The sequence below is a fragment of the Brevundimonas diminuta genome (genome assembly GCF_050310045.1).
Taxonomy (GTDB): domain Bacteria; phylum Pseudomonadota; class Alphaproteobacteria; order Caulobacterales; family Caulobacteraceae; genus Brevundimonas; species Brevundimonas diminuta_F.
The window spans coordinates 2,764,605-2,820,299 of record NZ_CP190005.1 but is presented as its reverse complement, the minus strand read 5'-3'; the positions used below and the strand labels follow the sequence as shown (position 1 = coordinate 2,820,299).

Sequence of the window (55,695 nt, the reverse complement as noted above, 5' to 3'; positions counted from 1 at the left end):
CACCATGGGTTCGCAGGCCTACAACCTGGGCCTGTCGAACCGCCGTGCGCGCACCGTGGCTGACGCCCTGGTCGCTCAAGGCGTCAACGGCGGCGTGATCTCGCTGGACGGCAAGGGCAAGACCGACCTGGCCAAGCCGACGGCTGACGGCGTGCGTGAGCCGCTGAACCGTCGCGCTACCGTCGACATCAACTTCTAAGGCGCTAGGAGGCCGGGTGACCGGTCTCCGAAGCCTTTCGGTTGAAGATATTGAGGGCGGCTGATCCATCACGGATCAGCCGCCTTTTTTCTTTGGTCTTTTCTGCATTCTGCGGCGGACCGTCGCTGGCGCCGCTTTGCGTGCAGGGCTATTGCGACAGGGACGGTTGTAGAAGGAGCAGTCCATGCGCGTCGCCATGATTGGAACGGGTTACGTCGGCCTGGTGTCAGGCGCCTGTTTCGCCGATTTCGGCCACACCGTGACCTGCGTCGACAAGGACGCCTCCAAGATCGAGCGTCTGCACCAGAACATCATGCCCATCTATGAGCCGGGGCTGGATGATCTGGTGGCCAGTAATGTGCGGGGAGGCCGTCTGGCCTTCGCCGTCGACGGCGCCGAGGCGATCCGCAACGCTGACGCCGTCTTCATCGCTGTCGGGACGCCGTCACGCCGCGGCGATGGCCACGCGGATCTGTCCTATGTCTATGCGGCGGCCGAAGAGATCGCCGACCTGATGCAGGGCTTCACCGTCGTGGTGACCAAGTCCACCGTTCCTGTCGGCACCGGCGACGAGATCGAGCGCATCATTCGCGAGCGGCGGCCGGATGCTGAGTTCGCCGTTGTCTCCAACCCTGAATTCCTGCGAGAAGGCGCCGCCATTGGCGACTTCAAACGCCCCGACCGCGTCGTGGTCGGCACGACGGATGAGCGCGCCCGCGCTATTATGGCCGAGTTGTATCGCCCGCTGAACCTGAATGAGACGCCGATCATGTTCACCGGGCGTCGCACGTCCGAACTGATCAAATATGCGGCCAACGCCTTCCTGGCCATGAAGATCACCTTCATCAACGAGGTCGCCGACCTCTGCGATGCGGTCGGCGCCGATGTGCAGCAGGTTGCGCGCGGCATCGGTCTGGACAACCGGATCGGATCGAAGTTTCTGCACGCCGGGCCGGGCTATGGCGGATCGTGCTTCCCCAAGGACACCATGGCCCTGGTGCGTACGGCGACGGATGCGGGCTCGCCCATGCGTCTGATCGAGACGACCGTCGCCATCAACGATGCGCGTAAAAAGGCCATGGCCGACCGCATTATCGAGGCGCTGGGCGGCGACGTGAAGGGCAAGACGGTCGCCCTGCTGGGCCTGACGTTCAAACCGAACACCGACGACATGCGCGACGCGCCTTCGCTGGATGTGGCGCCTGCGCTGATCGCGCGCGGGGCCACGGTTCAGGCCTTTGACCCGGAGGGCATGGAGGAGGCGGCCAAACTTCTGGACGGCGTAGTATTCAAGGACGGGCCCTATGACGCTCTGGCCGGGGCCGACGCCGCCGTCATCATGACCGAGTGGAACCAGTTCCGCGCGCTGGATCTGGACCGGATCAAGCTGCTGCTGAAGCAGCCGGTCATGGTGGATCTGCGCAACATCTATCGCCCGGACGACATGCGGGCGCGTGGTTTCCGCTACTTCTCCATCGGTCGTCCGCTCGACGCGGCCTGACTAGAGCAACAGCAGGCGGCCGACCGTGATGACGGCCGCCGCCACGACGACGGCTGACGCCGCCGCGATGCCCGCCAGACGCATTGCCTTGCCCAGACCGTCGCTATCCATCCGAATCTCCCGCCTGAACAACAGGATGGCAGTCCGTCCGGCAAGGCAAGGGGCAGGGCGGCTTTCGAGGCCGATCGAGCCACGTCGTCAGACCGGCGCCTGCAGGCGCACATGAAAAAGGGGCGATCCCGAACGGGACGCCCCTTTCCTTGCTCTGTGCCGGGATCAGCCCGACCTCGATCAGCCCGTGAACGGACGGATCAGTATTTCGACGCGGCGGTTCTGCGCCTTGCCCTCGACCGTGTCGTTGGAGGCGATCGGGTTGCGCGCGCTCATGCCGGCGACATAGATGCGCTCGCGCATCACGCCGCGGTTGATCAGGTGCGAGGCGACCGAGGCGGCGCGACGCTCCGACAGGGGCTGGTTGATCGCATCGCCGCCCGAGGAATCGGTGTGGCCGATCACGTCGACCATCGAGCGGTCGTACTCATTGATGACGCGCGCCACGTCATCCAGCACCGGCAGGAAGCGGGTGTCGATGGACGACTGATTGGTGGCGAAGGTCACGTCCGACGGCATCCGCAGGACCAGATTGTCGCCCTGACGCGCCACGCCGACGCCCGTGCCCGAAAGTTCGGCCTCAAGGGCGCGCTGCTGGCGGTCCATATACTGGCCGACGCCCGCGCCCGCCAAGGCGCCGACGCCCGCGCCGATCAGGGCGTTCTTGCGGCCCTGTTCGCCGCTGGAGGTGTTGGTCAGATAGCCCAGCAGGGCGCCCACGCCAGCGCCCGCCAAGGCGCCGGTGCCGGTGTTGTTGCGGCGCGGGGCAGAGCTGTAGGGGTCCGTGGTGGTGCAGGCGGCGGCGCCCAGAAGGGCGGCGATGCTCAAGCTGGTGATGGCGAGCCTGGCGCGCATGGGGTGGTCCTTTCGATAGCGATCAGATCGCATAAACGCAGGCCCTACAGTTAAGGTTTCAATGTGTATGGACCATGAACGGCGTGTCGTCTTTGCAAACGTTGACCTGCCGCCATCGCCCCCCCATCTGTAACCGTGACCGGGCGCTTCGCCGATCCAGGGGGGCGCCGGACGGTCAAGGTCGCTTCCTTGCGAGGACCCCTCATGACTGCACGCTCCCTGCTGTTCGACAGCCCGTTCCTGTTGGGGTTCGACCATACGCGCGCCCTGATCGACCGCGCGGCCAAGGCAGCGGGCGAATCCTATCCGCCCTATAATGTCGAACAGGTGGGCGAGGCGGCCGTGCGCATCACCCTGGCCGTAGCCGGGTTCACGCCAGAGGATCTGTCCGTCACCGTAGAAGGGCGGCAGCTGACCATCACCGGTAAGCGCGACGACGCGGGCCGCGACGGTCAGGCCTTCCTGCATCGCGGCATTGCCGCGCGGGGGTTCGTCCGCAACTTCGTGCTGGCCGACGGGCTTGAGATTGCGGGCGCTCGTCTGGAACACGGCCTGCTGCACGTCGACCTGATCCGCCCGGAACTGGAACGCAGCGTTCGGCGCATTCCCATCACGACGGGCTGAGATCAGCCGTCGAACCGCCTGACTTCCCGGGCGTTCAGTTAAGTGTAAGGAGGCGGTCTTATGACGCCCAACATGAATACGAAGGACTTCGCCGAACTCGGCGCCCCCGATCTGGTCTATGTCCGCGCGATCCGCGCATCCGACATTCTGGCCGACGCCATGGTCGAAACGGCGCCGGATATCGAGATCGATCCGGATCAGGTTCTCTATGCCGTTCACGGCGCCGACGGCGAACGTCTGGCCGTCATGCTGGATCGCGAAACCGCCTTCGCCGCCGCCGTGGCGCACGATCTGGAGCCGATGTCGGTCCACTAGGCGCGCGCCGCGCCTGCCGTATTCAAAGCGGTTGGAAAAGGCGAGGAAGACCGCTCAGGCGGCGGTCTTCGACACATCCTTGACGAACAGGGCGCGGATGGCGTCCACGGTCCGCGCCTGACGCAGTTGTTCGCGCAGTTCAGGCGAGCGCAGGGCGCGCGACACCGCCGCCAGGGCGCGCAGGTGTTCGGCCCCGGCCTCCAGCGGCGCGAACAGGGCGAACAACAGGTCCACCGGACGGTCGTCCAGCGATTCATAGGCTACCGGCGTGTCCAGCCGCACGAAGACGGCGCAGACCCGGTCCAGACCCTTGATTCGGGCGTGCGGCACGGCGACGCCGGACCCCAGGCCCGTCGAGCCCAGAGCCTCACGTTCCTGAAGGGCGTCGAACGCCTTGTCGGCGTCCAGTTTGAAGGCGGCCCCGAAGGCCTCCGCCACGGCATGCAGCGCCTGACGCTTGGATGACGCGCCGCCACGCAGGACGATCCCGTCCGACGCCAGCAAATCAGCGATGTCCATCTCTACCCCGAAAATCGAACCCGACATTGGCGGAAGGGCGCGGGCTGTTTAGCGCCTTCGCCCTTCCTGAGGAAGCCTCAGTCGACGGCTTGCGCCGCCGCGCCTTTGATCGTGCGTTGCGGATCAATCCAGCCGACATTGCCGTCCGGACGCCGATAGACCACGGCCAGACCGCCGTGGGCGGCGTTGCGGAACATCACCAGCGGATAGCCGGTCATGTCCAGTTCGGCCACGGCGCGCCCCACGGTCAGGGTGCGGATCTCGGCCTCGGTCTCGGCGATGACCATGCCGACGGGCGGGGCTTCGTCCTCAAGGCCCGCATCGCCGAACTCTTCATCCTCGACCGTGTCGGGGTCGCGGAAGATGGTCATGGCGGCGACTTCACGCGCCGCGTTCTCGGTCTTCTCGGGCGACAGGCCCTTGGGCCCGATGTGGTGGTCTTTGAGGCGGCGCTTGTAACGGCGCACGCGCTTTTCCAGCTTGGCCAGGCTGTCGCTGAAGGCGGCCTGGGCGTCGCCGCCGAAACCGGTCGTCACCAGCGACTGGCCCGAAGCCAGACGCACCCAGCAGTCGACCCGGAAGCCGTGGCGATCCTTTGACACCACGACTTCGGCGTCCTGGGCGCCGCGGGCGAAATACTTGCCGATGCCCTCTTCGAGTTCCTGGGAGATGCGCGAGCTTAGCGCTTCGCCGACATCCACTTGCTTGCCGCTGACTTGGATCTTCATGTCCCTAGAACGCGACTGACCGGCTTTGGTGTCAATGGCGATCACCGATTTGTGGTGACGCTTGGTCGCAGTCAGCCGACCTTCATCAGGCGGCGACGCTGGATGGACGAGGGAATGCGCAGGGCCTCGCGGTATTTCGCCACAGTGCGCCGGGCGATGTCGATTCCTGCCTCGTTGAGAATTTCGACGATGCGGTCGTCGCTCAGCACGCCGTCGCCGGATTCGCCGTCGATCATCGTCCTGATTCTCTGGCGCACGGCCTCGGCCGAGTGGGCGGCGCCGCCGTCGCTGGACTGGATGGCGGCGGTGAAGAAGAACTTCAGTTCGAACACCCCGCGCGGGGTGGCGACGTATTTGTTCGAGGTGACGCGGCTGACCGTCGATTCGTGCATCTCGATGGCCTCGGCCACCGTCTTCAGCGTCAGCGGGCGCAGGAACTCGACGCCGAAGGCCAGGAAGGCGTCCTGCTGGCGCACGATCTCGGCCGCCACCTTCATGATGGTGCGGGCGCGCTGGTCCAGCGACTTGACCAGCCAGCTGGCCTGGGCCGCGCATTCGGCGACAAAGGTCTTCTCCGTGTCGGACCGGGCGCCCGCCGCCACCACAGCGTGATAGCGTTTGTCGACCAGCAGCCGGGGCAGGGTGTCGGTGTCCAGCTCCACCCGCCAGCCGCCCGCCGGGTCGGGGCGCACATGGATGTCGGGCACGACCGTCTGGGCCGGTTCGCCGCCGAAGCCTGCGCCGGGGCGCGGCGTCAGGGCCTTCAGCTCGGCGATCATCTCGGCCAGATCCTCGGCGTCGACGCCACAGACCCGCCGCAGGGCGACCAGATCGCGCCGCGCCAACAGGTCCAGATGATCCAGCAGGGCGCCCATGGCCGGATCAAAGCGGTTCCGCTCGATCAGCTGCAGCTTCAGGCACTCGGGGATGGAGCGGGCCATGACGCCGGTCGGCTCAAAACCGTGGCAGACGGCCAGCACCGCCTCGACGCGCGCCTCGTCGACGCCCAACCGTTCGGCGATCTCGCCCAGACCGGCGCGCAGATAGCCGCCCTCGTCCGTGGCGTCGATCAGGGTCAGGGCGATGGCGTGGTCGGCCGGGCTGAACCCGGCAGCCGAAGCCTGGGCCTGCAGATGCTCCCACAGGGTCAGGTCGCGATGGTCGGGACGCTCGCGCTCCTCGCCGTCGGCCAGACCGCCGCCTGCGCCCACGCGCGACCAGTCGGACAGGCCGGGCTGATCGCCGGCCCCGGTGTCCATCGGATCGTTCTGGCGGTCGCTGACCCGTTCGCCCGGCGCCGCGTCGCCATAGAGGTCGTCGGAGCTCGTATCCAGACTGGCGGCGTGGGCGTCGGACCCCTCGGTAAAGCGCAGTTCGCCGTCGCCGCCGCCTTCGGACGCCGCGCTGTCGATGGCGGCTTCAGACACGCTGTCGCCGCCCGGTTCGCCCTCGTCGCGCTGCAGCAGGGGATTGCGCTCCAGCTCGCCCTCGATGAAGGCTTCCAGCTCAAGGTTCGACAGTTGCAGCAGCTTGATCGCCTGCTGCAGCTGGGGCGTGATGACCAGCCCCTGCCCCTGTCTGACCTCCAGCCTCTGACCGATCACGCCGCCTCAACCCCGCATACGGGCGCTGTTGGCCCGCTTCTTGCTGGGAAGGTGCCGCACAGACCTTAACGTCTGGCGAAGATCGTCCGGTGAAGCTGGCGGTTCAGAACGCTGATCGTGGGGCGACCAGCGAGAACGGAGCCGGAGCTTCAGCCTCGACGTAGCCAGGGTGGTACATATCCATGTGGATCACTAAGGCTGGCTGGTCCGCGCAGCGCACCTCATAGGCGTCGACCACGTGGCCGTCGCCGCCGATGCCGATGCTGCCCAGGCGTTGATAGCCGGGTGCGGAGCCGTCTTCACAACGCAGGCGATCCAGCCATGCGCGCTGTCCCGGCGGCATGTCGGCCCGCACGGGCTGTGCGGCTGAACCCAGACCTGAAGCGTTGACCGCTCCGGTCGTGGCGCATCCGGCGACCGAGAGGGCCAGAACCAGCAGCGGCCCCGCCAAGGTTTTCTGTTTCATCGCGACGACCCCTCCTCGGCCGTTCAGAACGCCGTCAGGCGTACATTTCGCCCAGATAGACGCGGCGCACCTCGGCGTCGGCCACGGCTTCGTCGGCCGTGCCCTCGAACAGCAGGGAGCCGGAAGAGATGATCGAGACGCGGTCGATGATGTCCAGCGTCTCGCGCACATTGTGGTCGGTGATCAGCACGCCGATGCCCTGACCCGACAGATAGCGGATCACCTGACGGATATCGGCGATGGCCAGGGGGTCGATGCCTGCGAACGGCTCGTCCAGCAGCATGAAGCTGGGCCGCGCGGCCAGGGCGCGGGCGATCTCGACGCGGCGCCGCTCGCCGCCGGACAGGCCGGTGGCCGGGGCGTTGCGCAGGTGGTCGATGCGCAGTTCTTCCAGCAGGCGGGTCGTTTCATCCCGCACGCCCGCGGCGCTCTTCTCGCGCAGTTCGACCACGGCCTTGACGTTCTGCTCGACCGTCATGCCGCGGAAGATGGAGGCTTCCTGCGCCAGATAGCCCAGACCCATGCGCGCGCGCTGGTACATGGGCTGCTGGGTGATGTCCTCATTGTCCAGCCAGATCGAGCCGCTGTCAGCGGGGATCAGGCCGGTGATCATGTAGAAGCAGGTCGTCTTGCCCGCCCCGTTGGGCCCAAGCAGGCCGCAGACCTCGCCGCGCTGGACGTTCAGGGAGACGTCGCTGACCACCTTGCGCTCGCCGAAGCTGCGGGCGATGTGCTCGACGCGCAGGCCCGTGGGGCGCGTTTCATCCGCGCGCAGGGGGGCGGCGTCCGCCTCCGCCGCGTGCAGGTTCAGGGCCGAGAGTTCCTTGCGCGCCACGCCCGGTCAGTTCCCTTGCGGATAGAAGACGCCCTGAACACGGCCGCCGCCGCCTTCGATGCGGGCCGTCTCGGTGCGGACGTTGTAGACGAGGCGGTTGCCGGTCAGCACGCTCTTGCCCTGGGTCAGGATGACGTCGCCGGTCACGACGACATTGCCGTCGCCCAGGGTATAGACTGCCCGGTCGCCCTTCATGCTCTGGTCCGGGGTGACGAAATAGACGTCGCCGGTCGCCTCGATGCGGCTCAGGTCGCCGTTCGAGGTGAAGCCCTGAATATTGCTGGCGCGCAGGCGGTTGGAGCCTTGCGTCACCTCGGCCCGGCCGCGCAGCGAGAAACCGGCGGGCGTGTATTCGCCGCTGTCGGCGCCGTACTGGACCGGCTGGCGGCTGGCGTCGGCGCGGCCGGCCGCAGGGGTCTGGGCCGCATTCTGGGCGCCTGAAGCGGCGGGCAGGGCCAGCGCCGTCATCAGGGCGGCGGCCGCGATCGTCAGCTTGGACTTGGACAGTTTCATCGGTCGGCTCCGGCGGGATTTATGGTCCCGGTTACCTTGTTGTCGCCCTGGCCGTTGAAAACGACCCGCTGGCCTTGGTCATAAATCGCATAAGACGAAGCATTGATGCTTCCAAGGGGGCCGCGACCCTGCACCCCTTTATCGCCGGTCACCACCCCGCTTTCGGTGTCGACCACGGCCTCGGGCGTCACCAGCGTCCAGCCGGTGCCGCCGTCGGAGATCTTCACGTTCGGGCCGATGACGACCTTGCGGCGCGTCTCCAGATAGGTGCCGCCGTCGGCGGTCAGTTCCGTCGTCTTGCGTGCGCCCAGGTTCAGCCGCAGCAGCGGAGCGATCAGGCGGAAATAACCCGTGGCCGGATCGCGCACGGCCCCTTCGGCGCCGATGACGAAGGACCGGCCCTGCGCGTCCTGTCCGTGGAACATCGGATTGTCGAGACGGATCTCGCGGCTTTCGCTGGCCTTGCGCTCGACCCCCGACATGACGGTGCGGAACACGGTCCAGGTCAGGGCGCCGCCTGCCAGCGCCAGGATGACGATGGGCAGGATGCGGCGATACAGTTTCACCCGGCGCGAGTGCGCGCGCCAGCGTTCGCCGGCCAGGGCGACGCGGGCCTCATCGGCGCGCTTCTGCTCGTCCTGGGCGTGCTGTTCGCTCATCGGCGTTTCAGGTCCGTCCTTCAGGCGTGGGCGAAGATGTCGATCTCGTCCCAACCGGCCAGGTCGAGGCGCGAACGCACGGGCAGGAAGTCGAAACAGGCCCGCGCCAGCTCCATACGGCCCTCACGCTCCAGCATCTCGTTCAGCCGGTTCATGATGACGTGCAGGTAGAGGACGTCCGAGGCGGCGTAGTCCAGCTGCGCCTGCGTCAATTCGGCGGCGCCCCAGTCGGAGCTCTGCTGCGCCTTGGACATGTCGACCCCGGCCAGTTCGCGGGCCACGTCCTTCAGGCCGTGGCGGTCGGTATAGGTGCGCGCCAGCTTGGAGCCGATCTTGGTGCAGTAGACCGGGCGCGTCTCGACGCCCAGGTGCAGGTCGAACATGCCGATGTCGAACCGGCCGAAGTGGAAGATCTTCAGCACCTTCGGATCGGCCAGAAGCCGCTTCAGGTTGGGGCAGTCATAGTCCGGGCGGCTCAGGCGCACGACGTGGGCGTTCCCGTCGCCCGACGACAGCTGCACCACGCACAGCGGGTCGCGGCGGAAGCGCAGGCCCATTGTCTCGGAATCGATCGCCACCTCAAGACCCAGGTCCAGGTCGTCGGGCAGGTCGCCTTCGTGGAAATAAACCGTCATGCGCGCAAACTCGTTCGTCGTTCAGGCCGTAACATAGACGAACCGCGCGCCACCGCCAGAACACAGGCGCCGGAACGTCGGCCCGACCTTGCTGTTGCGGCCGCAGGGGAGGGAAGATCAGGGCCGGAATGACAAACGGCGCCGCACCCTATCGGATACAGCGCCGCTTGAGAAATGGTGCCCAGGAGAAGACTCGAACTTCCACGACCGTTAAGCCACTGGCACCTGAAGCCAGCGCGTCTACCAATTCCGCCACCTGGGCCCGGTGGGTCGCCCCGCCGAGGCGCGGACTAATAGGGGGGACCCTCGGGGCGGTCAACAGCCTTTTTCCGCTTTCGTGAAAAAACTGCGTCGCTGACCGAAAGCCCCGCGATTTCCGCACCCTATCAGGCCAGCCAGACCATCATCCGCGTATCGGCGCTCTCGCCCCGCGCGCGGCTGAAGGCCGGACGGGTCTCGCCGGTATACAGGAACCCCGCCTTTTCCAGCACCCGGCCCGAGGCGGGGTTGTCCGAGAAGTGGCCCGCCATCAGAGCGCGGCGCTTCCATCGCGTCGAGGCCCAGACCAGGGCGCCTTCCAGCGCCTCGGTCGCATAACCCCGGCCCCAGAACTCGCGTCCGATCCAATAGCCGGCTTCGGGCACGGCGTCGGCGTCATGGAACATGCCGATGACGCCCACCGGGCCGTGGTCCTCATGCTCGATCAGGAAGGTGTTGGCCTTCTTCGGGTCCTGGGACGCCACCTGCAACACGAAGTCCTCGGCGTCGTCGACGCCGAAGGGGTGGGGCATCCGCTTGGTCATGCGGGCGATGTCGTGGTCATTGGCCAGGGCCGCGATCCGCGACACGTCCTGGGCGCCGGGGGCGCGCAGCAGCAGACGCCGCGTCTCGACGACGGGGGAGGTTTCGATCACGCACATGGTTCGGCCTCGATGTCTTCGGCGCCGCCTCCTTGGAGGGCTCGGACGGCTTCGAGGCGGGGAACGCAAACGGGGAGCCTGGTGATCCAGACTCCCCGCGGAATAATTTCCCTTGGTCCGGATCGGCTGCTGTCGAGAGCAACGCGATCCGGGGAAATACTGTCCTGGCTTCGCGTTACTCGGCGGCCATCGCCTCAGCGACGTCGTTGGCCGGGAGAATCGACACGTAACAACGGCCGCCACGTTTGGTCGTGAACTGCACCGAACCGGTCACAGTGGCGAACAGCGTGTGGTCGCGGCCCAGGCCGACGTTCGTGCCCGGGTGGAATTTGGTGCCGCGCTGACGCACGAGGATGTTGCCGGCTAGAACGCGCTCGCCGCCGAACTTCTTCACGCCAAGGCGCTTCGACTCTGAGTCGCGACCGTTACGCGACGAACCGCCAGATTTCTTGTGAGCCATCTTGCTGCTCCTCTTCTTAGCGCGCTACCGCCCGTTCGGGCTGCTTGAGCGCGCTGCTCAATCGTAACTGGCGCTGATCCAGCGCCGGTGAAAACGTCTTAGGCTTCGGCGCCTTCGGCGACGTCAGCCTTGGCGGCCTTTTTGGCGGGCGCCTTCTTGGCCTTCGGAGCTTCAGCTTCGACGGCTTCGACGCGCGGGGCCAGGCCACGGGCGCGAGCGTTGATCTCGGCCTTGGTGATCAGCTCGACCTTGCCGTCCCACTTGGCCTTCTCGCCGGCGCCTTCGATGCCGGTGATGCGCAGGACCGATTCCATCTGGCGATGGCCGTTCGTGCGGCGATAGCCCTGACGACGGATCTTCTTGAAGATCTTGATCTTCTCGCCCTTGCGGGTCTCGATCAGCGTGGCTGCGACAGCGGCGCCGTCGATCAGCGGAGCGCCGACCGTAACACCCTTGTCGCCGCCCAGCATGAGGACTTCACCGAAATTGACGGCAGCGCCAGCGTCGCCGTCGATCTTCTCGACAACAATCACATCGCCCGGTTGAACCCGGTACTGCTTTCCGCCGGTCTTGATCACCGCGTACATTAGGAAGCCTCAGCGTGAACGCAAAAATGGATGCGCCCGCCAGGAGACCCTGCGGGCGAAGAGCGGCGACATATACGGACGGCCACGGAAGAGTCAACGTGAAACGGACATTCGCCGGGCCAAAACCCGCATGAAACCGGTTCTTGAAGGACTCTGTGGCCTGATTACAGCGGCCCGACAAGCGGGTGGAAGGCGATGCAGGGGGATGCGGCGGTGCGCGGCACGGCGCCGCGTTTGAAGATTCTTCGCCGATTCTTCTCGACCGTTATAAGGTAACATTCTAAAGAGCGGGCCATGTCGTCTCCCGATCTCGCCGAGCCGATGCTGCTGTCATTGCTGGGCGGCGGCTTCGTCGCAGCCTTCCTGCACGCGGCCCTGCCGACGCACTGGCTGCCCTTCGTCCTGGTCGGTCGCGCCCAGCGCTGGACCACGCCGCGCATCATGACGGCGGTGGTGACGGCCGGTCTGGCGCACATCCTGTCGACGGCGGTGGTCGGCTCCCTGATCGTGGCGGCGGGTCTGGCGCTGAACCGCTGGGTCGAGGGCCTGCTGCCGCATATTTCGGCCTTCCTGCTGTTCCTGTTCGGCGCCTTCTATCTGGCGCGCGCGTCGCTGAAGCGACCGGCGCTCGCGGGCGGTCCCGCCTCTGAGCTGGCCGAGCCCGCCGTGTCCGACCGCGCCGCCTTCTGGGGACTGGTGCTGATGATGGCTGTCACGCCGGGCGAGGTGCTGCTGCCCATCTATCTGTCGTCAGCGACTGAGGGCGTCTGGGCGCTGGGCCTGCTGACGCTGGCCTTCACGGCGGGGACGGTGCTGGGCATGACCCTGCTGGCCGCCCTGGCCACGGCGGGCTACTCCATACTCAGGCTTGAGCGCTGGGCGCGGTATGAAGGCGCCATTCTGGGCGCGGCCCTGATCCTGATCGGCCTGCTGGTGATGGCGACGCACTGAGGCAGCCTGACTTCATAACCGGGCGCCTTCCATTTCCGCCCCTGACGCGCCATCTAGCGAGCCATGACCCAGAAGACACCCGTGACCGTCCTCACCGGCTACCTCGGCGCCGGCAAGACCACCCTGCTGAACCGCATCCTCACCGAGGACCACGGCAAGCGCTACGCCGTCATCGTCAATGAGTTCGGTGAGATCGGCATCGACAACGACCTGGTGGTCGGCGCCGACGAGGACGTGTTCGAGATGAACAACGGCTGCGTCTGCTGCACGGTTCGCGGCGACCTGATCCGCGTGGTCAACGGCCTGATGAAGCGCCAGCGTCCCGGCAAGCCCGCCTTCGACGCCATCATCGTCGAGACCACGGGTCTGGCCGACCCCGGCCCGGTGGCCCAGACCTTCTTCGTCGACGACGAGGTCAAGGCCAAGACCCAGCTGGACAGCGTCACCGCCCTGGTCGACGCCAAACACGTCATGGCGCGTCTGGACGACTCTAAAGAGGCGCGCGAGCAGGTCGCCTTCGCCGACCGCATCATCCTGAACAAGATCGACCTGGTGGACGAGGTCGCTCTGGCCGCCGTCGAGGCCCGCCTGCGCGCGCTCAACCCGCTGGCCCCCATCGTTCGCGCCGAGCGCTCGAACGTGCCGCTGGATCAGGTGCTGGGCCTGCACGCCTTCGATCTGGACCGCATTCTTGAGGTCAAGCCGGACTTCGTGAACCCGCCCCACGGCGCCGAGGGCCATGTCCACGACGAGCATTGCGGCCATGATCACCACCATCATGACCACGCGCACGATCATGATCATGCTCATGACCACGGCCCGCGCGGCCACGCGCACGAGGACGACATCAAGGGCATCTCCCTGACGCTGGACCGCCCGCTGGACGGCGCCCGTTTCACGGCGTGGCTGGACAAGCTGCTGGGCGAGCAGGGCCAGAACATCCTGCGCGCCAAGGGCATCATCGACGTGGCCGGCGAGGACCGCCGTCTGGTGTTCCAGGCCGTGCACATGATCCTCGAAGGCGACCTTCAGAAGCCGTGGGGCGACAAGGAGCGCCGCTGGAGCCGCGCCGTCTTCATCGGCCGCGATCTGGACGAAGCCGCCCTGAAGGCCGGGTTCGAGGCCTGCGCGGCATGACGGGACGTGTGGAGGCCAAGCTGATCTATGGCACCCCCGATTTCGAGATCATGCAGCGTGGCGATTTCGTCCGCTGCGCCGTCTCTGGCGCCCCGATCCCGCTGGAGGCCCTCAACTACTGGAGCGTTGATCTTCAGGAGGCCTATGCGTCCGGCGAACTCATGACCCAGCGCTGGGTCGAAACGCATAAATCATAGACCGCAGTCAGGCTCACGGCTGCGCTTGCCAATTTTTGCCACCAGCGTAGGCTCGTCTCATGAGCACGATGAACATCTCTCTTCCAGACCCGATGAAGGCTTTCGTCGACGAACAGGTTGCGGAACGAGGCTATGGCTCTTCGAGCGAGTATGTCCGTGATCTGATCCGCAAGGACGGTGATCGACAGAAACTGAGGAGTCTGCTGTTGGCGGGCGCTGAATCCGGCCCGACCGGGCCCATCGATGCAACCTATTTCGACTCCCTGAGGGCGCGTATCGCCAGCCGTCACACGGCGTGAAGACCAGGGCTGTCATTCCGCGCGAACAGGCCGCGCGCGATATCGAACAGGCGTTGGACTACTATCTTGCGACAGCGGGCGACGTTGTCGCCGGCGCGTTCGTCGATGCGCTTGAACAGGCTTTGAATCATGTCGCGCAGCATCCGGCCTCCGGTTCGCTTCGATATGCTCATGAACTTGATTTTCCGGAACTGCGCTTCTGGCGGGTTCGCGATTATCCCTATCTGCTGTTTTATATAGAGCGCGAAGACGGCATTGATCTGTGGCGGGGGCTGCATGGCGAGCGCGACCTGCCGGTCTGGATGCGCGGGTGATCATACTCAAAGAGGCAGGCTAGATCGCTCTACCAGCCATTCCGTCATGACCCGCGCCAGCGCCTTTGGCTGTTCCAGCGGGATCATGTGGCCGCTGTGCGTCACCGTCTCCAGCGTGGAGTCGGCGATCCCGCGGTGCAGTTCCTCCGCCTCTTCGCGGCTGCGCAGCCGATCCGCATCCGCCGCCACGATCAGCGTCGGCTGAGCGATCTCTCCCAACCGGTCCAGATCACCCGCCCGCGCCATCGCCGACTGGCGGTGAAACACTTCGCCGCCCAGTCGCAGGCCCATGTCCCGCACACGCGCGATCATCGCCTCGTCGTCCGCCAGATCGGGGTGCAGGGACGAGACGATGGCCGGACGGCTCAACCCCTTGAAGGCCTTAGGCGGCGCCTTCAGCGAGGAGCGCCGCTGGCGGATCAACTCCTCCGTATCGCCACGCGCCGAGGTGGCGATCAGGATCAGGGCCTCGACCCGCTCCGGCGCAATCCGCGCCAGTTCGCGCGCCACATAGCCGCCCATGGAGAAGCCCACGGCGACGAACCGTTCGGGCGCGTCGCTCAGGATGGCCGCCGCCATGCTCTCGATGTCCGCGCCCCGGCTGAGGTCGGTGGCGACCAGCGGCCCGAACGGGCCCAGATCGCCGGTCATGTCGTCCCACAGGGTCGCATCGGCCATGAAGCCGGGAAGGAGCAGCAGGGTCATGGCTCCCTCATAGACCCGCCACGCGACAGACGCGACGGGGGAGGTTATGAGGCCCCTCTGACTTTCTTTGCGTGTGCGAGCCGACATGACGACCTTCTCCTTCGACACCCAGGTCACCGCCGCCCTGTTCGACAAGACCGGCGCGATCTTCGCCCTGGGCGACGGCTCGGTGCGGTTCGAGAGCGGCGCCCGCAGCGAGGTCCATGACGGCGCCGTCCTGTGCGCCTGCGTCCACCCCTCGGGCGAGGGGATCGTCACCGGCGGCGACGACGGCAAACTGGTCTGGAGCCGCGAGGGCGAGGCCGTCCTGCTGGCCCAGACGAAAGGCCAATGGATCGACGCCATCGCCGCCTCGGCCGAGTCGGGGCTGATCGCCTTCTCCTCGGGCCGGACGCTGAGCGTGCTGGACGTCAAGGATCCGCACTTCCGCCGCGACTTCCAGCATGAGCGCACCGTCTCGGGCGTGGCCTTCGACCCCAAGGGCCGCCGCATCGCCGCCTCGACCTATGGCGGCGCCTGGCTGTGGTACGCCCGCATCGAGCAGCAGCAGCCGACGAAGCTGGCCTGGGCCGGGTCGCACCTGGCGGTCGGCTTCTCGACCGACGGCGCCTATGTCGTCACCTCGATGCAGGACAACCAGCTGCACGGCTGGCGCCTCAAGGATCAGAAGAACATGCGGATGGGCGGCTACCCGTCCAAGATCAAGAGCTTCGCCTTCCTGGCCAAGGGGCAGCTTCTGGCCACCTCGGGCGCGCAGGGCGTGGTGCTGTGGCCCTTCGTCGGCTCCAACGGGCCGATGGGGCGCGAGGCGACCGAGATCGGCTATGACGAGACGACCCTGATCGCCCAGGTCGCCGCCGCTCCCGCCCACGGCCGTCTGGCGGCCGGGCTGGAAGACGGGCGCGTCTGGTGGGCCGATCCGGCCGGGCGGGGCCTGCAGTTCGTCAAGCAGGACAAGGGCGCCCCGATCACCGCCCTGGCCATGAGTTCCGGCGCCGCCCGCATCGCCTGGGCCGACGAGGACGGCCACGCGGGGGTTGTGTCGCTCTGAGGCGGCGGCCTCCACGACTTTTCCCGTCATCCCCGGCCTTGTGCCGGGGATCCATAAACGCGGACCTTTACTGTCGGAGCAAGCCTCGCCGTGATTTCTCAACCTTCCTGAGCCATCCTTCACCCATGACCCGCGCAAAGGGCCGCAGGCGGCGGCCGATCCTGACCCTGCTCGTGATCCTGGCCCTGTTCCCGCTGGCCGGAGTGGCGGTGCATCGCTTCGCGCCGCCTCTCGCCACCATCCTGATGGTCAAGCAGGCGGCGGCCGGGCGCGGCATGGACTATCGCTGGCGCTCGCTGGACAAGATATCGCCGCGTCTGGTCGAGGCGGTGATCGCCGCCGAGGACGCCCGCTTCTGCCAGCACCACGGTTTCGACGTCGAGGCCATCCAGAAGGCGCTGGAGGCCAACGAGCGCGCCGAGCAGCGCGGCTCGGGCAAGGTCCGCGGAGGCTCGACCATCAGCCAGCAGACCGCCAAGAACGTCTTCCTGTGGCCCGGCCGCGACTGGGTCCGCAAGGGGCTGGAGGCGGGCTACACCGGCCTGATCGAGGTCGGCTGGGGCAAGCGGCGGATCATGGAGATGTATCTGAACGTCGCCGAATGGGCGCCGGGCGTCTATGGCGCCGAGGCCGCCTCGCGCCACTGGTTCGACAAGAGCGCCGACAGACTGACCGCGCAGGAGGCCGCCCGCCTGGCCGCCATCCTGCCCAGCCCGCGCCGTTACAACGCCGCCGCGCCCGGTCCCTATGTCCGGCGCCGCGCCGCCCGCATTCAGGCGGCCATGGGCACGGTGCGCCAACAGGGGCTGGACGCCTGCGTCGACGGCCGTTGAAGCCGGCGGTTTCGCAAGACGGCGTTAACCGTGAATTTGAGGCCAAGCCTTAACCCGCGTCCGTCATGCTGCGCTTGACTGCGGCTCATCGAGGCCGCGATGCGGAGCGCCGGGGCTTGGCAAGCAAGATGGATCGACTGAAAAGCGCGGTTGCGCGCCTGCTGACGCGTTTCGCGCGCCAGACCGGGGGCAATGTGGCGATGATGTTCGCCATGGCCCTGCCGGTGCTGTTGATGATCACCCTGGGCGCCATCGACATCCATCAGGCGTCGAAGGTGAAGGCACAGCTTCAGGATGCGCTGGACGCCGCCGCCCTGGCCGCCGCCCGCTCGAAATACAGCGACAACAAGAACATCAATGACGTGGGCATGGCGGCGCTCAAGGCCAATATGCCGGGTTATTTCGACAAGAAGGGCGACACGGCCTCCTTCGTTCTGGTCGACAACCGGCGCGTGGACGCCACCGCCAAGGTCGATGTGAAGGTGCTGGTGGCCAATGTCTTCCTGCCCCCCTACGGCAAGCTGCTGGACGACTATCTTCCCGTCAGCACCAACTCCGAAGTCCTGCGCGCCTCGCGCAACGTCGAGGTGGCGATGGTGCTGGACATCACCGGCTCTATGAGGGGCTCGCCTTTGGCGGCGCTCAAGGATGCGGCCAAGGAACTGGTCGGCATCGTGGTGCAGAAGGAACAGACGCCCTTCACCTCGCGCGTGGCGCTGGTGCCCTATTCAATGGGGGTCAATCTCGGTTCATACGCCGACAAGGCGCGCGGTCCGCTTCAGGGACCAACGGCGATCCAGAGCGCCGACTGGGCCGATCCGGCCAAGTCAATCTCACAGGTTCAATCCGGCGTCCTGACGGTCAGAAATCATGGCCTGAACAAGGATGACTACGTCTGGGTCAGCGGCGTCAGCGGCCTGAACAACACTGTCCGTCAGGTGGCGTCCGTCAACGGTGATACATTCCGGCTGGTGGGTTTCTCAGGCAGCGGCAGGCAGAATACCGGCACTGTCCGGCGCTGTTTCGTGTCGAGCTGCGAAGTCGTCGTCACCTCTCGGCAGCACACCCTGTCGACAGGCGATTATGTGAAGATTTCCGGCGTTCAGGATATGAGCGCGCTCAACAACACCTCGCGGCAGCCGTATTTTCAGGTCACGAAATTCACCGATGACACGTTCGGCGTCGGTCTGTCCGGACCGTCGCAGTCTTCCCCAGGCCGCAACGGCACGGTGCGCTGCGGCTATGACGGTTGCGAGCAGCGCTATTTCATCGGGCGCAACAGCCGCACGACGGTAATGGAGCTTCCCTCCAGCACCTGCGTCAGCGAGCGCCAGTGGACGGTCAGGGATGCGCGCGGCAACCTGATCCCGACGGATCGCGCTCCGCATCAAGGCTGGTGGGTCGGTCGCAACTATCCGCACTCCGCCAACAGTTGTCTGAAGAATGAAATCACGCCGCTGACGCATCAGGTCGACAACGCAGGCGGCGTGAAGGGGCTGAACGCCCTGATCGACGCCTATCAGCCGGAGGGTTCGACGGCAGGCCAGATCGGCGTGGAATGGGGCTGGTATGCGGTGTCGCCGAACTTCAACTCCATCTGGCCGTCGGCTGGTCAGGCCAATCCGTATGATTCGTCCAAGACGCTGAAGGCTGTGGTCCTGATGACGGACGGCGAGTTCAACAACCCCTATTGCGAGGGGGTCATCTCCTACGACGCGCCTTCGAACGGCGGCGCAGGCAATGCAGCCTATCAGATCGCCTGCAGCGCCCCGAACGGCAATCCGTTCGAACAGGCGGTGTCCCTGTGTCGGCAGATGAAGGCGCAGAACATCGTCATCTACACAGTCGGCTTCAACCTGAGCACAAACCGCGGCGGTCCGGGGGTCGATACGGCGATCGAGGTCATGGAGCAGTGCGCCACCAGCAAGGATCACTTCTTCACCCCGAACAAGACCACGGATCTGAAGGAAGCCTTCGCCGCCATCGGCCGCGACATCACCCGTCTTCGCATCGCAGGGTGACGCCCTCCGCCTGTGGGCATGAGAAAAAGGGCCGGCGGAGCGATCCGCCGGCCCTTCATGTTTTCAGCCGTCCCGCCCGATCAGATCAGGCGGATCTCCTTCAGACGTTCGATCAGGAAGTCCTCGGCCAGTATGGTCTTGCCCGCATAGCGGTCCGGGTTTTCCGCCGTGATCGTCGACGGCAGGGTCTCGATCGGGAAGTCCGGGTTGAAGTGCAGGAAGAAGGGCGTCGAATACCGCGCGAAGCCGCGACGTTCGGGCGCCGGATTGACCACGCGGTGCGTCGTCGACGGCAGGACGTGGTTGACCAGCCGCTGCAGCATGTCGCCGATGTTGACCACCAGAGCCCCCGGCGGCGGGGCGATGTCCAGCCATTCGCCGTCCGAGTCCTTCAGCTGCAGCCCGGCCTCTTCGGCGCCCAGCAGCAGGGTGATGACGTTGATGTCCTCATGGGCGCCCGCGCGCACGCCTTCGGCGTCGGCCGGGATCGGCGGATAGTGCAGCAGGCGCAGCACGCTGTTGCCCAGCTGGACCTTGTCCTCGAAATAGGAGTCGTCCAGCTTCAGATAGCGGGCGATGGCCTTCAGAATGCGGCGGCCCAGTTCGTCCAGGCCTTCGTACAGGCCGTAGACGTGCTCGCGGAAGCCTGCGACCTCGGTCGGCCAGACGTTGTCGCGCATGTATTTCCGATAGGGGTGGCCTTCGGGCAGTTCGCGGCCGGTGTGCCAGAACTCCTTCAGGTCGACGGCCTTGGCGCCCTTGGCCGCCTCGACGCCGAAGGGGGTCAGGCCGCGCGCCCCGCCCGTGCCGGGCTGATGATACCGGCGCTTTACGTCCTCTGGCAGGGCGAAGAAGGCCTTGGCGTCGGTCACGGCGGCGTCGATCAGACCCTGATCCAGACCGTGGTCGGCGATGACGGCGAAGCCGTAGCGGGAAAACGAAGCGCCCAGGGCGTCGGCGAAGCCCTGAAAATCAGCGTCATAAGCCTTCATCGACACGGGGACGATGGCGCGGGTCCTAGCCTTGTCTTCGGCGGAGACGGCGGTGAGGGGGGAGGTCACTGTGCGATCAGCCTCTGATGGATGAGCATGATCGCCTTCATACGCCCAATAACGGCGAAAAGGCAGACGCCAGCCGAAACGGCCGTCTTCAGTCCTGCGGAATGACGGCCCGGATGACCCGCGCCGACGACGGGCGCCCGGCGATGCCGCGCCGTGGATCGACCACCACCCGCAGTTCGCCGCTGGCGTAGGTCACAGAGGCGCGCTGGCCCTCGACCACGGTGATGACGCGCAGCCGCTCAAGGAAGGGCCGCGCGCTGGGCGAACGGGCGATGCGCACCACGGCGTCGGTGGTCACGATCAGGGCCTCAATGCACAGGGCCTCGGATTCCTCGCCGAAGACGTTGATGCGGACCAGACGGCCCATGGCTTCGGAGACCAGGCTGCTGCGCCGGGTCATCAGGTTGAACATCTGCACGGGGCCCAGCGAGGGCGGCTCCAGACTGACCGGCGGCCCGACCAGACTGACCGGAGAGCCGCCGGGCGTGCGGGTCGTATAGACGGTGATGCCGCCGCTGGTGGTGACGCGCAGCACCTGATCGCCCGCGTCGTTGCGATAGATGGTGTCGCCGCGCGGCGCCGACGACGGACGCAGCGCCCAGGTCTCGGTCGAGCGTTCGAACCGCAGCAGGGTCAGCGACCCGGCCTGATCCAGCACAAAGCCCTGACCGGCCTCGGATACATAACGCCCCGGCTGCGGGGTGGTGCGGATCACCGACTGATCGCGGATCGCCCGGCTCTGTTCGGCCTGAACGTTCGAGTTGGTCTGCGCCCCGGCCTCAGCCGCCCCCGCCACGCAGGCGAGGGCCAGCATCAGGCCCGCAACGCGGTACAGCCGTACGGTCGTCGCGACGCCGGGCGCCGCGACGTCAAGGGGGGGCGGCTTCTCCGCCACAACCTCAACCGTTGCTGTCATGACAACTGTCGTGAAACGCCCGAACGGCGGATTTTGGGCGAACGTAGCTTATCCAACCAGGTACTGCCCGCCGTTGAGAGACAGTGTGCAGCCTGTGACATATCCGGCACGCTCGCCCGACAGCCAGGACACCATGTCGGCGATCTCTTCGCCCTTGCCCAGGCGGCCGACGGGGATCTGGGCCACGATGGCGTCAAGCACCTTCTGGTCCATGGCGCCGACCATTTCGGTGTCGATATAGCCCGGCGCGATGCAGTTGACGGTCACGCCCTTGCGCGCGTTCTCCAGCGCCAGCGCCTTGGTGAAGCCGATCATCCCGGCCTTGGCGGCGGAATAGTTGGTCTGGCCGATCTGGCCCTTCTGGCCGTTGATCGAGGAGATGTTGACGATGCGGCCGAAGCCCCGGTCGCGCATCCCGTTGATCACCTGGCGCGTCATGTTGAACACGCTGTCCATGTTGACGCGGATCACGTCGGACCACTGGTCGGCGCTCATCTTGTGGAAGAAGCCGTCGCGGGTGATGCCGGCGTTGTTCACCAGCACGTCGATCGGGCCCAGCTGCGCCTCGACTTCCCTGACCGCGCGTTCGCAGTCCTCGAACGAGCCGACGTTGCCCTTCACCACCATGACGCCCAGTTCGCGGGCGGTGGCCTCTGCGGCCTCGGTGTTGCCGGAATAGCCGGCGGCGACCTGGAAGCCGTCTTCCTTCAGCCGTTGAACGATCGCCTTGCCGATGCCCCGGGTGCCCCCGGTGACGAATGCGGTACGCGTCATGACCTCTCCCTGTTTTGTGCGGCGGCCGTCATACGTCGCGACGCTCCGCCCGTCTTGGTTACCAGCCTTAGCGCGACCGGCGTCCAACGAGAAGACGGGGTTATGCCGCCGCGACCCTGCGGCCCTGCTAAAGACGATGCGGCGACGCACATCCGCCGCTCCGTCAGCCGCCAGATTGAGCGGTGGATGTGGCGCGATCATCTCACCATAGGACACGATCCCGTGTCCGGCGCCGGTTCAGTCTTTCAGCCGTGCGATCAGCGCCTGCGCCGCCGCCGGATTGCGCACCTTGGCCCCTGAGATGAAGTAGGCGAACACATCCCCGCGCCCGGCCCAGCCGCGCGCCTGCTGCGCCACGGCGTCCAGTTCCGCGGCCGTCATGCCCGTCGGCTCGTCCTCGCGGCTGGACATCAGCCGGGCATAGGTAAAGTTCGCTGTCGCCTCGTCGATCTGGGGCCAGGTCGGCTCTTCGTCGTCGACGGCATAGACGATGGCCGCGCCGTATTTGCGCGCCAGATCATAGAACTGCTCGGTGGCGAAGGTCGGATTGCGCACCTCCAGCGCGTGCCGCAGCCGCACGCCGTCCTTCTCTTTCGGCAACAGCTTCAGAAAGCCCTCGAAGTCCTCGGGCTCGAACTTTTTCGTCCCCATGAACTGCCAGTTGATCGGCCCCAGCTTGTCGCCCAGCGCGGTCAGCCCCTGCGACAGGAACCGCTCGAAACTCTCCGCGCCGTCCGACAGAACCTTGCGGTTGGTGCAATAGCGGCTGGCCTTGACCGAAAAGACGAAACCGTCCGGCGTCTCATCGCGCCACTTCGCCCAGCTGTCGGGCTTGAAGGTCGAATAATAGGTGCCGTTGATCTCGATCGAGGTCAGCGCCCGGCTGGCGAACTCCAGCTCCCGCTTCTGCACCAGACCTTGCGGATAGAAGACCCCGCGCCACGGCTCAAAGGTCCAGCCGCCGACGCCGATATGGATAGATCCTGTCATGTCTGCGCCTCCTGATACAGGCCGCCTTGATCGCAGGAATCACTGGCGGCGGCTATGGGAAGCTGCTCGTATGAAGTCTGACAAAAGCAATGTCAGACGAGTGGGCGGCCCCTTGTCGCTGATAGGACTTGGTTCGGCATCCGAGTTTATTTGTTTTTTATGCCAGCCGAAATCTCTAAGAATCCCCAAATGGCGGTCGGCAACCCAAGAAACGCTGCCGCGCAGATATAAAGAATCGCAAATCCATGGTTTGTGAGATCAACATGTTTCTCACCTATGTAGGCCATAGAGAAAATTGGTCCAAAAAATATGATCAGCCAAAATCCATTTTTGTTTCTATTCTTAAGAATTGGGTCGATTATATAGTACGAATACAGCAAAATTGCTGCTGATGAGGCAGTTGTTGCGAATTGTGTGAAGGAAATGTTCATTATTAACTAAATGGCGAGGGCTTTTCAGCGAATTTTCTTGTTGAGGATTGCCGGGTATAGGGTCCTGCCATCATCAAAATGCAGCACATCAGCCCAAGCCTTTACGTCCGTCTTCAGGCGCGAGGACGGTAGCTGTCCGCCCCGCACGGGTCTATAGCGCCTGCCTGATCGGAGTGCTGCGCGCGTGTTTGAACTGACGCCTGAGATCATCGCCCTGTTGGGCGTCGCGTCGGTGATCGCCGGCTTCATTGACGCCATCGCCGGGGGCGGAGGGCTGATCTCCCTGCCGGCCCTGCTGTCGGTGGGGCTGAACCCGGTCGCCGCCATCGCCACCAACAAGGTTCAGGGCAGCGTCGGCACGGCCAGCGCCCTGTGGAATTTCTGGCGAAAAGGCCGGGTGGATTTCCGCCTGATCCGCTGGCCTCTGGCGCTGGTGGCGGTCGGGGCGGGGCTGGGCGCCTTCGCCGTGACGCTGGTGGATACGCGCTGGCTGATGGTGCTGCTGCCGGTGCTGCTGGTCGGTATCGCCCTGTATTTCCTGCTCGGTCCCAAGGCGGCGGATGAGGACGCCCACGCCCGGCTGACGCCCTTGGCCTATGCCTTTGTGGCGGGCGGCATCGGCTTTTACGATGGTTTCTTCGGGCCGGGGACGGGGTCGTTCTTCGCGCTGAGCCTCGTCATGCTGCTGGGCATGGGGCTGACGCGGGCGACGGCGCACACCAAGGCGCTGAACCTTATGAGCAACGTCGTCGGCATCGTCGTTCTGGCCGTTGGGGGGCATGTGGTCTGGGTGCTGGCCGGGATCATGGCGGTGGGTCAGTTCATCGGCGGCCGTCTGGGATCGCACGCGGCCATGCGCTTCGGCCCGCGCTTGATCCGGCCGCTGCTGGTGGTGATCTCGCTAGCGATGACGGCGCGGCTGCTGTCCGACCCCGCCAATCCCCTGCGGACCATGATCGTGGGTTGGCTGGGCCTTTAATAGGCGCAGTCGCGATAGACGCGGCTGATGTCGCCGCTCCATTCGCCGTTGTACAGTTCCAGCAGGCGATCGGCCGAAGTCACGCCGCTGTCGGCGATGTCTTCCAGTTCGGTGATGTAGCCGCGCTCATCCACCATGCCGCCCGAGAAGCGGGCGCGGTTCTTCAGGCCCTGTTTGGCGATGTTGACCATGTCGACGGCGATGTCGCGCACGCTGCGGCCGTTGACCTCGGCCTTCAGGCCCAGTCGCGTCACGTCGCGGCGCAGGCGCTCGTGGTCGGCGATGTCCCAGTCCTTGCACAGGTCCCACGCCGCCGCCAGCGACGGCGCATCATAGAAGATCCCGGCCCACAGGGCGGGCAGGGCGCAGATGCGGCTCCACGGCCCGCCGTCGGCGCCGCGCATCTCCAGATACTGTTTCAGCCGCACTTCAGGGAACAGGGTGGTCAGGTGGTCGGCCCAGTCCTGCGCCGTCGCACGGTCGCCCGGCAGGGCGTCCAGCTTTCCGTCCATGAAGGCGCGGAACGACTGGCCCGACAGGTCGACATAGGTCTCGCCGCGCTTGGCGAAATACATCGGCGCGTCCAGTGCATAATCGGCATAGCGTTCGTAGCCGAAGCCGTCCTCGAACACGAAGCCCAGCATGCCGGTGCGGTCCGGGTCGGTGTCGGTCCAGACGTTGGCGCGCGCCGACAGGAAGCCGTTCGGCTTGCCTTCGGTGAAGGGGCTGTTGGCGAACAGGGCCGTGGCGATGGGCTGCAGCGCCAGCGAGGTGCGGAACTTCATCACCATGTCGGCTTCTGAGTCGAAGTCGAGGTTCGCCTGAATGGTGCAGGTCCGCAGCATCATATCCAGGCCCAGCCTGCCCTTCTTGGGCATGTAGGCGCGCATGACGTCATAGCGGCCCTTGGGCATGACGGGGATGTCCTCGCGTCGCCACAGCGGGTCGAAGCCGAGGCCGAGGAAGCCCAGATTCAGCTGATCGGCGACCTGTTTGACCTCCATCAGGTGCTGGCCGGTCTCGTTGCAGATGTCGTGGATGTCCTTCAGCGGGGCGCCCGACAGTTCGAACTGTCCGCCCGGCTCCAGACTGATCGAGGCGCTGAAGCCCTCGGCGTTCTTGCGCTCCAGGGCGATGACATGGCCCGCTTCCTCGACCGGCGTCCAGCCGAAGCGCGTCAGCCCGTCCAGCATGGCCTTGATGCCGCCGGGGCCTTCATAGGCCGGGCGACGCAGGGTCGACTTGTCGAAGCCGAACTTCTCGTGTTCGGCGCCGATGCGCCACTGGTCGCTGGGCTTCTCGCCCTTCGACATGGCGTGGATCAGCTGGTCTCGGGAAAGGGGCGCCGTGTCGGACATCTGTAACCTCTGCTGTCGCGGCTAGATGGGCCAGCCGTCGGCCTCGCTCAAGGGGTGCGGCGGAAACTTCTGGGGCTTCGCTCCAGATAATTCTGGACCATTGTTCCGGGTTCAGTCGATTCCGGCTGAACCGAGAATGGTCTAACGATCCCAGTCGCCGATGGCTGCCTGCCACAGCGTCATGGCGGCGATGGCGGCGGTGTCGGCCCGCAGGATGCGCGGTCCCAGCGAGACGGCGGTGGTGAAGGGCAGGGACCGCAGCCGCTCGCCTTCTTCCGGCGAAAACCCGCCCTCCGGCCCGATCAGTATGGCCCACTTGCCGTCGCCTGCGGCGGTCAACGCCGACACCGCCGGCGCGCCGCCCGTCTCGTCACAGAACATCAGCCGACGCCCGTCCTCCCAGCCGTCCAGCAGGGCGTCCAGCTTCACCGGATCATCCACCACCGGCACGTCCAGACGCCCGGTCTGCTCGGCGGCCTCCTCGGCGATGGCGTCCAGCCGGTCCAGCCGCAGCCGGTCCGCGTTGGTGCGGTGGGTCAGCGCCAGCCGCACCCGCTTGGCGCCCAGTTCGGCGGCCTTCTCCACGATGGTCTCCACACGAGCCTTCTTCACCACGGCGACGATCAACTCCAGATCGGGGCCATAGGTCTGCGGCCGTGTCTGCTCTTCGACGCGCAGGATGACGCCCTTCTTCAGCACCTCGGCGACGCTGACGCGCCACTCGCCGTTGCGGCCGTTGAAGACCAGCAGCGCGTCGCCTGCCTTCAACCGCATCACCTGCGTCAGATAGCGCGACTGGTCGAGCGTGGGCGCCACGGCGGCGCCGGGGGCGAGGTCGCCCTGAACGTAAAGACGGATCATGACGTCTGCATATCGCGCTTTCGCAGTCGCCACCAACCTCGCCCTGACGGGAACGCGGCAAGCCCGTCCCGCGTTGGCCTTTCATGTTCACAACCTTGGCCGTAGCGGCGCGCGATCGAAAACGTCTGGCCGAGATTTCCGGCGTCGCCGCCCGCTTCGGGCTGGAGGCCGTGCTGCTGCGCCTTGGCCTCGGCGGCGGCGAGGACAAGGCCGACGGGCCTGAGCCCCTGCCGCGCCGCACGCGACAGGCGCTGGAGGCGCTGGGCCCCACCTTCGTCAAGCTGGGCCAGATCCTGTCCACCCGCTCGGACCTGCTGCCCGCCGACTGGATCGTCGAGTTCGAACAGCTTCAGAGCGCCGGTCCCACCCTCGACTTCGAGATGCTGCGGCCCGAGGTCGAGGCCGCCCTGGGCGGGCCGCCGGAACAGGTCTTCGCCCGTTTCGACACGGCGCCGCTGGCCGCCGCCTCCATCGCCCAGGTGCATCGCGCCGCCCTGCACGACGGGACCGAGGTGGTGGTCAAGATCCGCCGCCCCGGCGTGCGCCCGCGCGTCGAGGCCGACCTGCGCCTGATCGCCGAACTGGCCCGCCGCGCCGAACAGTCCAGCGCCGAGATCGCCCGCTATCGCCCGCGCGCCCTGATCGCCCAGCTGACTGAGGCCATGCTGGATGAGCTGGACTTCACCACCGAGGGCCGCAACGTCGACCGCTTCGCCGCCGACTTCGCCAAAAACCGCGATGTGGTCATCCCGACGGTCTATTGGGAACACACGACCGACAGCGTGCTGGTGCAGGACTACCTCGACGGCGTGGCGCCCGTGGACGCCGCACGGCTGAGGGCGGCGGGCGTCGACCCGCACCGGCTGGCCCGCGTCGGCGCCGAGGCGGTGCTGGACATGGTGCTGGTCAACGGCCGGTTTCACGCCGATCCGCACCCCGGCAACCTGCGCGGCCTGCCGGGCGACCGGGTGGGGTTGCTGGACTTCGGCATGGTCGGGACCGTCACCCCGCGCCGCCGCGCCGAGCTGATCAGCTTCGTCCAGTCGCTGGCGTCCGGCGACGGCGCGCGCATGGCCGAGGTTCTGGCCGACTGGACCGAGGGGGCGGACGTCTCGCGCACCAGCCTGACCGCCGGGGCCGAACGGCTGATCGCCCGCCACGGTCAGGGCGCGGTCGACCTGCCCGCCATCGTCGCTGACCTGATGGGCCTGATGCGGCAGGAACGGGTGGCCGCCCCGCCCGATCTGGTCCTGATCCTCAAGGCACTGGTGACGATCGAGGGGGTGCTGTCGCGCGTCGATCCCGACTTCGATCTGGTCAAGACGATGAAGGGCGCCTGGAGCCGCGCCCTCTTCTCCAGCCGCAGCCCCGAGGCCCTGCGCAACCGCCTGATCGGCGCCCTGCTGGACCTGTCGGCGGCCAGCGATGATCTGCCCCGCCTGCTGCGCGCCGCCTCGCGCCGCCTGACGGCCGACCCTGTCGCCAGCCCGGCGCCGGACAAGCAAACCGCCCGGTCGATCGTCTCGGCCGGGCGGTGGATCGCCGCTTCGATTGTCATCTCAGGCGTCCTGATCGCGGGCGCCCTGCTGTTACGTTGAGGCTGTGCGCTTCACGATGGTGAAGCGGTGCGACAGGCCGATGGCGCCGATGGATGCATCTTCGGACACTTCGATGGGGCGGCAGTTCTCGCGCTCAATGATTTCGAAGATGGCGGTCTGCGGCAGGGCGTGCATCTCCATGTCGCCCGTCTTGTGGGCCATGTAGTCCTTTACGGAAAAACGCTCAGGCTTGAGGGTAGGCATCTGGATGATTGCGACGCCGCCCGGTCGTAGCGCCCGCAGAAGGCGCGTGAAGGCATAGGCCATGATCGGCGGCGGATTATGCTGCAGCACGATCAGCGAGATGATGAAGTCATACCCGCTCGTCTTGTCCAGGTCGCGAAGGTCGCGCAAGTGGACGAACTCGATGTTCTTTACGCCTTCAGCAACGGCGCGCTCCTGCGCCAGCTTCAGGTGGCCCGGCGAGATATCCATTGAGGTGACGCTTTTGGCCATCCGGGCCAGCGGCATGGACAGTCGCCCAACTCCGCACCCGAAATCCAGGGCGCGCTCAAATCCCGATGATTTCATCCCAGCGCGCTTGAGCGTGTTGAGCGCGCGATCAAGGTTATGGACGCCGCTGGCATAGAAGCTATCAATATTGGCGTTGATATTTTCAGGGGTGAATTTTTCATGGGTCAGAACAGACCAGTGCGGCGCTTCTTCGCCGAATTTGCTCCAGGTCTGCGCGGTTTCTGTAAGCATGGCTTCCAGTTCCTGCGGGGAGCAATCGATTTCGATGTCGAGAACCGTCTGGTCTGTGAACCTGCCGATGGTCAGCGTCGGGTTCGCCTTTTCTCTGAATTCGTCAGAGGAGAGAAAGGCTTTGCGAAGGTCCTGAACGGATTTGTGCTTGAAGTGGGGTTCCAGGGCGAGGTCGTTTTCAACTTCACGCCCCAGAATAAACCGATACGCGTTACGGATATCATCTTTGGTGATCACGTAAACCTCCACGGCTAAGGTTGCAGCCGTATCACGGTGGAGGGATGTGTGAATAGTGATCGAATTGTTACAATGAGGATGATCGTTACAGGGTTCGCGCGATCAGCAGCTTCATGATCTCGTTCGTGCCGCCGTAGATGCGCTGGACGCGGGCGTCCTTGTACAACTGGGCGATCGGATATTCGGTCATATAGCCGTACCCGCCGAAGAGCTGCAGCATTTCGTCGATGGTCTCACCCTGGATGTCCGTCACCCAGTATTTGGCCATCGACGCCGTGGCGGCGTCCAGCTGGCCCTTCAGGTGCAGAGCAATGCAGTGGTCGACGAAGACCTTGGCGATGGTCAGCTTGGTCTTGATCTCGGCCAGTTTGAACTGGGTGTTCTGGAAGTCGATGACGCGCTTGCCGAAGGCCTTGCGTTCCTTGACGTAGGCCAGCGTCTCGGACAGTCCGCGCTCGGCGGCGGCGACGCCCTGAACGGCGATGTTCAGCCGCTCCTGCGGCAGCTGCTGCATCAGCTGGACGAAGCCTTGTCCTTCAGTGTCGCCGATGACGTTCTCCAGTGGAACCTTCACATCGTTGAAGAACAGCTCGGAGGTGTCGTTCGCCTCCATGCCGATCTTGTGCAGGTTGCGGCCGCGCTCAAAGCCTTCCGCGCCATCGGTTTCGAGGCAGATCAGGCTGGTGCCCTTGGCGCCTTCGGCTGGGTCGGTCTTGGCCACCACGATGATGAAGTTGGCCAGCTGGCCATTGGTGATGAAGGTCTTGGAGCCGTTCAGGACATAGTGGTCGCCTTGTTTGACGGCGGTGGTCTTCACCCCTTGCAGGTCCGAACCGGCGCCCGGCTCGGTCATGGCGATGGCGCCGACCAGTTCGCCTGACTGAAGGCGTGGCAGCCAGCGCGCCTTCTGCTCTGCCGTGCCGTAGTGCCAGATGTAGGGCATGACGATGGCGTTGTGCAGCGAGACGCCGAAATGGTCCGCGCCCTTCCAGCCCAGTTGGCGCATCAGCACGACTTCGTGCCGGTAATCGCCGCCGAAGCCGCCGTCTTCCTCCGGCAGCGACAGGCCCAGCAGGCCCGCTTCACCCGCCGCCGTCCACAGGCTGCGCGGGACCGAGGACTCGGCGATCCACTGCTGGAACTTTTCCTGCGGGGCGTGCTCGTCGACCCATTTGGCGACGGAGTCGGAGAAGAGGACGATCTCTTCTTCGCGCATGAAGTCGGGTTCGGGACTGTTGAGCACGTTCATGAAAGGCGATCCTGCATTCTCCCTCCCCTTCATGGGGAGGGTGGCTGAGGCCGTCAGGCCGAGGTCGGGTGGGGGCGGCGAAGCGACGCAATCTCTGTTTCGGCAAGGCGGGCGCGGCGCATGGATCGCCTAGCCCTCCCCACCCGGTCGTCGCTACGCGCCGACCACCCTCCCCATGAAGGGGAGGGAGAAGTTCATGCTCAGAACGCCTCGGCGGGCATCTGCATCAGCACTTCGGCGCCGGACTTCAGCTTCTTCAGGTGCGCCCCGGCGTCGGGCAGGATGCGCTCGACGAAGTAGCGGCCGGTCATCAGCTTGTTGGCGTAATAGGGATCGGCGTCCCCGGCGGCGATCTTGGCCTGCGCCGCCTTGGCCATCTGCGCCCACAGGAAGGCGTAGGCCGTCAGGCCGAAGATGTGCAGGTAGTCGGTCGAGGCGGCCGCGGCGTTGTCCGGGTTGGCCATGCCGTTCTGCATCAGCCACATGGTGGCCTCTTGCAGCTTCTTCTTGGCGTCGGCCAGGCCCTCGACGAAGGGCTTGATCGCCTCGCCCTCGCCGCTCTCGGCCACGAAGGCGTCGATGTCGGCGAACCAGCTCATGATGGCGCGGCCGCCGTTGGCGGGCAGCTTGCGGCCGACCAGATCCAGCGCCTGAATGCCGTTGGTGCCTTCATAGATCATGGTGATCCGCGCATCGCGCAGATACTGCGACGCCGGGAAATGCTCGGTGTAGCCCGAACCGCCGTGGACCTGCATCGCCAGCGAGGCGACGTGGAAGCCCTTGTCGGTCAGATAGGCCTTCAGCACGGGCGTGATCAGGCCCATGTAGTCCTTGGCCTTGGTGGCGACGGCTTCATCGGCGGCCTTCTGCAGATCGGCCTGCAGCGCGGTCCACAGGATGAAGGCGCGGCCGCCTTCGACGAAGGCCTTGGCCTCCAGCAGCATGCGGCGCACGTCGGGGTGGACCATGATCGGATCGGCCGGACCGTCCGGGTTCTTCGGTCCGGTCAGGCTGCGGCCCTGCAGGCGGTCGTTGGCGAACTCGACGGCGGCCTGATAGGCGGCGTCGCCGATGGCCAGGCCCTGCAGGCCGGTGCCCAGACGCGCCTCGTTCATGACCACGAACATATTGTTCATGCCGCGGCCTTCTTCGCCGATCAGCCAGCCCTTGGCGTTCTCATAGGCCATGACGCAGGTGGCGTTGCCGTGGATGCCCATCTTGTGTTCGAGGCCCGCGCAGGACACGCCGTTGCGCTCGCCCAGCGACCCGTCCTCGTTCACCAGGAACTTGGGCACCACGAAGAGCGACAGGCCCTTGATGCCCGGAACCGCGCCTTCGACGCGGGCCAGCACCGTGTGGATGATGTTGTCGGCGAAGTCGTGCTCGCCCGCCGAGATCCAGATCTTCTGGCCGGTGATCGAATAGGAGCCGTCGCCGTTCGGCACGGCCTTGGTGCGGACCATGCCCAGGTCGGTGCCGCACTGCGGCTCGGTCAGGTTCATGGTTCCGGTCCATTCGCCCGACGCCATCTTGGGCAGATACTTCTGCTTGATCTCGTCCGAGGCGCTGGCCTCGATGCCGTGGAAGGCGCCGCTGGTCAGGCCCGGATACATGGAGAAGGCGGCGCTGGCGGCGGCGGTGAACTGGCCCACTGCGCTCGACACGACCGAAGGCATGCCCTGACCGCCGAACTCGGTGCTGAAGCCCAGCGAGGGCCAGCCGGCCTCGACCATCTGGTGATAGGCTTCCTTCCAGCCCTTGGGCGTCGTCACCACGTCGCCGTCGATCTGACAGCCTTCCTGATCGCCGCTGCGGTTGATCGGGGCGATGACCTCTTCGGCGAACTTGCCGCCTTCCTCGACGATCTGATCGATCAGGTCGCGCGACAGGTCGGCGTCGGGAAGCTGGTTGCCGTAGTTCTCGACCTGCAGAACGTCATGCAGGACGAAGGACAGGTCGCGGACGGGCGCCTTGTAGCTCATGGGATCACGCTCTCGCTTTGAAGGTCAGGAAATGGTCGTCGGGGTCGTTGAGACGCTCGCTCAGCAGGCTGGCGTAGGCCTCAGCGCCCGGCAGAAGGTCGGGGCGGTGTTCGCTCAGGGTCTTTTCCATCCAGGCGCATGCGGCCTCGGCGGTCTCTATCGCGCCTTCGATGTCTTCCAGCTGCTGCCGCAGCGCCTGTATGCGGGCGCGATGACGCGGCAGGGCGATGGCCATCTGATGGACGTTGTGGTCCTTGTGATCATACAGATCCAGCATCTCCTGGATCTCGACCAGGGTGAAGCCGATGCGCCGCCCGCGCATGATCAGCTTCAGTCGGGCGCGGTCACGCGGGCCATAGACACGGGTCTGTCCCTTGCGCGAAGGTGTCAGCAGGCCCTTGTCTTCATAGAAGCGCAGGGCGCGCGCGGTCGCGCCGAACTCGCGGCACAGCTGCCGTATGGAGTAGGTGCGATGTTCGTCTGCAATCGACATGACGGCTTCATAACTTGACGCGGACGTAAAGGGAAGCTTTCCGCGCAGGCCCCTACGAAGTTGTGAACGGCTCCCGCATTGCCCGCTTGGCGCGAGGCGTCGGCGACCGCACAGGAAAAAGGCCGCAACCGGGGGCGGTCGCGGCCTTCGTTATTCGCAGGCCCTCAGGGGGAGGGGGAGAAGCGGACCTGCAAATCCTGTCTGCGTCAGGCTCGGAGATTGCGCCTCAGGCACAGCACCGGCGCCGTGATGGCGATCAGGAAGACATTGGTCAGGCTCAGCCCCACATCCAGACTGACGGCGTGGAACAGCAGGGCGGCGATTTCCAGCGCCAGCAGACCCGCCGCTGCGATCAACACCGGCACCTTGCCGATCTTCCACGAAATCACCGGCGCCAGGATCAGGACAGCCAGAACAATCTCGACCACGCCCACGCCGCGCACCAGCGCTTCGCCGGTCAGGGCGGGCCACGTCATCAGAACGGTCAGATTCTCCATCGATTCCGTCAGCTTGGCGTAGCCGGCGGCGATGAAGAACATGGAGAGCCAGCCCTGGAAGGTCCAAAGGGCGATGTTCAGATAGTCGGCGCGGGCGCGCGCCTGATGTTGGGGCAAGGTGGTCGTCGTCATGGCCGTAACCGCTAATTTGCAACAGTCGCAAGATCAGTTCTTGTATTTGGTTTCGCAACCATCTGAAACAATCTGTGATCCAGCCGGGCGGAGGAGGGCGTTCTGACGGGCGCACAGCCCCGCCGAAACCCTGTCAGCCCCACAGGATGACAGGGCTTTAGGCCCGCGCCGGATTCGAGTCAACGGTCGATGACATCAATTGATGACTTGGCGTTAAAGGGCCGTGCCCACACGACTTTTGATGCGTCATCCCCGGGCCTGTCCCGGGATGACGGGCGGGATGGTCTCGGCGGCTATAAATCCCACGCCTCCCGCGCCGCCTCCAGCCGCGCCAGTTTGGCCTTCAGGGGCGCCCAGTCGTCGGCGGTGTCGACGGCGCTCCACAGGGCCTCGACCTCGTCGATCAGCATCTCTTCGGGTTCGGGCGCGGCGAACATGGGGTGCTCCAGCCGCTCGGGGCGATCCGGCTCATGCTCCATCAGGGCGAAGCGGAAGGCGTCGAAGGCCTCGCCCTGATAGGTCTTGCCGCGCACCCCGCCCAGCGCCCGCGCCGCCGAGCTGAACCCGCCGAACCAGTCGAAGAAGACCGGCTCCCAGCGCAGGGCCTCCTTCTTCTCGCGCGCGAGGGCCAGCGTCGCGTCCAGCAGCCGCTGGTCCGCCGCCTCGCCCAGGCTCTGCACGCCCAGCCGGTTCAGGAAGGCCGCCCGCAGATGGCGGATATAGGCCGGACCGAAGGCGTTCAGCGCCGCCGCCAGCGGCTCCGGCTCGGCGATCAGCTTCAGACAGCCCGCCAGCTGGGTCAGGTTCCAGAACACCGCCTCGGGCTGGCGCGCGAAGGCGTAGAGGCCGTTCTGGTCGAAATAGGCGGCGGTGAAGCCCGGCTCATAGTGGGGCAGGAAGCGCCACGGGCCGTAATCGAAGCTCTCGCCCGTGACGTTCAGATTGTCGGTGTTCAGCACCCCGTGGACGAAGCCCGCCGCGATCCATTTCGCCGTCAGCGCCGCCGAGGCCTCGACCACCGCGCCCAGAAAGCCCGCCGCGTCGCCCGGCGCCACAGCCGGATGATACAGGCTGCGGGCGTGCTCCATCAGCGTCTCGATCTGGTCCCTGCGCCCATAGTAGGCCGCGCGCTGGAACGTCCCGAAGCGGATATGGCTGTGCGACAGCCGCACCATGACCGCCGATCGCGTCGGCGACGGCTCGTCGTGCCGCTCCAGATTCTCGCCCGTCTCGATCAGCGACAGGATGCGGCAGGTGGGAACACCGAGGCTTTCAAGCATGGCGGCCGCCAGCGCCTCGCGCACCCCGCCCTTCAGCGTCAGCCGCCCGTCCGCATGACGGGACCACGGCGTCTGGCCCGAGCCCTTTGTTCCCAGGTCGAGAAGTCGACCTGGAAGAGCGCTATCGCTCTCGACGCGGTCGCTCGCTGCTTGAGCGCGTTTGTTGTCCCTATCGCCTTGCTCGCGGAGCAAGGCTGCTTGAGGGACTTCCCGCATCTGGGCCGCCAGAAACCCACGCCCGTCGCCGATCTCGGGGTTGTAAACGCGGAACTGGTGGCCGTGATAGCGCATGGCCACGGGGCCGGGCTGGCCGGGCAGGGGCTCGAACCGGCCGAAGTGGGCGATCCATTCGGCGTCGCTCAATGTCTCCAGCCCTACCGTCGCCGCCGCGCGGTCGTTGCGCAGGCGCAAGGTGGTCTGCGGGAAGTCGGCCGACTTCACGGCGTCGCCGTAGTCGGCGCCCAGTTCAAAAAAGCGGGGTGCGGGGCGATAGGCGGGGGAGACGGGCATGCGCGGCAGATGCCCCTTCGGCGCGCATTTCGCAACCGCGGGGCCGATCGGGCGCGGCAGGGTTGAACCTTCTGCGCCGATCCGTATTTTCACCAGCAGACATCAGGCCTCGCGCGATCCGATCCCGAGGTCAGGCTGGCGCCGCTTCTGCGTGCGAATCCGGTCCGGCGTCCGTCGATAACCTGACGCCACGACAGACCATCTCAAAGTTTCGGAGACCTTCGTGGCCAGAAAACACACGCTCGCCTTTCTAAAGACAGAGGCCGGTTCAGGCGCCGTCCTCGGCTTCGCCGCCATCGCCGCCCTGATCGTCGCCAACTCGCCATGGTCGGCCGACTATTTCGGCTGGCTGAAGAGCGTCCACGCCGTCCAGATCGGCCCGCTGCGGCTTGAAGAGACGGTGTCCGACTGGATCAAGGAAGGCCTGATGGCCGTCTTCTTCCTCGTCGTCGGGCTGGAGATCAAATACGAAATCCTCAAGGGCGAACTGAGCAATCCCAAAAAGCTGGCCCTGCCCATTCTGGCGGCGCTGGGCGGGATGGCGGTTCCGGGGCTGGTCTATCTGGCGGTCGCCGGGGCGCTGGGCGGACCGCATCAGGGCTGGCCTATTCCACTGGCCACCGACATCGCCTTCGCCCTGGCCGTCTTCGCCATGGTGGGGCGCAATCTGCCGTCGTCCCTGCGTGTCTTCCTGCTGACGCTGGCCATTGTCGATGACCTGGGCGCCATCGCCCTTATCGCCATTCTGTTCAGTCAGGGCGTTCAGTGGGTTCCGCTGCTGGCGGCGCTGGGCGTCATCGCCGTCTTCGCCGTGCTGGGCCGTCGCCGCATGGCCGCCGCCTTCTGGGTGCTGGGCTTCGCCGCCGTCTGGTATCTGACGGTGCTGTCGGGGCTGTCGACATCGTTGACGGCTGTGGCCTTCGCCCTGATCGTGCCGGTCAATCCGCGCCGCGAGACGTCCCAGAGCCCGCTCAAGGACGCCATGCACGACCTGCACCCCTACGTGGCCTGGCTGGTCCTGCCGCTGTTCGCCTTCGCCAAGGCGGGCGTGTCGTTTGCGGGCCTGTCGCTGGAGCAGGCCTTCGCCCCGCTGGTCATTGCCATCGCCCTGGGCCTCTTCATCGGCAAGCAGGCGGGCGTCTTCGGCGTGGCCTGGCTGGCGGTCAAGCTGGGTCTGGGCGACAAGCCGTCGGGCGCGGGCTGGATGCAGCTGTATGGCGTCAGCCTGCTGTGCGGCATCGGCTTCACCATGAGCCTGTTCATCGGCGTCCTGGCCTTCCCCGGCGCGGTGGACTCCGTTGAGCAGATCGAAGTGAAGCTGGGCGTGATCGGCGGATCGGTGCTTTCGGCGCTCGCAGCGGTCATGATTCTCGCCCTCGCAGAGAGACGGCGTAAGAAAAGACGCGATGAAAAATCAGTCGCTTCGGCTAACTGATCGTCGGTAACATTGACCTAACGTCAGTATATTTGTCTCTTTCCAGCCACAGTTAGGGCGGGCTTGGGTGAAATTATCGTTCCTCAAGTGGCGTATCCTTGTCGGTGACTCGACCATGGATTACCCCTTTTGATTGAGAACCCGCGCCGTTCAAGGAGCGCGGGTCATCAGGGACAGGAATCGCGCACGGCCGCGAAATGCGGTCGGGCCCATAGAGTCGGGGAGCCGCCTAATGCGTTTGAACCACATCCTCCGCTGCACCGCATCGGTCGCCGTTGTCGGCGTCGCGGCATTCGGTTTCGCCGGGGCGGCCGCCGCCCAGGACGGCCCCACCACGGTCGACGACATCATCGTCACTGCCCAGAAGCGTGAACAGAGCCTGCAGGACGTGCCGATCGTGGTGACGACCCTGTCGTCCGAAGCGCTGGACGGCGCCGGGGTGCGCGACATCAAGGACCTGCAGATCCTGACGCCGGGCATGACCGTCACCTCGACCCAGTCTGAAACCGCCACCACCGCCCGTATCCGCGGCGTCGGCACCGTGGGCGACAACCCCGGTCTGGAAAGCTCGGTCGGCGTGGTCATCGACGGCGTCTACCGCTCGCGCAACGGCGTCGGCTTCGGCGATCTGGGCGAACTCAGCCGCATCGAGGTGCTGAAGGGGCCGCAGGGCACCCTGTTCGGCAAGAACACCTCGGCGGGCGTCATCAACATCATCACCGAGGCGCCGTCCTTCACCCCCGGCTTCAGCGCCGAGGCCACCTACGGCAATTTCGGCGCCTGGGGTCTGGCGGGCGCTGTCACCGGTCCGCTCACCGACAAGATCGCCGGGCGCCTCTATATGGCCAAGCGCGAGCGTGACGGCTTCTATGACGTCATCACCGGCCCCGGACCGCGTCAGGAAACCGACGACCAGAACCAGGACTTCTGGACGGCCCGCGGCCAGTTGCTGATCCTGCCGTCGGACGACGTGTCGATCCGCGTGATCGCCGACTATTCGAAGCGCGATGAATACTGCTGCGTCTCGACCCAGATTCGCACCGGTCCGACCTATCCGATCATCGCGGCTGTCGGCGGCCAGCAGACGCCGCCCGCGCCGGGCTACGGCAAACTGCCCTTCTCGCGCACGGCCTACGCCAACCGCGGCACCGGCCAGACGATGGAAGACATGGGGCTGTCGGTTGAGGCCAACATCGACATTCCGTCGTGGAACGCCACCTTCACCTCGCTCAGCTCCTGGCGGAACTGGTCGGGCGTCAACGGCATGGACCTCGACTATTCGACGGCTGACCTGCTCTATCGCCAGAACGACGGCGGCTACGGCTTCGAGCTTGAGAACCTGACCCAGGAGTTCCGCCTGGCGGGCGCCACCGACCGCCTCGACTGGCTTTTCGGTGTCTTCGCCACCCAGGAGAACATCGCCCGCGCCGACAGTTATTGGTACGGCGCAGGCTACACCCCCTATCTGTCGCTGCTGCTGGGGTCGCGGCTGAATCTGACCAATCCGGCGGCGGTGAATTGCGTGACCGGACCGGGCGCATCGCCCATGGGCATCGTCGGCTGTCTGACCGGAGCGACCGCGCCGACAGGGCCGGGCTTCGGCGTCGGCCACGGCGTGCGCGACAACTACAGCCAGACGACCAAGTCGCTGGCCTTCTTCACCAACAATTCCTGGCATGTGACCGACAAGTTCGATGTCACCCTGGGCCTGCGCTACACCCTGGACGACAAGCGCCTGATCGGGCTTCAGGACAACGTTGGAACCAACGGCGCGGCCTGCGGCGGCGCCATCGGCAATGCGGCGGCGATCGGCGGCGCCATCGGCATCGCCAATCCCACGCTGACGCCGGCTGAAATCCAGGGCCTGGCCTCGACCCTGGTGGGCACCATCTGCCTGCCCTGGGCCAATCCCCTGTTCGACAACCGCGGCATTTCGGAAAGCCACGACAACGGCGAGCTCAGCGGCACCATCAAGGGCAGCTATCGCTTCAACAGCAGCGTGATGGGCTACGCCTCCTATGCGCGCGGCTACAAGTCGTTCGGCTACAACATGGACCGGGTGCAAACGGGCATCATGCCCAACGCCTCCCTCCTGTTCCCGTCCGAGACGGTCGACAGCTATGAAGTCGGCTTGAAGAACACCCTGTTCAACCGCTCGGTTCTGCTGAACGTCACCTACTTCCATCAGACGTTCGAGGACTTCCAGCTCAACACCTTCCTCGGCACGGCCTTCGTGGTCGAGTCGATCCCCGAGGTCACGACCAAGGGCGTCGACGCCGACTTCGTGTGGTTTACTCCGGTCGAGGGCCTGTCCTTCTCGGGCGGCGTGACCTACGCCGACACCAAATATGGCCACTTCGTCGCTTCAGATCTGACCAACCCGGGCAACTTCCCGCAACTGTCACTGCTGCCGGGCGCCCGCGCCTCCTTCGCGCCGGAATGGTCGGCCTCGGCCTCGATGGCCTTCGACCGTTCGATCGGTTCGGGTCTGAAGATCGGCATGAACCTGTCGGCCAAATACTCGACCGAGTTCAACACCGGGTCGGACCTGCTGCCCTACAAGATGCAGGGTTCCATGACCCTGCTGAACGGCCGCATCACCCTGGGTTCGGAAGACGAGCGTTGGGCGGTGGACCTGTGGGGTCAGAACCTGACGGACGAGGAATACATGCAGGTGGCCATCAACGCCCCGCTGCAGGGCTCGGCCTTCCAGACGACGGTTCAGCCGAACGGCACCTATTACAATCCGGCGCTGGACACCCAGACCTACAACGCCTTCATGGGCCAGCCGCGCACCTATGGCGTGACCCTGCGCGTCCGCTACTGATCCAGCGGAACGTCTGAAAACAGAGGGCGGGTCGGAGCAGTCCGGCCCGCCCTTTTCCATTCCGCGCAACCCCATCCCTCCTCGTCCCGGGGAGGGTGGTTGAGCCCGAAAGGGCGAAAGCGGGTGGGGGCGGCAATGCTATTCAGGCACCCTGGGCGGGATGCTGAGGCGGGGATCGCGACGGGGGCCAGGATCGCCTGGCGCTCCCCACCCGGTCTCCGCTTTGCGTCGACCACCCTCCCCAGGACGGGGAGGGAAAAGCGCGCGCCTACACCCACGAAAAAAGCCCCCGGCCTTGCTGACCGGGGCTTTCCTCATTCAGACGTGGATCTCGCCTTACTCGGCGGGCGTGTAGTTCTCGCCCGCCATCTTCTTCTGCCCGGCGAACATCCGGTGCAGCATCCGGCGTCCGAAGCCCGCGATATCGTCGACGATGGTGAACACCGCCGGGATGTAGAGCAGCGACAGGAAGGTCGAAGAGATCAGCCCCCCCAGCACGGCCACGGCCATGGGCGAGCGGAACTCGACGTCGGCGCCCCAGCCGATGGCGATGGGCACCATGCCTGCCCCCATGGCGAAGGTGGTCATCAGGATCGGTCGCGCCCGCTTGTGGGCGGCGTCCATGATGGCGTCAAAGCGGCTCAGCCCGCTCTTCTCGGCCATGATGATGTAGTCGACCAGCAGGATGGAGTTCTTGGCCGCGATCCCCATCAGCATCAGCACCCCGATCAGGGCCGACATGGAGAAGCTCTTGCCCGCGATCACCAGGGCGATGAAGGCGCCCCCGATGGCCAGGGGCAGGGCCGCCATGATGGTGACCGGATAGGCGAAGCTTTTGAACAGCAGGGTCAGCACCGCATACATCAGCAGAATGCCCGAGATGAAGGCGATGCCGAAGCCGACCAGCATCTCCTGAATGAACTCGGCGTCCCCGGCGGGCACCTGGCGCACGCCTGTCGGCAGGTCCTTGACCGAGGCCAGTCTGTTGACCGCCTGACCCGCCGCGCCGGTGGTCGTGCCGTCCAGTTCGGCGGTGATCGAGGCGATGCGCGAGCGGTCCTGACGGCTGACCGTGGCCGGACCTGCGCCGAACTCGATATCGGCCACGGCGCTCAGCGGCACCGAGGCGCCCGAGGCCGTCGGCACGCGCAGCGTCTCCAGCACGTTCAGGTCTTCACGCGCGGCCTCGGTCAGCTGCAGGCGGATCGGGATCTGCCGGTCGCCCAGATTGTATTTGGGCAGGTTCTGGTCGACGTCGCCGATGGTGGCGACGCGTACGGCCTGGGATATGGCTCCGGCCGAGACGCCCAGCAGGGCGGCTTCGTCCGGTCGCGGCGTGACCAGGATTTCAGGGCGGGCGATGGCGGCGGTGTTGACCACATTGGCCAGACCCGGCACCCCCCGCATCTCGGCCTCCACCTTGCGGGCGGCGGCCTCCAGCGTGGCCGGATCGTCGCCCAGGATGGAGAAGGTGTAGCTGGTGCCGTCACCGGGGCCGCCGCCCTGCTGGGCGATGCCGGCGCGGATGCGGGCGCCGGGGATCTGCTTCAGCTCATCGACCATGGTGCGGGCGAAAGCCTGCTGGCTCAGGTCGCGCTTACCCTTGGGCGTCAGGTCTGCATAGACATTGGCCTGGTTGACCGATTGTCCGCCGATGGCGGCGTAGACCGAGACGACCTCCGGCCGGTCGTTCAGTGTCCGCGTCACCTGCTGCACCACGGCGTCGGTCTGGCGCAGGGTCGAACCGGGCGGCAGCTCGATCTGGAAGGCCGCGCGGCCTTCGTCGGCGGGCGACATGAACTCGAATGACATCTTGGCGGCAACCGACAGGAAGATCGAGCCGAACAGGAAGGCGCCGCCCATCACGAAGACGATCCAGCGGTAGCGCAGGCACCATTTCAGTGCGCGCAGATAGCCGCCCATCCAGAACGGATCCTTGTCCTCATGGTGGCTGTGTTTCAGCATATAGGCGGCCATCAGCGGCGTCAGCAGGCGCGCCACCACCAGCGAGAAGAAGACGCTGATGCAGGCGGCCAGCGCAAAGGCCTTGAAGAACTGGCCGATGATGCCGGGCATGAAGCCCACGGGCGCGAACACGGCGATGATGGTGCCGGTCGTCGCCACGACCGCCAGGCCGATCTCGTCGGCGGCTTCGAAGGCGGCGTCATAGGGCGGCTTGCCGTCGCGCATGTGCCGGACGATGTTCTCGATCTCGACGATGGCGTCGTCGACCAGAATGCCGATCGTCAGCGACAGGGCCAGCAGCGTCACCACGTTCAGCGACTGGTCCATCGGCCCCAGAATGGCGAAGGTCGGGATCAGCGACATCGGCATGGCCGTCGCCGCGATCAGGGTCGCCCGCCAGTCGCGCAGGAAGATCCACACCACGATGACCGCCAGCACGGCGCCGAGGATCAGCGCCTCCAGCGAGGCGAGGTAGGATTCCTCGATGTATTTCACGCTGGACGTGACCTGTTCGATGGTCAGGTCGGGGTGGGCCTTTTCGATCTTGGCGACTTCGGCGCGGACCTTTTCAGCGATCTTCACCTCGCTGGCCTCGCGTGAGCGCAGGAAGTTGAAGGTCACGGCCTCCTGACCGTTGTAGCGGGCCAGACGGCGCGGCTCGCCCCATTTGTCGACGACCGTGCCCAGATCGCCCAGACGCACGCTCTTGCCGTCGCCGACGGGCACCAGCGTCTCGCGCAGCTGTTCGACCGAACCTGCGGCGCCCAGCGTCCGAACGGCGCGCTCGGACCCGGCGATGGTGACGCGTCCGCCCGGCAGGTTGTTGTTGACGTTGGTCAGGGCCTGACTGACCTGCGCCGCCGTCACGCCATAGGCGCTGAGGCGTTGCGGATCCAGTTCGACGCGGATTTCGCGATCCACCCCGCCCGAGCGGTTGACCTCGCCGACGCCGCCCAGCGCCAGCAGGGCGCGGCTGACCTCATTGTCGATGAACCAGCTGATCTGTTCCGGCGTCATCGTGGGCGAGCGGACGACATAGGTGATCAGGGCGTCGCCGGTGATGTCGATGCGCTGGACCGTCGGCTCCTGCATGTCCTGGGGCAGGCTGGCGCGCACGCCGCTCATGGCGTTGCGCACGTCGTTGGTGGCGCGCTCGGTGTCGGTGCCCAGTTCGAACTCGATGGTGGTCGAGGACACCCCGTCCGAGACGTTGGAATAGATGTGGCGCACGCCCGACAGGCCGGCGATCGAATCCTCGATCACCCGCGTGACCTGCACCTCCATTTCGGTCGGGGCGGCGCCGGGGCGCGCGGCCGTGACCGCGACCAGCGGGAAGTCGATGTCGGGGTTGTTGTTGATCCGCATCCCGGCGAAGCCGGTCACCCCGCCCAGCGTCAGCAGCAGGAACAGCAGAATGATGGGGATGGGGTTCTTGATCGCCCAGGCGGAAATCTGATGCATGGCCGGGCCTTATTTCTTGGCTGCGGCCGCAGCCGGAGCAGCGGGCGCTGCGGCAGCCGCCGGTTTCGGCGCAGCCACTGTCACCCTGTCCCCGTCGTTCAGGAAGCCCGCCCCCGCCACAACCACGCGCACCCCGGCCTCCAGCCCCTCGACCGAGGTCTGGTCATCATTGCGCGACAGCATCGTCACCGGAACGAAGCGCACCGAGGAGTCGGCGTTCAGCACGAACACGCCCGACTTGTTGCTGCGGTAAAGGACGGAGTCGGTCGGCACCACGGTCGCCGGCCGGGCGCCCGCCTCGATGGCGGCGCGGGCGAACATGCCGGGTTTCAGCGCGCTGCCGGGCGACAGGCTGATCCGCGCCAGACCCAGACGGGTCTGCGGATCGACCTCCGGCGTGACGATGCGGACCGTGCCGGTGGTCGATCCGGCCTGGCTGGAGGTGATGGCCGCGCTCTGACCGGCCTGGATCAGCGGCAGTTCGGTCTCCGGCACCTGGGCGTCCAGCTCCAGACGGCCGTCGCGCACCATGCGGAACAGCTCGGTTCCGGCGCTGATGATCTGGCCCTTGGTGACGCTGCGGCTGATGATCAGGCCGCTGACCGGCGCGCGGATGGTGGCCTGCGACAGACGGGTCTGCGTCTCGGACATGGAGGCGCGGGCCGAGGCCAGATTCGCCGCCGAGGCCCGCTGGTTGGCCAGGGCCGTATCCAGCGAGGCCTGGCTGAGGAAGCCGCGTGCTTTCAGTTCCTGCGCGCGGGACAGGGCGGCGTCGTCGCGGGCGACATTGGCCTCGGCGGTCTGGACCATCGCCTGCTGCTGCTGCAACTGGGCCTTCAGCAGGACGTCGTTCATCTGCACCAGAGGCTGGCCCTGACGGACATAGGAGCCTTCGTCGACATAGAGGGCGACGGCGGTCAGCCCCCCGGTTTCGGCGCCGACCGGCACCTCTTCCCAGGCCGAGACGGTGCCGGATGCGACCACGGTGCGGGGCAGGGCGACCGAGGTCGCCGTCGCTGCGCTGACCGTCTGACGCGAGGCGCCGTCGGGTTTCTGCTTGTCATCGCCATGCCCGCCGCACGCGGCCAGGGTCAGGCTTGCGGCGATCGCCAGAACAGCCGTCAGGGGAGCAGCCGTCAGGGTCGCCGAGGGGCTCAGGCGGGCCGGAACGCGTCGAAAGATCGGCACGGGCAGATATCCTGGAAAGGTTGAGCGTACAGTCTGGGCGCGCGCCAACCTTCTGTCCGGCGTCGCGGGCATAGCAACGCTACTTAGACGCTCCGTGATCCGCGCTCAAACGACTCCTTCGCAATTACGCATAAGTAATCTGCCGCTCAGGGGCGGTCGCGTTCCGGCAGGGCGGCAAGCTCATCTTCGGTCAGGGCGCCGACCATGCGCACATTGCACGGCATGGCCGAGGGCGAGCCGCCGACCACCAGCCTTGTATAGTCGCCCGTGCACAGGCTGTTCACCCCGCCCATCGGTGCGAAACCGATCGCTAAAGTGGTGTCCAGCTCAGGGCACGACCCCATGACCGACAGGCGATAGACGGTCTTGTCCAGCCCGCGCACATAGACGTTCCGCTCATCGCGTGAGACGCGGAAGCTACGGACATCGTTCTGGAAAATGCATTTGCGCGGCGCAGACGCCGTGGCCGTTGCAGCGGTCCCGTCGGGACTCTGGACCGGCGCGCAGGCCGTCATGGCGCCGGCGATGGCCGTGATGGCGAGAAGGCGAATCTGCATGGTGAAACTCCATGTCGTGTCAGAGAAAGCGGGACAGTCTAACCCCGCCCGATGAACCTTTCCCGTCAGCTGCGTCGCCTAAACGCCCGGCTGGATTGCGGGTTGCGGGTCATGGCGACGCGGATCCAGCCGCTGCGCCATGTCCCTCGGCAGGGGCGAGGGCCGGCCGGTGATCGTCGCCGCCAGATGCTCGCCCAGCAGGGGGGCGACGCAGAACCCTCGCGATCCCAGACCCGTCAGCACATAAAGGCCGGGCGCCCATGCGCCGCACAGCGGCAGGCGGTCCGGCGTGGTCGCGCGCACCGCCACGCGGCGGCCATGCGCAGACGGCGGCGCCTGCTCGACCATCGCGTGGCGGGCGGGCAGGGCGGCGGCAAGGGCGGTGCGGTTGCGGGCGCTGGCCTCATCGGCGACGATGGGCGCCGTCACTGCCCGATCATGGGTGGCGCCATAGAGCATCCCGCGCCCCGTCGGCGTCGCATAGCCGCCCCAGGCCGCCGGGACAGCGTCGCGCTCGTCGCCCGTCTCGATCCAGTCGGCCTGTCCCGCGACAGGCGACAGCGGCAGGTCCGGCTCCAGCGTCGCCGCGCCCCAACCCGCCGCCAGCACCACAGCATCCGCCTTGATCAGAACGACGCCGTCCTGACCCAGCACGCGCCAGCCCTCTGCCGTCGGCTCCAGCTTTTCCGCCCGCGCGTCGATCCGCGCGGCGGCCGCCAGCCACGGCTCCAGTATGGCGTCGGAGCGCACGGCCAGCGCCTGCCCCATCATCAGCCCGCCCCGCGTTGTCGGCTCGCCCAGCCGCGCAGAACAGGCGGCGGCGTCCAGCCTCTGCATGGCGCCGTCGGGCCACAGGGTCTGGGCGGCGATCTTGTCGAAGCGAGCGGCGTCGCGCGGCGCCTGCTCCAGTTGCAACACCCCTTGCGCGACCACGGCGCCGGGCAGGGCGCGATACAGGTCGCCCGCGCGGTTCAGCGCCTGGGCGTGCAGCCCCGCGATCAGGGCGTCGCCCGCGTCCAGCCGGGGCGTGACCAGCGACGCCGGAAAGCCCGAGGCTCCGGCGCCCACGCCCTCGGCCTCGATGACGGTGACGCGCGCGCCCTCGGCGATCAGGGCGCGGGCGGTCGCGGCGCCCGCGATCCCGGCGCCGATGACGGCGACGTGCGGGCGCGCTTCGGCGGCTGCTTCGCCCGCCATGCGGGCTTCAAGCCGTTCGCGCTTGCGGCCATGACCGGGCTTCTTCTCGACGGTGAAGCCATGCTCGGCCAGTCCGCGCCGTACGGCTCCGGCGACGGTGAAGGTGGCCAGCCGCGCGCCCGGCCGTGACCGCGCCGCGACCAGCGCCATGATCTCCGGCGACCACATGCCGGGGTTCAGCGCAGGCGAAAATCCATCCAGGAACCAGGCGTCCGCCGCGCCCGACCATTGCTCCAGCGCCCACCGGGCGTCGCCGACGGCCAGATTGATGGTCGCGCCCCATTGGGGCAGGTCCAGTCGGTAAAAACCGGGCGTTCCGGCGGGCCAGACATCCAGCACGCCTGCGGCCGTCTCGGCCAGTTCGGGCCATGCGGCCAGCGCCCGCGCCGCCTCTTCGCGCGTCAGCGGAAAGCCCTCGATGGAGAAGACCTTCAGTCGCGACCCTTCCGGTCGCTCGCGCCGCCACAGGTCCAGCAGGGCGATGATGTTCAGCCCGGTGCCGAAGCCCAGTTCGCCCACGGTGAAGACGGATCGTCCGGCCCATGCGCCCGGCAGGCCGCAGCCCTCAAGAAAGACGGCGCGCGTCTCGGCCAGGCCATCGTCCTTGGAGAAATAGACATCGCCGAACCGTCCGGATCGCGGCGATCCATCCTCGGCCCACATCAACCGGGGCGAAGCGTCGTCGTCAGGCAGTGCGGAGGCAGGAGCGTCAGTCATGACGGCTGGTCTATCGGCCCCGGCTTCCCGACGGAAGCGCATCAGAAAACGGGCAAGAAAAAAGGGACCGTCCGAAGACGATCCCTTTCTCCATCACGGCCGTGAGGCCGCGATTTAAGACTGTAAAGTCTTAGGCAGCCGGGGCAGCCGGAGCAGCAGCCGGAGCGGCGGCGGCGTCAGCAGCCGGAGCAGCGGCGTCAGCCTTGGCGGCTTCGCCAGCGGCTTCGCCAGCAGCGGCGGCAGCGTCGGTGGCGGCGGCGTCAGCCGTAGCAGCGGCGTCGGCAGCGGTGTCGGCAGCGGCGGTCGCGTCGGCAGCGGCGTCTTCAGCCTTGTCGGTGGCGGCGGGTTGGCAAGCAGCCAGGGCCAGAGCGGCGGCCGAAGCGGCGATCAGAGCGGTGATGCGCATAGGTTTCTTCCTTCAGAAGGTAAAGCGAGACCATGAACCTCGCTGGAGGGGAGATAACGGGTTCGTGAGCATGAGTGCAAGCGATTTCTCACGCGTTCGTGAAGAACCCCGGCGCAGCGGGCTTTCAGCCTGTTCCGCCCATTCGAAGCTTGGCTGTTTTGCGCCGGAATCAGGCGTCGGCGGTCGCTCCGGCCAGGGCTTCTTCCATTTCCAGGAAGGACGGCTGGGCCGACGAGGGGATGTCGCCGCGGCCGATCTCGACCGAAATCTGCGCCGCATTGCCGTGCAGGTGGGCCACCAGCACCGACTGGATGATGCGGTAATAGGCGGCTTCCTCGTCGATGATGGCCTTCAGGCGCGAGGCGAACGGCCCGACCAGACCATAGGCCAGAAAGACGCCCAGGAAGGTGCCGACCAGGGCGCCGCCGATCATGCCGCCCAGAATCTCCGGCGGCTCGGTGATCGATCCCATGGTCTTGATGATGCCCAGCACGGCCGCGACGATGCCCAGCGCGGGCAGGCCGTCGGCCAGTGTCTGCAGGGCGTGCGCCGGGCCCAGCGCCTCGTGGTGGTGTTTCTCCAGCTGCTTTTCCATGGCGTCCTCGATCTGGTGCGGATCCTCGAGGTTCATGGTCATCATCCGCAGGGTGTCGCAGATGAAGTCGGTGGCGAAGTGGTCCTTCAGCACCTTGGGGTATTTCTGGAAGATGGCGCTTTCGGCGGGCTTTTCGATGTGGCTTTCCAGGGCGATCACGCCCTTGGACTTCATCGTCCGCGTCAGCTGGAACAGCAGGCCCAGCAGGTCTTTGTAGTCCTGCTTCTTCCACTTCGGCCCGGCGAAGCACTTGCCCAGCCCAGCCAGCGATCCCTTGATGACGCCCATGCTGTTGGCGATCAGAAAGGCCGCGATCCCCGCCCCGAAGATGGCCATCAGCTCATAGGGCAGCGAATAGAGGATCGTCGCCATCTTGCCGCCGTGCAGCAGGAAGCTGCCGAACACCATGACGAACAGCAGGACGATGCCGATGATCTGGAACATGACGGGCGCGGGTGTCCTGCACGTGAAAAAGGCTCAGGACGCCGGTTATCGTCGTTAATGCTTAAGGGCGCGTTTCAGGAATCCCGGTTCGGCACAAAAAGCGCTCAACTTTCTCCCTCCCCGGGACGGGGAGGGAGAAGGGCGGCGCTGCCTTACAGCCGCGTCGCGCCGCTCAGGATCGCCTCGCGCGCCTTGGCGGTCAGCTTCTGGTATCCGGCCTTGCCGCCGCGCACCCAGATAGGGCCGTCGACCTTTTCCGGATCGAAGCCGTCGGCGACCAGATCGACCTTGCGGTATTTGAACGTTCCGGTGGTGTCGGCCGACTTCAGCATCCGCACGAACACCGGCCGCGCATAGGTCGGCAACTGCGCGTCGGTCCAGGCGGCGAAGGCGGCGGCGTCGAACTTTTCGTCCAGCACCAGGCCGACCATGCCCGCCTTGCCCTCCTGGCCCGGAACCTCGACGCCATAGGCGATGACTTCCTGCACGCCGGGCGCCTCGGACAGGCGCTGCTCGACCTCGGCGGTCGAGACGTTCTCGCCCTTCCAGCGGAAGGTGTCGCCCAGCCGGTCCATGAAATAGATATAGCCCTCGCGGTCCTGACGCATCAGGTCGCCGGTGCGGAACCAGCGGTCGCCCTTCTTGAAGACGTCGCTCAGGATCTTCTTCTCCGACGCCTTCTTGTCGGCATAGCCCGAGAAGTCGTGGCGGATGTCGGTGCCGATCTGGCCGATGGCCTCGCCCGTCTCGCCGGCGGCGACGGGCACGCACAGGCCGGTCGGCCCGCGCAGCGGCTCGCCCGTTTCCGGGTCCAGGGCGATCAGGCGGATGTTGATCTGCGACTTCAGGAAGCCCGGCACCCGGCCGATGGCGCCCGCCTTGCCGTCGAAGTTGAACAGGGAGACATTGCCCTCGGTCGAGCCGTAGAACTCAAGGATGTCCTTGATGCGGAACCGGCTCTGGAACTCGGGCCAGACATCGGGGCGCAGGCCGTTGCCGAAGGCCAGCCTCAGCTTGTGGTCACGCTCATCCGGGTGCTCGGGGCTGTTGACCAGATAGCGGCACAGCTCGCCGATATAGACGAACATGGTCGCGCCCGTGGCCTTCACATCGGGCCAGAAATGGGTGGCCGAGAAGCGCCGCCGCGTCACCATCCGCCCGCCGTTCAGCAGCACCGAGCCGACGCCGACCAGACCCCCGGTCGAGTGATACAGCGGCAGGACGTTGAACAGGGCGTCCATCGGCGTCGAAGCCGTGGCGCCGGCGAAGGCGCGCATATAGGTCCGCACCCGTGAATGCGGCATCCGCGCCGCCTTGGGCAGGCCGGTCGTGCCCGAGGTGTAGATATAAAGGGCCGTGTCGCGGTTGGTCATGCCCTGACGCAGCGTGCGGTCGGGCCGCACCGACGAGGCGCTGCGCACGGCGTTGTCCAGATCGCGGCGCTCGTTCGTCTCGTTCTGCTTGCCCAGGCCGTGGACCCAGATCATCAGATTGCGGTCGATCAGGCCGCGTGCATCCTCGACCGCCTGCCAGCAGTCCTCGTCCGTCACCACGTTGAAGGCGGTCGAAATGGTCAGACAGTGGGCCAGGGCCGCGCCGGTCAGATTGTTGTTGATCAGGGCGGTGGCCACCCCGACCTTTGAGAAGCCGAACCAGGCGGCGACGTATTCCACGCGGTTGTGCATCACCAGGGCGATGACGTCGCTGCGCTTCAGATTACGGCTCTTGGCCCAGTTGGCGTAGCGGTTCGCCAGGGCCTCGAACTCGCGATAGGTCAGTTTGCGGGTTTCGTCCTCGACGGCGATGTTGGGACCGAACTTGTCGACCGCCTCCTCGATGTCGTCACAGGCCAGGACGTCGCTGTCGAGGGTGATGGGCTTGATGCGCTTCAGAAGCCTGAACAGCCCGCCAGCGAACTTGATGTCACGCCGGATATTCGCCGCCAGTCCCATGGATACGCCGCCTCTTCCAGATCATTCCGCTGGTTAAGGGTGATGGACGGCGCACCGCTTCGGGTCAACCGGCGCAGGGGCGTGCAGAGCGTGTAGAGTGAAAGAAATGCGGCCTGAAAGTGTCCGGCGCTGACCCTGCGGCAAGATAAAGCGGACCCTGCGTCAAGCTGCGCCCGGGCGATTTTGACGCAGGGGCGCCTTGAGACAGGCCGGGCGCCTGCCTATCTGCGATCCCCGAAGCCGGGAGGGGCTCCATGCCAGCCGTCATTTCCATCGAAGGTCTGACCAAGACCTACAAGTCCGGCCATCAGGCCCTCAAGCGCGTCGATCTGCAGATCGAGAAGGGCGAGATCTTCGCTCTTCTGGGTCCGAACGGGGCGGGCAAGACGACGATGATCTCCATCGTCTGCGGCATCGTCACCCCGTCCAGCGGGACCATCCTCGCCGACGGCCACGACATCCAGAAGGACTACCGCGCCGCCCGCACCCGCATCGGTCTGGTGCCGCAGGAACTGACCACCGACGCCTTCGAGACCGTCTGGGCCACCGTGACCTTCAGCCGGGGCCTGTTCGGCAAGGCGCCGAACCCGGCCCATGTCGAACAGATCCTTCGCGACCTTTCCCTGTGGGACAAGAAGGACGCCAAGATCATGACCTTGTCCGGCGGGATGAAGCGCCGCGTCATGATCGCCAAGGCTCTCAGCCACGAGCCTGACATCCTCTTCCTCGACGAACCCACGGCGGGCGTCGACGTCGAGCTGCGCCGCGACATGTGGGCGCTGGTGCGTCGGCTGCGCGATCGCGGCGTGACCATCATCCTGACCACCCACTACATCGAGGAAGCGGAGGAGATGGCCGATCGCGTCGGCGTCATCCTCAAGGGCGAGCTGATCCTGGTCGAGAAGACCGCCGACCTGATGCAGAAGCTGGGCAAGAAGACCCTGACCCTGAACCTGCAGGAGCCGCTGGCCGCCCTGCCGCCCGAACTGGCCGACTGGTCTCTGACGCTTAAGAACGACGGCGGCGAGATCGAATACGTCTTCGATTCCAACGCCGAGCGCACCGGCGTCCCGTCCCTGATGCGCCGCCTGTCGGACCTGGGCATCGGCTTCAAGGATCTCAGCACCCGCCAGAGCTCGCTCGAGGACATCTTCGTCGGCCTGGTCCATCAGGATCGGGAGGCCGCGTGATGAGCTTCAACGGATACGGGGTCTGGGCCATCTACCGCTTCGAGATGGCGCGCGCCCTTCGCACCCTGTGGCAGTCGCTGGTGACGCCCGTCATCACGACCTCGCTCTATTTCGTCGTCTTCGGCGGCGCCATCGGCAGCCGCATGACTGAGGTGGACGGCGTCCCCTACGGCGCCTTCATCGTGCCGGGGCTGATCATGCTCAGCCTGTTCACCCAGTCGATCTTCAATGCGTCGTTCGGCATCTACTTCCCCAAGTTTACAGGCACGATCTACGAGATCCTGTCCGCCCCCGTCTCGCCGCTGGAGATCGTGCTGGCCTATGTCGGGGCGGCGGCGACCAAGTCGGCGATCCTCGGCCTCATCATCCTGGCGACGGCGGCCTTCTTCGTGCCGTTGCAGATATTGCACCCCTTCTGGATGCTGGCCTTCCTGATCCTGATCTCGACCACCTTCGCCCTGTTCGGCTTCATCATCGGGGTCTGGGCGCAGAATTTCGAGCAGTTGCAGTTCGTGCCCATGCTGATCGTCACGCCCCTGACCTTCCTGGGCGGCGCCTTCTATTCGATCGACATGTTGCCCGAGGGCTGGCGCACGCTCGCCCTGTTCAACCCGGTTGTCTATCTGATCTCGGGCTTCCGCTGGGCCTTCTACGGCGTGGGGGACGTCAGCGTTCAGATCAGCCTGCTGGCGACGCTGGGCTTCTTCTTCGCCTGTCTGGCGGTGGTGGGCTGGATCTTCAAGACCGGCTATCGTCTGAAGAACTGAGGGCCACGAAAGCGCCGAACTCGACGCTCACCGTTTCGTCCTCTATCGCCTTTTCGACCTGATGCGCGCCCGGCCGGGCGCCGGAGACCGAATGTCCGACGCCGACGACACGCCCCAGCCGACCGACGCTCCTACGCCGGAACAGACGCCCGAGCCCTTCCGTCGGGGCCAGATCACCTGGGGTCGCCCGCCTCAGTCCGCCTTCCACGTCGGTCCCCTGCCGCGCTCCGAGGCGATGGCGCGCCTGAACGCCATGCCGCCCTTTCCCAAGGCGAACCAGCCTCGACAGGGCCAACAGCCACAGGGGCGCCCCCAACCGTCAGGCCAACCCCTGAGCGCGCCGCGTCCGGCGGCGGCGTCGAACGTGCTGGCGGGTTCGATGGTCCCGCGCCGTCGCCCTGACGCCGCAGCGCCCGTCGCGCCCCAACCGGCCGCGCCCCAGCCCGCACCGCAACCTGCGCCTCAACCGCCGATCACACCTGACGCTGTGGCGGCGCCGACCGTGGCTCCGGCGCCGACGCCAGCTCTCGCGCCCGCGTCGTCTGAGGTCGTGCCTGAAGTCGCTGCGCCCGCCGTCGATTCTTCGCCTGCCGCGCCCGCGCCTGAGGCGTCTCCCGTCCACGCGGCGCCGGTCGCCGCATCGAAACGCCCGGCGCGCTCGCGTCGGCCGCTCTATATCGGCGTCGCCGTTGTCGCCCTGCTGGCGGCGGCCGCCTGGATGCTGACCCGCGCCGACCGCGACGCCTCCGAACCGCCGCCGCCCGCCGCGCCGATCGAGGCCGCGCCCGCCGCCGTCGCTCCGGTCGCGCCTGTCGAGGCGCCGCCCCCGCCGCCCGCCGTCGCCGCGCCCGCGCGTGAAACGCCGGCGCCGTCTGCTGAAACCCGTCCGGCGCCGCCGCGTCCTCAACCTGCGCCGCAAGCTGCGTCCCAGCCCCGGCCGTCATCGCCGCCGCCAGCCGCCCGGCCTCAAATTCCGCCGACGCCCGCGCCCGCGATTCAGCCGCCTTCCGTTCAGGCGCCTGCCCCCGCTCCGGTGGTGGTGACGCCGCCCGCCGTCTCGCCCTCAACGCCTCCGGCGCCGGTTCAGGTCGAAGGCCCGCCGCCGACTGAAGCCCGCCCGGTTCCGACCGACCCGAACGCCCCCATCGTCACCCGCCCGCGCAAGCTGGACTGACGCGGCGCAGGGGCTATTTCAGCGGCAGATAGCCCCGCTCGACCAAGCGGCGCAGGCCGTCATAGACCTCGCTCAACTCGTCATAGGCGGTGCGGGCTGCGGTCAGGCGCGCCACCTGATCGGGCGTGGCCGGGGCGCCGGATTCGGCCAGCCGCACAGCCTCGGCGGCCCACCGCGCCCGCGCCTGCGCCGTCAGCACGGCCAGCTTCTGAAAGGCGCCGACATCGACGTGGCTCAGGGCGTGGCCGATCAGTTCGCGGTTGGCCACATAGGCGGCGTAGTCGATCTGATCCAGCAGGCCGCGCAGGCGGCGCTGCTCCTGCGGCTCCATGTCTTCAGGCATGAAGTGATCGCTGGAACGGCGACGGGACTGGGTCAGCATGGTCGACATGACGGCCTCGGGCGGAACAGCGGCGGATCGCTGCGGAACAGCCTTGGCCCGCTTTGGTTAACCGCCCGTTTGCACGCCGCCGCCGCCCCGGGGCGCCAGCTTCAGCCGCGTCCGGTCCGGCGCGCCCAGGCCGCGCGGACAACGCATCGGCCGATAGTCCTTCGAGTAGCAGAACCGCGCCTCGCGGAACCATCCGTCGGTGGTGGCGATGAAGACGCCCTCGCGCGGGAAGCCCGGATTGGCCGCCGCAAAGGCGTCGCGGATCGCGCCCGCCGTCAGGCGCTGGGCCGGGATGGCCTCGAGGTCCGGCTTGTTCAGTCCGTTCCACATCCGGGCGGCTTGCGCGAAATAGGCCTCTGGGCTGTCCCAGCCGCAGGTGCCGTGCGCCGCCCACTCATGCTGTTGCAGGCTGGGCGAGGGCGTCATGCAGAAATGCCGCCGCACCGTCTCGACCGGAATGGCCGGGCCGGGCGCGGCGCAATAGCGCGGGTGCCGGTTGTCGGCGCCGTTGGGCCACAGCCCGTGCAGGGTCAGGCCGAACTGGTTGCCGGCGCACTGATAGCGGGCGTCGGGATAGTCCTTGCCGCTGCGGCACGCCTGCGGCGACCAGCTGACGGCCAGCATGTTGAAGGCGACCGGCACGTCCGGCGCCGCCTCGTCCTGCGGAATGCGATAGGGGCGGGCGGGGCGCAGGTCGCCCGGCACGTCGCAGACGGCGCCCGCGACCTCGGCCTCATCCGGCGCCGCTTGCGGCGAGGCGGTGCAGGCGGCCAGCAAGGCCATCAGGGCGGAGGCGGCGATCAGGGAGCGCATCGCTCACCCGTAAACCCTGCGTGATCGACGGCCAAGGCGGAACCGCCCCTGCGCCCCGCCCATTGATAAGCGTAAGCATAAGAGGATGAGGCCCCATGCCCGATCAAGACGCCTTTGAAACCGCGCTGGAAGAAGCCATCGCCCTGTTCGAGCAGGGCGAGAACATGAACCAGGCCCGGTTCGACGAACTGCTGGCCGAACTTGAGGCGCGCCGTCCGACCCTGACGGCGGTCGAGGCTGACGATCCCCGCGCCGAACGCGCCCGCGAACTGGAACGCCGCGCCGCAGAGCTGGAACACCGCGCCGCCGAAGGCCACGGCCAGATGGACGAGGTGAACAGCCTGCTGTCGCCCCTGATGGGCAAGAAGTCGGAGGCCTGACGGCCCGCCGCCGTCAGCGGCAGGCCGCCACGCTGGCCTGCGCCAGCACCTCGGCCGAGTCGATCAGCGGCGCCGTCACGTCGCCCTGATCCAGCAGCAGCGGAACCTCGGTGCAGCCGCCGATGACCGCCTCGGCGCCCGCCGCGATCAGGGCCTGCGCCAGATCGCGCATCGCCGCCCGCTGATCGGCCCCGACATCCCCCGCCTTGACCCCGAACACCACCCGCATGAACCGCTCGCGATCGGCGGGTAAGGGGGCGACCATCTCCAGCCCTTCGGCGGCCAGCGTCTCGGCGTAGAGCAGGGCGGCGCCCGGCGTGGCCAGCACCCCGACCCGCTTCGCGCCGGTCGCGCCTGCGGTTTTCGCCGTCTCGGCGATCATGTCGATGAAGGGCAGGCCCGCCGCGCGGATGGCGTCCGCATGGGCGTGGGCCGTATTGCACGGCATGGCCAGCACCTGCGCCCCCGCCGTCTTCAGCCCCTGCGCCATCTGGCCCAGCGCATGTCCCGCCGCTTCCGGCTGGCTATGGCGATTGGGCACCTGCGGATTGATGTCGGCGATGACCCGGATGTGGTCCTCATCGCCCTTTGCCGGCGTCAGCGCCTGCACGCGCGCCAGAAAGGCCACGCTTGCGGCCGGTCCCATCCCGCCCAGAACGCCCAGAATGCGGCTCATCTCAATCTCCCGACGCTCATCCGCTTCAGCCGGCTCTCATGCGGTGGCAAGGCGTGCAAGGTAAAGCCCGCCTGCATGGGAAAGACTTTGAAATATCAATGGTTATCATTGACTGATCATTGATTACGTTGTCCGACCCGCTTGGTTTTTGTGAAAGTGGTGCGATATGAAATTTCTGGCCGGTCTTGCCCTCGGGCTCCTGCTCACCCTGGGCGCGACCGCTGCGGCGGCGCAGAATCCGGATGTATCCATCACATTGACGGCCAGCCCTCAGTCGCCAATCCCGGGCGACGTGATCAAGTTTGCAGCCGTGGTCACCAATCACGGGCCGGGACAGGTCACTGATTTGGAGGCGGAGATATGGCTGCCTGTCGGGCTGACGGCGCATTTGGTCAGCACCAACGCCGGAGCGATCGTTGGCACGCACACGACGGGCGCGCTTGTTCGCAAAGTCACCCTTAACGACGG

General features: G+C 66.5%; 56 protein-coding genes and 1 tRNA gene (2 of these 57 running past the window's edge). 21 read left to right on the top strand and 36 right to left on the bottom strand.

The features are described from left to right. Positions 1-199, top strand: the 3' end of a protein-coding gene (locus tag ACORJG_RS13605) for an outer membrane beta-barrel protein (protein WP_427789801.1). It extends 959 nt beyond the left edge of the window; only the last 199 of its 1,158 coding nucleotides appear in the window; its start codon lies off the left edge, out of view; the stop codon is at positions 197-199. Positions 200-383: 184 nt separating this feature from the next. Beyond that, positions 384-1,700, top strand: coding sequence for a UDP-glucose dehydrogenase family protein (locus tag ACORJG_RS13600; protein ID WP_427789799.1), 1,317 nt, complete (start codon positions 384-386; stop codon positions 1,698-1,700). A 291-nt stretch (positions 1,701-1,991) separates the two neighbouring features. Here ACORJG_RS13600 and ACORJG_RS13595 read toward each other — a convergent pair whose 3' ends face one another. Continuing rightward, positions 1,992-2,666: an OmpA family protein gene (locus ACORJG_RS13595; RefSeq protein WP_427789797.1), complete on the bottom strand. Its 675-nt coding sequence runs from the start codon at positions 2,664-2,666 to the stop codon at positions 1,992-1,994. Between the two features lie 204 nt (positions 2,667-2,870). Here ACORJG_RS13595 and ACORJG_RS13590 point away from each other — a divergent pair, with 204 nt between their 5' ends. Together ACORJG_RS13590 and ACORJG_RS13585 are read left to right on the top strand one after the other, a co-directional pair. Further along, complete coding sequence (locus ACORJG_RS13590) at positions 2,871-3,290, top strand: Hsp20 family protein (RefSeq protein WP_427789796.1); 420 nt, start codon at positions 2,871-2,873, stop codon at positions 3,288-3,290. A gap of 60 nt (positions 3,291-3,350) precedes the next feature. Further along, a complete protein-coding gene (locus ACORJG_RS13585; RefSeq protein ID WP_427789794.1) occupies positions 3,351-3,605 on the top strand; it encodes a DUF1150 family protein in 255 nt (84 codons plus the stop codon). Between the two features lie 54 nt (positions 3,606-3,659). On the opposite strand, the gene ACORJG_RS13580 is transcribed toward ACORJG_RS13585, so the two are convergent. The 12 genes from ACORJG_RS13580 to rplU all read right to left on the bottom strand — a co-directional run bounded on the left by ACORJG_RS13580 (position 3,660) and on the right by rplU (position 11,531). Continuing rightward, on the bottom strand, positions 3,660-4,124 hold the full coding sequence (locus ACORJG_RS13580) for a PTS sugar transporter subunit IIA (protein WP_427789793.1): 465 nt from the start codon (positions 4,122-4,124) through the stop codon (positions 3,660-3,662). A gap of 77 nt (positions 4,125-4,201) precedes the next feature. Then, complete coding sequence (hpf, locus tag ACORJG_RS13575; RefSeq protein ID WP_427789792.1) at positions 4,202-4,852, bottom strand: ribosome hibernation-promoting factor, HPF/YfiA family; 651 nt, start codon at positions 4,850-4,852, stop codon at positions 4,202-4,204. 71 nt (positions 4,853-4,923) lie between these two features. Continuing rightward, positions 4,924-6,456: an RNA polymerase factor sigma-54 gene (rpoN, locus tag ACORJG_RS13570; RefSeq protein ID WP_427789790.1), complete on the bottom strand. Its 1,533-nt coding sequence runs from the start codon at positions 6,454-6,456 to the stop codon at positions 4,924-4,926. A gap of 103 nt (positions 6,457-6,559) precedes the next feature. After that, positions 6,560-6,922 carry a hypothetical protein gene (locus tag ACORJG_RS13565; protein WP_427789789.1) on the bottom strand — a complete coding sequence of 121 codons (363 nt, stop codon included), beginning with the start codon at positions 6,920-6,922 and terminating at the stop codon, positions 6,560-6,562. A 34-nt stretch (positions 6,923-6,956) separates the two neighbouring features. Then, positions 6,957-7,757: an LPS export ABC transporter ATP-binding protein gene (gene lptB / locus ACORJG_RS13560; RefSeq protein ID WP_427789787.1), complete on the bottom strand. Its 801-nt coding sequence runs from the start codon at positions 7,755-7,757 to the stop codon at positions 6,957-6,959. A gap of 6 nt (positions 7,758-7,763) precedes the next feature. After that, entirely contained in the window at positions 7,764-8,270 is a 507-nt protein-coding gene (locus ACORJG_RS13555; protein ID WP_427789785.1) for an LptA/OstA family protein, read from the bottom strand. Beyond that, positions 8,267-8,929: an LPS export ABC transporter periplasmic protein LptC gene (gene lptC, locus ACORJG_RS13550; RefSeq protein ID WP_427789783.1), complete on the bottom strand. Its 663-nt coding sequence runs from the start codon at positions 8,927-8,929 to the stop codon at positions 8,267-8,269. Before lptC ends, ACORJG_RS13555 begins: the two co-directional genes overlap by 4 nt. 20 nt (positions 8,930-8,949) lie before the next feature. Next, entirely contained in the window at positions 8,950-9,564 is a 615-nt protein-coding gene (locus ACORJG_RS13545) for a ribonuclease D (protein ID WP_427789781.1), read from the bottom strand. 175 nt (positions 9,565-9,739) lie between these two features. Further along, a tRNA-Leu gene (locus ACORJG_RS13540) sits at positions 9,740-9,826 on the bottom strand. 124 nt (positions 9,827-9,950) lie between these two features. Next, on the bottom strand, positions 9,951-10,484 hold the full coding sequence (locus ACORJG_RS13535; RefSeq protein ID WP_427789779.1) for a GNAT family N-acetyltransferase: 534 nt from the start codon (positions 10,482-10,484) through the stop codon (positions 9,951-9,953). A gap of 175 nt (positions 10,485-10,659) precedes the next feature. Continuing rightward, positions 10,660-10,944: a 50S ribosomal protein L27 gene (gene rpmA, locus ACORJG_RS13530; RefSeq protein ID WP_427789777.1), complete on the bottom strand. Its 285-nt coding sequence runs from the start codon at positions 10,942-10,944 to the stop codon at positions 10,660-10,662. Positions 10,945-11,042: 98 nt separating this feature from the next. Further along, on the bottom strand, positions 11,043-11,531 hold the full coding sequence (rplU, locus tag ACORJG_RS13525) for a 50S ribosomal protein L21 (protein WP_427789775.1): 489 nt from the start codon (positions 11,529-11,531) through the stop codon (positions 11,043-11,045). Positions 11,532-11,825: 294 nt separating this feature from the next. Between rplU and ACORJG_RS13520 the strand changes: the two genes are divergently transcribed. The 5 genes from ACORJG_RS13520 to ACORJG_RS13500 all read left to right on the top strand — a co-directional run bounded on the left by ACORJG_RS13520 (position 11,826) and on the right by ACORJG_RS13500 (position 14,429). Next, positions 11,826-12,482: a hypothetical protein gene (locus tag ACORJG_RS13520; RefSeq protein WP_427789773.1), complete on the top strand. Its 657-nt coding sequence runs from the start codon at positions 11,826-11,828 to the stop codon at positions 12,480-12,482. A 63-nt stretch (positions 12,483-12,545) separates the two neighbouring features. Beyond that, complete coding sequence (locus ACORJG_RS13515) at positions 12,546-13,619, top strand: CobW family GTP-binding protein (RefSeq protein WP_427789771.1); 1,074 nt, start codon at positions 12,546-12,548, stop codon at positions 13,617-13,619. Then, the gene (locus ACORJG_RS13510) at positions 13,616-13,816 is read left to right on the top strand and encodes a DUF2093 domain-containing protein (protein ID WP_427789769.1); all 201 of its coding nucleotides are present in this window, start codon (positions 13,616-13,618) and stop codon (positions 13,814-13,816) included. Before ACORJG_RS13515 ends, ACORJG_RS13510 begins: the two co-directional genes overlap by 4 nt. A 59-nt stretch (positions 13,817-13,875) precedes the next feature. Next, a complete protein-coding gene (locus ACORJG_RS13505; protein WP_427789767.1) occupies positions 13,876-14,115 on the top strand; it encodes a type II toxin-antitoxin system ParD family antitoxin in 240 nt (79 codons plus the stop codon). Continuing rightward, positions 14,112-14,429 carry a type II toxin-antitoxin system RelE/ParE family toxin gene (locus ACORJG_RS13500; protein WP_427789765.1) on the top strand — a complete coding sequence of 106 codons (318 nt, stop codon included), beginning with the start codon at positions 14,112-14,114 and terminating at the stop codon, positions 14,427-14,429. The genes ACORJG_RS13505 and ACORJG_RS13500 overlap by 4 nt, the downstream gene beginning before the upstream one ends. A gap of 6 nt (positions 14,430-14,435) precedes the next feature. Here the strand turns inward: ACORJG_RS13500 and ACORJG_RS13495 are convergent, their stop codons facing one another. Then, the gene (locus tag ACORJG_RS13495; protein WP_427789763.1) at positions 14,436-15,134 is read right to left on the bottom strand and encodes an alpha/beta fold hydrolase; all 699 of its coding nucleotides are present in this window, start codon (positions 15,132-15,134) and stop codon (positions 14,436-14,438) included. Positions 15,135-15,219: 85 nt separating this feature from the next. Between ACORJG_RS13495 and ACORJG_RS13490 the strand changes: the two genes are divergently transcribed. From ACORJG_RS13490 to ACORJG_RS13480, 3 genes are all read left to right on the top strand, one after another. Next, positions 15,220-16,185, top strand: coding sequence for a WD40 repeat domain-containing protein (locus tag ACORJG_RS13490; protein WP_427789761.1), 966 nt, complete (start codon positions 15,220-15,222; stop codon positions 16,183-16,185). A gap of 125 nt (positions 16,186-16,310) precedes the next feature. Beyond that, complete coding sequence (gene mtgA / locus ACORJG_RS13485; RefSeq protein ID WP_427789759.1) at positions 16,311-17,018, top strand: monofunctional biosynthetic peptidoglycan transglycosylase; 708 nt, start codon at positions 16,311-16,313, stop codon at positions 17,016-17,018. A 128-nt stretch (positions 17,019-17,146) separates the two neighbouring features. Then, on the top strand, positions 17,147-19,039 hold the full coding sequence (locus ACORJG_RS13480) for a ubiquitin-activating E1 FCCH domain-containing protein (RefSeq protein WP_427789757.1): 1,893 nt from the start codon (positions 17,147-17,149) through the stop codon (positions 19,037-19,039). A gap of 80 nt (positions 19,040-19,119) precedes the next feature. Here ACORJG_RS13480 and ACORJG_RS13475 read toward each other — a convergent pair whose 3' ends face one another. From ACORJG_RS13475 to ACORJG_RS13460, 4 genes are all read right to left on the bottom strand, one after another. Beyond that, positions 19,120-20,031 (bottom strand): isopenicillin N synthase family dioxygenase, encoded by a 912-nt coding sequence (locus tag ACORJG_RS13475; protein ID WP_427793058.1) that lies wholly within the window; start codon positions 20,029-20,031, stop codon positions 19,120-19,122. Between the two features lie 157 nt (positions 20,032-20,188). Further along, complete coding sequence (locus ACORJG_RS13470; protein ID WP_427789755.1) at positions 20,189-21,016, bottom strand: DUF4908 domain-containing protein; 828 nt, start codon at positions 21,014-21,016, stop codon at positions 20,189-20,191. A gap of 48 nt (positions 21,017-21,064) precedes the next feature. Next, positions 21,065-21,790 carry an acetoacetyl-CoA reductase gene (gene phbB, locus ACORJG_RS13465; protein ID WP_374560659.1) on the bottom strand — a complete coding sequence of 242 codons (726 nt, stop codon included), beginning with the start codon at positions 21,788-21,790 and terminating at the stop codon, positions 21,065-21,067. Positions 21,791-22,027: 237 nt separating this feature from the next. Next, on the bottom strand, positions 22,028-22,780 hold the full coding sequence (locus ACORJG_RS13460; protein WP_427789752.1) for a DUF72 domain-containing protein: 753 nt from the start codon (positions 22,778-22,780) through the stop codon (positions 22,028-22,030). 615 nt (positions 22,781-23,395) lie between these two features. Between ACORJG_RS13460 and ACORJG_RS13455 the strand changes: the two genes are divergently transcribed. Further along, positions 23,396-24,190: a TSUP family transporter gene (locus ACORJG_RS13455; protein ID WP_427789750.1), complete on the top strand. Its 795-nt coding sequence runs from the start codon at positions 23,396-23,398 to the stop codon at positions 24,188-24,190. Here the strand turns inward: ACORJG_RS13455 and ACORJG_RS13450 are convergent. Both ACORJG_RS13450 and ACORJG_RS13445 read right to left on the bottom strand, forming a co-directional pair. Further along, positions 24,187-25,548, bottom strand: a complete 1,362-nt coding sequence (locus ACORJG_RS13450; RefSeq protein WP_427789748.1) for a glutamate--cysteine ligase — start codon at positions 25,546-25,548, stop codon at positions 24,187-24,189. The two genes, ACORJG_RS13455 and ACORJG_RS13450, sit on opposite strands and share 4 nt — an antisense overlap. Before the next feature lie 141 nt (positions 25,549-25,689). Beyond that, the gene (locus ACORJG_RS13445) at positions 25,690-26,409 is read right to left on the bottom strand and encodes a 16S rRNA (uracil(1498)-N(3))-methyltransferase (protein ID WP_427789746.1); all 720 of its coding nucleotides are present in this window, start codon (positions 26,407-26,409) and stop codon (positions 25,690-25,692) included. A gap of 83 nt (positions 26,410-26,492) precedes the next feature. On the opposite strand from ACORJG_RS13445, the gene ACORJG_RS13440 reads away from it, so the two are divergent. Further along, positions 26,493-28,007, top strand: coding sequence for an ABC1 kinase family protein (locus tag ACORJG_RS13440; protein ID WP_427789744.1), 1,515 nt, complete (start codon positions 26,493-26,495; stop codon positions 28,005-28,007). Here the strand turns inward: ACORJG_RS13440 and ACORJG_RS13435 are convergent. The 6 genes from ACORJG_RS13435 to ACORJG_RS13410 form a co-directional block, all read right to left on the bottom strand. Next, a complete protein-coding gene (locus ACORJG_RS13435; RefSeq protein WP_427789742.1) occupies positions 27,999-28,949 on the bottom strand; it encodes a class I SAM-dependent methyltransferase in 951 nt (316 codons plus the stop codon). The genes ACORJG_RS13440 and ACORJG_RS13435 overlap by 9 nt on opposite strands. 85 nt (positions 28,950-29,034) lie before the next feature. Further along, on the bottom strand, positions 29,035-30,198 hold the full coding sequence (locus ACORJG_RS13430) for an acyl-CoA dehydrogenase family protein (RefSeq protein WP_427789740.1): 1,164 nt from the start codon (positions 30,196-30,198) through the stop codon (positions 29,035-29,037). Between the two features lie 200 nt (positions 30,199-30,398). Beyond that, positions 30,399-32,180 carry an acyl-CoA dehydrogenase C-terminal domain-containing protein gene (locus tag ACORJG_RS13425; RefSeq protein WP_427789738.1) on the bottom strand — a complete coding sequence of 594 codons (1,782 nt, stop codon included), beginning with the start codon at positions 32,178-32,180 and terminating at the stop codon, positions 30,399-30,401. A gap of 4 nt (positions 32,181-32,184) precedes the next feature. Then, positions 32,185-32,673: a MerR family transcriptional regulator gene (locus ACORJG_RS13420; RefSeq protein ID WP_427789736.1), complete on the bottom strand. Its 489-nt coding sequence runs from the start codon at positions 32,671-32,673 to the stop codon at positions 32,185-32,187. Between the two features lie 206 nt (positions 32,674-32,879). Continuing rightward, positions 32,880-33,302, bottom strand: coding sequence for a DoxX family protein (locus tag ACORJG_RS13415; protein ID WP_427789734.1), 423 nt, complete (start codon positions 33,300-33,302; stop codon positions 32,880-32,882). A 293-nt stretch (positions 33,303-33,595) separates the two neighbouring features. After that, entirely contained in the window at positions 33,596-35,092 is a 1,497-nt protein-coding gene (locus ACORJG_RS13410; protein ID WP_427789732.1) for a protein adenylyltransferase SelO family protein, read from the bottom strand. A 223-nt stretch (positions 35,093-35,315) separates the two neighbouring features. Here ACORJG_RS13410 and nhaA point away from each other — a divergent pair, with 223 nt between their 5' ends. Then, a complete protein-coding gene (gene nhaA, locus ACORJG_RS13405; RefSeq protein WP_427789730.1) occupies positions 35,316-36,527 on the top strand; it encodes a Na+/H+ antiporter NhaA in 1,212 nt (403 codons plus the stop codon). Between the two features lie 232 nt (positions 36,528-36,759). Further along, complete coding sequence (locus ACORJG_RS13400) at positions 36,760-39,354, top strand: TonB-dependent receptor (protein ID WP_427789728.1); 2,595 nt, start codon at positions 36,760-36,762, stop codon at positions 39,352-39,354. A 336-nt stretch (positions 39,355-39,690) separates the two neighbouring features. Here the strand turns inward: ACORJG_RS13400 and ACORJG_RS13395 are convergent, their stop codons facing one another. The 7 genes from ACORJG_RS13395 to ACORJG_RS13365 form a co-directional block, all read right to left on the bottom strand. Next, entirely contained in the window at positions 39,691-42,780 is a 3,090-nt protein-coding gene (locus ACORJG_RS13395; protein ID WP_427789726.1) for an efflux RND transporter permease subunit, read from the bottom strand. 9 nt (positions 42,781-42,789) lie between these two features. Further along, on the bottom strand, positions 42,790-43,968 hold the full coding sequence (locus ACORJG_RS13390; protein ID WP_427789724.1) for an efflux RND transporter periplasmic adaptor subunit: 1,179 nt from the start codon (positions 43,966-43,968) through the stop codon (positions 42,790-42,792). Positions 43,969-44,114: 146 nt separating this feature from the next. Beyond that, positions 44,115-44,525, bottom strand: coding sequence for a DUF6491 family protein (locus ACORJG_RS13385; RefSeq protein WP_427789722.1), 411 nt, complete (start codon positions 44,523-44,525; stop codon positions 44,115-44,117). Between the two features lie 78 nt (positions 44,526-44,603). Next, entirely contained in the window at positions 44,604-46,439 is a 1,836-nt protein-coding gene (mnmC, locus tag ACORJG_RS13380) for an FAD-dependent 5-carboxymethylaminomethyl-2-thiouridine(34) oxidoreductase MnmC (RefSeq protein WP_427789720.1), read from the bottom strand. 130 nt (positions 46,440-46,569) lie between these two features. Continuing rightward, entirely contained in the window at positions 46,570-46,845 is a 276-nt protein-coding gene (locus tag ACORJG_RS13375) for a hypothetical protein (RefSeq protein ID WP_025977723.1), read from the bottom strand. Positions 46,846-47,014: 169 nt separating this feature from the next. Beyond that, a complete protein-coding gene (motA, locus tag ACORJG_RS13370; RefSeq protein ID WP_427789718.1) occupies positions 47,015-47,884 on the bottom strand; it encodes a flagellar motor stator protein MotA in 870 nt (289 codons plus the stop codon). A gap of 152 nt (positions 47,885-48,036) precedes the next feature. Beyond that, positions 48,037-49,836 (bottom strand): long-chain-acyl-CoA synthetase, encoded by a 1,800-nt coding sequence (locus ACORJG_RS13365; RefSeq protein WP_427789716.1) that lies wholly within the window; start codon positions 49,834-49,836, stop codon positions 48,037-48,039. 254 nt (positions 49,837-50,090) lie between these two features. Between ACORJG_RS13365 and ACORJG_RS13360 the strand changes: the two genes are divergently transcribed. The 3 genes from ACORJG_RS13360 to ACORJG_RS13350 all read left to right on the top strand — a co-directional run bounded on the left by ACORJG_RS13360 (position 50,091) and on the right by ACORJG_RS13350 (position 52,967). Beyond that, positions 50,091-51,026, top strand: a complete 936-nt coding sequence (locus ACORJG_RS13360; RefSeq protein WP_303698069.1) for an ABC transporter ATP-binding protein — start codon at positions 50,091-50,093, stop codon at positions 51,024-51,026. After that, positions 51,026-51,793, top strand: coding sequence for an ABC transporter permease (locus ACORJG_RS13355; protein ID WP_427789714.1), 768 nt, complete (start codon positions 51,026-51,028; stop codon positions 51,791-51,793). Before ACORJG_RS13360 ends, ACORJG_RS13355 begins: the two co-directional genes overlap by 1 nt. Positions 51,794-51,884: 91 nt before the next feature. Next, positions 51,885-52,967: a hypothetical protein gene (locus ACORJG_RS13350; protein WP_427789712.1), complete on the top strand. Its 1,083-nt coding sequence runs from the start codon at positions 51,885-51,887 to the stop codon at positions 52,965-52,967. Between the two features lie 13 nt (positions 52,968-52,980). Here ACORJG_RS13350 and ACORJG_RS13345 read toward each other — a convergent pair whose 3' ends face one another. Together ACORJG_RS13345 and ACORJG_RS13340 are read right to left on the bottom strand one after the other, a co-directional pair. After that, entirely contained in the window at positions 52,981-53,358 is a 378-nt protein-coding gene (locus ACORJG_RS13345; protein WP_427789710.1) for a hypothetical protein, read from the bottom strand. A gap of 57 nt (positions 53,359-53,415) precedes the next feature. Then, positions 53,416-54,171: a ribonuclease T2 family protein gene (locus tag ACORJG_RS13340; RefSeq protein WP_427789708.1), complete on the bottom strand. Its 756-nt coding sequence runs from the start codon at positions 54,169-54,171 to the stop codon at positions 53,416-53,418. A gap of 95 nt (positions 54,172-54,266) precedes the next feature. Here ACORJG_RS13340 and ACORJG_RS13335 point away from each other — a divergent pair, with 95 nt between their 5' ends. Next, the gene (locus ACORJG_RS13335) at positions 54,267-54,551 is read left to right on the top strand and encodes a hypothetical protein (RefSeq protein ID WP_427789706.1); all 285 of its coding nucleotides are present in this window, start codon (positions 54,267-54,269) and stop codon (positions 54,549-54,551) included. A gap of 13 nt (positions 54,552-54,564) precedes the next feature. Here the strand turns inward: ACORJG_RS13335 and ACORJG_RS13330 are convergent, their stop codons facing one another. Next, positions 54,565-55,227, bottom strand: a complete 663-nt coding sequence (locus tag ACORJG_RS13330) for an aspartate/glutamate racemase family protein (RefSeq protein WP_427789704.1) — start codon at positions 55,225-55,227, stop codon at positions 54,565-54,567. A gap of 166 nt (positions 55,228-55,393) precedes the next feature. Between ACORJG_RS13330 and ACORJG_RS13325 the strand changes: the two genes are divergently transcribed. Continuing rightward, positions 55,394-55,695: the 5' portion of an IPTL-CTERM sorting domain-containing protein gene (locus ACORJG_RS13325; protein WP_427789702.1), read on the top strand. It continues 259 nt past the right edge of the window; only the first 302 of its 561 coding nucleotides appear in the window; its start codon is at positions 55,394-55,396; its stop codon lies off the right edge, out of view.

Coding starts and splice junctions, on each gene's coding strand:
- ACORJG_RS13360 (WP_303698069.1), top strand. CDS start 50,091: ATGCCAGCCGTCATTTCCATCGAAGGTCTGACCAAGACCTACAAGTCC.
- ACORJG_RS13425 (WP_427789738.1), bottom strand. CDS start 32,180: ATGAGCTACAAGGCGCCCGTCCGCGACCTGTCCTTCGTCCTGCATGAC.
- rplU (WP_427789775.1), bottom strand. CDS start 11,531: ATGTACGCGGTGATCAAGACCGGCGGAAAGCAGTACCGGGTTCAACCG.
- ACORJG_RS13580 (WP_427789793.1), bottom strand. CDS start 4,124: ATGGACATCGCTGATTTGCTGGCGTCGGACGGGATCGTCCTGCGTGGC.
- ACORJG_RS13340 (WP_427789708.1), bottom strand. CDS start 54,171: ATGCGCTCCCTGATCGCCGCCTCCGCCCTGATGGCCTTGCTGGCCGCC.
- ACORJG_RS13520 (WP_427789773.1), top strand. CDS start 11,826: ATGTCGTCTCCCGATCTCGCCGAGCCGATGCTGCTGTCATTGCTGGGC.
- ACORJG_RS13505 (WP_427789767.1), top strand. CDS start 13,876: ATGAGCACGATGAACATCTCTCTTCCAGACCCGATGAAGGCTTTCGTC.
- ACORJG_RS13365 (WP_427789716.1), bottom strand. CDS start 49,836: ATGGGACTGGCGGCGAATATCCGGCGTGACATCAAGTTCGCTGGCGGG.
- ACORJG_RS13555 (WP_427789785.1), bottom strand. CDS start 8,270: ATGAAACTGTCCAAGTCCAAGCTGACGATCGCGGCCGCCGCCCTGATG.
- ACORJG_RS13590 (WP_427789796.1), top strand. CDS start 2,871: ATGACTGCACGCTCCCTGCTGTTCGACAGCCCGTTCCTGTTGGGGTTC.
- rpmA (WP_427789777.1), bottom strand. CDS start 10,944: ATGGCTCACAAGAAATCTGGCGGTTCGTCGCGTAACGGTCGCGACTCA.
- ACORJG_RS13475 (WP_427793058.1), bottom strand. CDS start 20,031: ATGAAGGCTTATGACGCTGATTTTCAGGGCTTCGCCGACGCCCTGGGC.
- ACORJG_RS13460 (WP_427789752.1), bottom strand. CDS start 22,780: ATGACAGGATCTATCCATATCGGCGTCGGCGGCTGGACCTTTGAGCCG.
- ACORJG_RS13350 (WP_427789712.1), top strand. CDS start 51,885: ATGTCCGACGCCGACGACACGCCCCAGCCGACCGACGCTCCTACGCCG.
- ACORJG_RS13355 (WP_427789714.1), top strand. CDS start 51,026: ATGAGCTTCAACGGATACGGGGTCTGGGCCATCTACCGCTTCGAGATG.
- ACORJG_RS13420 (WP_427789736.1), bottom strand. CDS start 32,673: ATGTCGATTGCAGACGAACATCGCACCTACTCCATACGGCAGCTGTGC.
- mtgA (WP_427789759.1), top strand. CDS start 16,311: ATGACCCGCGCAAAGGGCCGCAGGCGGCGGCCGATCCTGACCCTGCTC.
- ACORJG_RS13375 (WP_025977723.1), bottom strand. CDS start 46,845: ATGCGCATCACCGCTCTGATCGCCGCTTCGGCCGCCGCTCTGGCCCTG.
- ACORJG_RS13600 (WP_427789799.1), top strand. CDS start 384: ATGCGCGTCGCCATGATTGGAACGGGTTACGTCGGCCTGGTGTCAGGC.
- ACORJG_RS13385 (WP_427789722.1), bottom strand. CDS start 44,525: ATGCAGATTCGCCTTCTCGCCATCACGGCCATCGCCGGCGCCATGACG.
- ACORJG_RS13515 (WP_427789771.1), top strand. CDS start 12,546: ATGACCCAGAAGACACCCGTGACCGTCCTCACCGGCTACCTCGGCGCC.
- ACORJG_RS13430 (WP_427789740.1), bottom strand. CDS start 30,198: ATGAACGTGCTCAACAGTCCCGAACCCGACTTCATGCGCGAAGAAGAG.
- ACORJG_RS13595 (WP_427789797.1), bottom strand. CDS start 2,666: ATGCGCGCCAGGCTCGCCATCACCAGCTTGAGCATCGCCGCCCTTCTG.
- ACORJG_RS13335 (WP_427789706.1), top strand. CDS start 54,267: ATGCCCGATCAAGACGCCTTTGAAACCGCGCTGGAAGAAGCCATCGCC.
- ACORJG_RS13345 (WP_427789710.1), bottom strand. CDS start 53,358: ATGTCGACCATGCTGACCCAGTCCCGTCGCCGTTCCAGCGATCACTTC.
- phbB (WP_374560659.1), bottom strand. CDS start 21,790: ATGACGCGTACCGCATTCGTCACCGGGGGCACCCGGGGCATCGGCAAG.
- lptC (WP_427789783.1), bottom strand. CDS start 8,929: ATGAGCGAACAGCACGCCCAGGACGAGCAGAAGCGCGCCGATGAGGCC.
- ACORJG_RS13395 (WP_427789726.1), bottom strand. CDS start 42,780: ATGCATCAGATTTCCGCCTGGGCGATCAAGAACCCCATCCCCATCATT.
- motA (WP_427789718.1), bottom strand. CDS start 47,884: ATGTTCCAGATCATCGGCATCGTCCTGCTGTTCGTCATGGTGTTCGGC.
- ACORJG_RS13440 (WP_427789744.1), top strand. CDS start 26,493: ATGTTCACAACCTTGGCCGTAGCGGCGCGCGATCGAAAACGTCTGGCC.
- ACORJG_RS13400 (WP_427789728.1), top strand. CDS start 36,760: ATGCGTTTGAACCACATCCTCCGCTGCACCGCATCGGTCGCCGTTGTC.
- ACORJG_RS13545 (WP_427789781.1), bottom strand. CDS start 9,564: ATGACGGTTTATTTCCACGAAGGCGACCTGCCCGACGACCTGGACCTG.
- ACORJG_RS13510 (WP_427789769.1), top strand. CDS start 13,616: ATGACGGGACGTGTGGAGGCCAAGCTGATCTATGGCACCCCCGATTTC.
- ACORJG_RS13415 (WP_427789734.1), bottom strand. CDS start 33,302: ATGACGACGACCACCTTGCCCCAACATCAGGCGCGCGCCCGCGCCGAC.
- ACORJG_RS13495 (WP_427789763.1), bottom strand. CDS start 15,134: ATGACCCTGCTGCTCCTTCCCGGCTTCATGGCCGATGCGACCCTGTGG.
- hpf (WP_427789792.1), bottom strand. CDS start 4,852: ATGAAGATCCAAGTCAGCGGCAAGCAAGTGGATGTCGGCGAAGCGCTA.
- ACORJG_RS13445 (WP_427789746.1), bottom strand. CDS start 26,409: ATGATCCGTCTTTACGTTCAGGGCGACCTCGCCCCCGGCGCCGCCGTG.
- ACORJG_RS13410 (WP_427789732.1), bottom strand. CDS start 35,092: ATGCCCGTCTCCCCCGCCTATCGCCCCGCACCCCGCTTTTTTGAACTG.
- ACORJG_RS13450 (WP_427789748.1), bottom strand. CDS start 25,548: ATGTCCGACACGGCGCCCCTTTCCCGAGACCAGCTGATCCACGCCATG.
- mnmC (WP_427789720.1), bottom strand. CDS start 46,439: ATGACTGACGCTCCTGCCTCCGCACTGCCTGACGACGACGCTTCGCCC.
- ACORJG_RS13480 (WP_427789757.1), top strand. CDS start 17,147: ATGGATCGACTGAAAAGCGCGGTTGCGCGCCTGCTGACGCGTTTCGCG.
- ACORJG_RS13470 (WP_427789755.1), bottom strand. CDS start 21,016: ATGACAGCAACGGTTGAGGTTGTGGCGGAGAAGCCGCCCCCCCTTGAC.
- ACORJG_RS13330 (WP_427789704.1), bottom strand. CDS start 55,227: ATGAGCCGCATTCTGGGCGTTCTGGGCGGGATGGGACCGGCCGCAAGC.
- ACORJG_RS13585 (WP_427789794.1), top strand. CDS start 3,351: ATGACGCCCAACATGAATACGAAGGACTTCGCCGAACTCGGCGCCCCC.
- ACORJG_RS13565 (WP_427789789.1), bottom strand. CDS start 6,922: ATGAAACAGAAAACCTTGGCGGGGCCGCTGCTGGTTCTGGCCCTCTCG.
- ACORJG_RS13490 (WP_427789761.1), top strand. CDS start 15,220: ATGACGACCTTCTCCTTCGACACCCAGGTCACCGCCGCCCTGTTCGAC.
- ACORJG_RS13535 (WP_427789779.1), bottom strand. CDS start 10,484: ATGTGCGTGATCGAAACCTCCCCCGTCGTCGAGACGCGGCGTCTGCTG.